This is a genomic window from Mesorhizobium sp. M0968 (assembly GCF_040319065.1).
In the GTDB taxonomy this organism is placed as follows: Bacteria; Pseudomonadota; Alphaproteobacteria; order Rhizobiales; family Rhizobiaceae; genus Mesorhizobium.
This window is the reverse complement of record NZ_JAMYNL010000035.1, coordinates 1-41,837: the sequence shown is the minus strand read 5'-3', so window position 1 is coordinate 41,837 and position 41,837 is coordinate 1. Positions and strand designations below refer to the sequence as shown.

42 protein-coding genes are annotated in these 41,837 nt (G+C 62.3%); 18 read left to right on the top strand and 24 right to left on the bottom strand.

The features are described 5' to 3' along the window. Positions 1–228 precede the first annotated feature (228 nt). Positions 229–1,128 carry an HNH endonuclease gene (locus NKH67_RS30595; RefSeq protein WP_352474992.1) on the bottom strand — a complete coding sequence of 300 codons (900 nt, stop codon included), beginning with the start codon at positions 1,126–1,128 and terminating at the stop codon, positions 229–231. A gap of 476 nt (positions 1,129–1,604) precedes the next feature. Here NKH67_RS30595 and NKH67_RS30590 point away from each other — a divergent pair, with 476 nt between their 5' ends. Continuing rightward, entirely contained in the window at positions 1,605–3,347 is a 1,743-nt protein-coding gene (locus tag NKH67_RS30590) for an adenylate/guanylate cyclase domain-containing protein (RefSeq protein ID WP_352474993.1), read from the top strand. A 213-nt stretch (positions 3,348–3,560) separates the two neighbouring features. Further along, a complete protein-coding gene (locus NKH67_RS30585) occupies positions 3,561–4,097 on the top strand; it encodes a dihydrofolate reductase family protein (RefSeq protein ID WP_352474994.1) in 537 nt (178 codons plus the stop codon). 187 nt (positions 4,098–4,284) lie between these two features. On the opposite strand, the gene NKH67_RS30580 is transcribed toward NKH67_RS30585, so the two are convergent. Together NKH67_RS30580 and NKH67_RS30575 are read right to left on the bottom strand one after the other, a co-directional pair. Continuing rightward, a complete protein-coding gene (locus tag NKH67_RS30580) occupies positions 4,285–5,190 on the bottom strand; it encodes a LysR family transcriptional regulator (protein WP_352474996.1) in 906 nt (301 codons plus the stop codon). A gap of 30 nt (positions 5,191–5,220) precedes the next feature. After that, a complete protein-coding gene (locus tag NKH67_RS30575; protein WP_352474997.1) occupies positions 5,221–5,352 on the bottom strand; it encodes a hypothetical protein in 132 nt (43 codons plus the stop codon). On the opposite strand from NKH67_RS30575, the gene NKH67_RS30570 reads away from it, so the two are divergent. Continuing rightward, entirely contained in the window at positions 5,330–6,226 is an 897-nt protein-coding gene (locus NKH67_RS30570; RefSeq protein ID WP_352474998.1) for an MBL fold metallo-hydrolase, read from the top strand. The two genes, NKH67_RS30575 and NKH67_RS30570, sit on opposite strands and share 23 nt — an antisense overlap. 89 nt (positions 6,227–6,315) lie before the next feature. Here the strand turns inward: NKH67_RS30570 and NKH67_RS30565 are convergent, their stop codons facing one another. The 5 genes from NKH67_RS30565 to NKH67_RS30545 all read right to left on the bottom strand — a co-directional run bounded on the left by NKH67_RS30565 (position 6,316) and on the right by NKH67_RS30545 (position 12,900). After that, positions 6,316–7,185 carry a patatin-like phospholipase family protein gene (locus NKH67_RS30565; RefSeq protein ID WP_352475000.1) on the bottom strand — a complete coding sequence of 290 codons (870 nt, stop codon included), beginning with the start codon at positions 7,183–7,185 and terminating at the stop codon, positions 6,316–6,318. Between the two features lie 270 nt (positions 7,186–7,455). Next, on the bottom strand, positions 7,456–8,808 hold the full coding sequence (locus NKH67_RS30560; protein WP_352475006.1) for a M16 family metallopeptidase: 1,353 nt from the start codon (positions 8,806–8,808) through the stop codon (positions 7,456–7,458). A 190-nt stretch (positions 8,809–8,998) separates the two neighbouring features. Continuing rightward, a complete protein-coding gene (locus tag NKH67_RS30555; RefSeq protein ID WP_352503364.1) occupies positions 8,999–10,363 on the bottom strand; it encodes a M16 family metallopeptidase in 1,365 nt (454 codons plus the stop codon). Between the two features lie 97 nt (positions 10,364–10,460). Continuing rightward, on the bottom strand, positions 10,461–11,015 hold the full coding sequence (rsmD, locus tag NKH67_RS30550; RefSeq protein WP_352475003.1) for a 16S rRNA (guanine(966)-N(2))-methyltransferase RsmD: 555 nt from the start codon (positions 11,013–11,015) through the stop codon (positions 10,461–10,463). Further along, a complete protein-coding gene (locus tag NKH67_RS30545) occupies positions 10,996–12,900 on the bottom strand; it encodes a pseudouridine synthase (RefSeq protein WP_353032529.1) in 1,905 nt (634 codons plus the stop codon). The genes rsmD and NKH67_RS30545 overlap by 20 nt, the downstream gene beginning before the upstream one ends. A gap of 76 nt (positions 12,901–12,976) precedes the next feature. Between NKH67_RS30545 and NKH67_RS30540 the strand changes: the two genes are divergently transcribed. Then, positions 12,977–13,429 carry a nucleoside deaminase gene (locus tag NKH67_RS30540; protein WP_352474534.1) on the top strand — a complete coding sequence of 151 codons (453 nt, stop codon included), beginning with the start codon at positions 12,977–12,979 and terminating at the stop codon, positions 13,427–13,429. An 83-nt stretch (positions 13,430–13,512) separates the two neighbouring features. Here NKH67_RS30540 and NKH67_RS30535 read toward each other — a convergent pair whose 3' ends face one another. Beyond that, positions 13,513–14,193 (bottom strand): hypothetical protein, encoded by a 681-nt coding sequence (locus NKH67_RS30535; protein ID WP_352453465.1) that lies wholly within the window; start codon positions 14,191–14,193, stop codon positions 13,513–13,515. A 195-nt stretch (positions 14,194–14,388) separates the two neighbouring features. After that, positions 14,389–17,379 (bottom strand): isoleucine--tRNA ligase, encoded by a 2,991-nt coding sequence (gene ileS, locus NKH67_RS30530; RefSeq protein ID WP_352474532.1) that lies wholly within the window; start codon positions 17,377–17,379, stop codon positions 14,389–14,391. 42 nt (positions 17,380–17,421) lie between these two features. Here ileS and NKH67_RS30525 point away from each other — a divergent pair, with 42 nt between their 5' ends. The 3 genes from NKH67_RS30525 to NKH67_RS30515 all read left to right on the top strand — a co-directional run bounded on the left by NKH67_RS30525 (position 17,422) and on the right by NKH67_RS30515 (position 18,504). Next, positions 17,422–17,607: a hypothetical protein gene (locus NKH67_RS30525; RefSeq protein ID WP_352474531.1), complete on the top strand. Its 186-nt coding sequence runs from the start codon at positions 17,422–17,424 to the stop codon at positions 17,605–17,607. An 85-nt stretch (positions 17,608–17,692) separates the two neighbouring features. Beyond that, positions 17,693–18,067 carry an Xre family toxin-antitoxin system antitoxin gene (locus NKH67_RS30520; RefSeq protein ID WP_254817430.1) on the top strand — a complete coding sequence of 125 codons (375 nt, stop codon included), beginning with the start codon at positions 17,693–17,695 and terminating at the stop codon, positions 18,065–18,067. 2 nt (positions 18,068–18,069) lie between these two features. Then, positions 18,070–18,504 carry an RES family NAD+ phosphorylase gene (locus NKH67_RS30515; protein WP_254817429.1) on the top strand — a complete coding sequence of 145 codons (435 nt, stop codon included), beginning with the start codon at positions 18,070–18,072 and terminating at the stop codon, positions 18,502–18,504. Between the two features lie 16 nt (positions 18,505–18,520). On the opposite strand, the gene NKH67_RS30510 is transcribed toward NKH67_RS30515, so the two are convergent. From NKH67_RS30510 to NKH67_RS30500, 3 genes are all read right to left on the bottom strand, one after another. Next, positions 18,521–19,324, bottom strand: coding sequence for a MipA/OmpV family protein (locus NKH67_RS30510; protein ID WP_352453469.1), 804 nt, complete (start codon positions 19,322–19,324; stop codon positions 18,521–18,523). Positions 19,325–19,522: 198 nt separating this feature from the next. After that, on the bottom strand, positions 19,523–20,428 hold the full coding sequence (locus NKH67_RS30505; RefSeq protein ID WP_352503366.1) for an alpha/beta hydrolase: 906 nt from the start codon (positions 20,426–20,428) through the stop codon (positions 19,523–19,525). After that, positions 20,425–20,676: a hypothetical protein gene (locus NKH67_RS30500; RefSeq protein WP_352503367.1), complete on the bottom strand. Its 252-nt coding sequence runs from the start codon at positions 20,674–20,676 to the stop codon at positions 20,425–20,427. The genes NKH67_RS30505 and NKH67_RS30500 overlap by 4 nt, the downstream gene beginning before the upstream one ends. 334 nt (positions 20,677–21,010) lie before the next feature. Here NKH67_RS30500 and NKH67_RS30495 point away from each other — a divergent pair, with 334 nt between their 5' ends. After that, the gene (locus NKH67_RS30495) at positions 21,011–21,565 is read left to right on the top strand and encodes an HdeD family acid-resistance protein (protein WP_352474525.1); all 555 of its coding nucleotides are present in this window, start codon (positions 21,011–21,013) and stop codon (positions 21,563–21,565) included. Positions 21,566–21,643: 78 nt separating this feature from the next. Here NKH67_RS30495 and NKH67_RS30490 read toward each other — a convergent pair whose 3' ends face one another. Both NKH67_RS30490 and NKH67_RS30485 read right to left on the bottom strand, forming a co-directional pair. Continuing rightward, positions 21,644–22,627, bottom strand: a complete 984-nt coding sequence (locus NKH67_RS30490; protein ID WP_352503368.1) for a bifunctional riboflavin kinase/FAD synthetase — start codon at positions 22,625–22,627, stop codon at positions 21,644–21,646. A gap of 9 nt (positions 22,628–22,636) precedes the next feature. Then, positions 22,637–23,497, bottom strand: coding sequence for a TIGR01459 family HAD-type hydrolase (locus NKH67_RS30485; RefSeq protein ID WP_352503369.1), 861 nt, complete (start codon positions 23,495–23,497; stop codon positions 22,637–22,639). A gap of 339 nt (positions 23,498–23,836) precedes the next feature. Between NKH67_RS30485 and NKH67_RS30480 the strand changes: the two genes are divergently transcribed. Both NKH67_RS30480 and NKH67_RS30475 read left to right on the top strand, forming a co-directional pair. After that, entirely contained in the window at positions 23,837–25,804 is a 1,968-nt protein-coding gene (locus NKH67_RS30480) for a pilus assembly protein TadG-related protein (RefSeq protein ID WP_502893833.1), read from the top strand. Positions 25,805–25,923: 119 nt separating this feature from the next. Then, positions 25,924–26,556, top strand: coding sequence for a LysE family translocator (locus NKH67_RS30475; protein ID WP_352503371.1), 633 nt, complete (start codon positions 25,924–25,926; stop codon positions 26,554–26,556). A 6-nt stretch (positions 26,557–26,562) separates the two neighbouring features. On the opposite strand, the gene NKH67_RS30470 is transcribed toward NKH67_RS30475, so the two are convergent. Beyond that, positions 26,563–27,387 carry a DUF2189 domain-containing protein gene (locus tag NKH67_RS30470; protein WP_352503372.1) on the bottom strand — a complete coding sequence of 275 codons (825 nt, stop codon included), beginning with the start codon at positions 27,385–27,387 and terminating at the stop codon, positions 26,563–26,565. A gap of 133 nt (positions 27,388–27,520) precedes the next feature. Further along, on the bottom strand, positions 27,521–28,270 hold the full coding sequence (locus NKH67_RS30465) for an SDR family oxidoreductase (protein ID WP_352503400.1): 750 nt from the start codon (positions 28,268–28,270) through the stop codon (positions 27,521–27,523). 110 nt (positions 28,271–28,380) lie between these two features. Here NKH67_RS30465 and NKH67_RS30460 point away from each other — a divergent pair, with 110 nt between their 5' ends. Then, positions 28,381–28,752 carry a winged helix-turn-helix transcriptional regulator gene (locus NKH67_RS30460; protein WP_352503373.1) on the top strand — a complete coding sequence of 124 codons (372 nt, stop codon included), beginning with the start codon at positions 28,381–28,383 and terminating at the stop codon, positions 28,750–28,752. Positions 28,753–28,853: 101 nt separating this feature from the next. Here NKH67_RS30460 and NKH67_RS30455 read toward each other — a convergent pair whose 3' ends face one another. Next, complete coding sequence (locus tag NKH67_RS30455; protein WP_352503374.1) at positions 28,854–29,558, bottom strand: glutathione S-transferase family protein; 705 nt, start codon at positions 29,556–29,558, stop codon at positions 28,854–28,856. Positions 29,559–29,666: 108 nt separating this feature from the next. On the opposite strand from NKH67_RS30455, the gene NKH67_RS30450 reads away from it, so the two are divergent. Continuing rightward, on the top strand, positions 29,667–30,032 hold the full coding sequence (locus tag NKH67_RS30450; protein ID WP_352503375.1) for a winged helix-turn-helix transcriptional regulator: 366 nt from the start codon (positions 29,667–29,669) through the stop codon (positions 30,030–30,032). A gap of 275 nt (positions 30,033–30,307) precedes the next feature. Here the strand turns inward: NKH67_RS30450 and NKH67_RS30445 are convergent, their stop codons facing one another. Next, positions 30,308–30,757, bottom strand: a complete 450-nt coding sequence (locus NKH67_RS30445) for an SgcJ/EcaC family oxidoreductase (protein WP_352503376.1) — start codon at positions 30,755–30,757, stop codon at positions 30,308–30,310. 62 nt (positions 30,758–30,819) lie between these two features. Between NKH67_RS30445 and NKH67_RS30440 the strand changes: the two genes are divergently transcribed. After that, the gene (locus NKH67_RS30440) at positions 30,820–31,275 is read left to right on the top strand and encodes a MarR family winged helix-turn-helix transcriptional regulator (RefSeq protein ID WP_352503377.1); all 456 of its coding nucleotides are present in this window, start codon (positions 30,820–30,822) and stop codon (positions 31,273–31,275) included. A gap of 235 nt (positions 31,276–31,510) precedes the next feature. Next, complete coding sequence (locus NKH67_RS30435) at positions 31,511–32,029, top strand: CAP domain-containing protein (RefSeq protein WP_352503378.1); 519 nt, start codon at positions 31,511–31,513, stop codon at positions 32,027–32,029. Between the two features lie 43 nt (positions 32,030–32,072). Here NKH67_RS30435 and NKH67_RS30430 read toward each other — a convergent pair whose 3' ends face one another. The 4 genes from NKH67_RS30430 to NKH67_RS30415 all read right to left on the bottom strand — a co-directional run bounded on the left by NKH67_RS30430 (position 32,073) and on the right by NKH67_RS30415 (position 38,441). Next, on the bottom strand, positions 32,073–34,760 hold the full coding sequence (locus NKH67_RS30430) for an EAL domain-containing protein (RefSeq protein WP_352926232.1): 2,688 nt from the start codon (positions 34,758–34,760) through the stop codon (positions 32,073–32,075). 173 nt (positions 34,761–34,933) lie between these two features. Further along, complete coding sequence (locus NKH67_RS30425) at positions 34,934–36,469, bottom strand: DHA2 family efflux MFS transporter permease subunit (protein ID WP_352503380.1); 1,536 nt, start codon at positions 36,467–36,469, stop codon at positions 34,934–34,936. Positions 36,470–36,786: 317 nt separating this feature from the next. Further along, a complete protein-coding gene (locus NKH67_RS30420) occupies positions 36,787–37,965 on the bottom strand; it encodes an HlyD family secretion protein (RefSeq protein ID WP_352503381.1) in 1,179 nt (392 codons plus the stop codon). Continuing rightward, positions 37,962–38,441, bottom strand: a complete 480-nt coding sequence (locus tag NKH67_RS30415; RefSeq protein WP_352503401.1) for a MarR family winged helix-turn-helix transcriptional regulator — start codon at positions 38,439–38,441, stop codon at positions 37,962–37,964. The genes NKH67_RS30420 and NKH67_RS30415 overlap by 4 nt, the downstream gene beginning before the upstream one ends. A 378-nt stretch (positions 38,442–38,819) precedes the next feature. Between NKH67_RS30415 and NKH67_RS30410 the strand changes: the two genes are divergently transcribed. Both NKH67_RS30410 and NKH67_RS30405 read left to right on the top strand, forming a co-directional pair. Next, positions 38,820–38,993, top strand: coding sequence for a hypothetical protein (locus NKH67_RS30410; protein WP_352503382.1), 174 nt, complete (start codon positions 38,820–38,822; stop codon positions 38,991–38,993). Then, positions 38,962–39,207, top strand: a complete 246-nt coding sequence (locus NKH67_RS30405) for a BBE domain-containing protein (protein ID WP_352474504.1) — start codon at positions 38,962–38,964, stop codon at positions 39,205–39,207. The genes NKH67_RS30410 and NKH67_RS30405 overlap by 32 nt, the downstream gene beginning before the upstream one ends. 40 nt (positions 39,208–39,247) lie before the next feature. Here NKH67_RS30405 and NKH67_RS30400 read toward each other — a convergent pair whose 3' ends face one another. Then, the gene (locus NKH67_RS30400; protein WP_352503383.1) at positions 39,248–40,183 is read right to left on the bottom strand and encodes a bifunctional helix-turn-helix transcriptional regulator/GNAT family N-acetyltransferase; all 936 of its coding nucleotides are present in this window, start codon (positions 40,181–40,183) and stop codon (positions 39,248–39,250) included. A 217-nt stretch (positions 40,184–40,400) separates the two neighbouring features. Here NKH67_RS30400 and groES point away from each other — a divergent pair, with 217 nt between their 5' ends. Both groES and groL read left to right on the top strand, forming a co-directional pair. Next, complete coding sequence (groES, locus tag NKH67_RS30395; protein ID WP_006203049.1) at positions 40,401–40,697, top strand: co-chaperone GroES; 297 nt, start codon at positions 40,401–40,403, stop codon at positions 40,695–40,697. 62 nt (positions 40,698–40,759) lie between these two features. Next, on the top strand, positions 40,760–41,837 hold a 1,078-nt coding region (gene groL / locus NKH67_RS30390), incomplete at its 3' end, for a chaperonin GroEL (protein ID WP_353032525.1).

Sequence of the window (41,837 nt, the reverse complement as noted above, 5' to 3'; positions counted from 1 at the left end):
CAACGGCTTTGGCAGCGTCGCTCGACAGGGCTGGGACATCATGACGGAGTCGCGTTAGACATTCCAGCGAGACGAAGGCCATGAATTCGGGACGTGGGTCAGAATTCCCCGTGGTCTTGCTTTGGTAATGTCCAGGAAGGGGCGCATTGCTGCCATTCGCAACGAGAGAATGAAGGCCTCCGACGAGTCAGAAGTGCCCACCAACACGCTCCCACGCCGACGGTGCTTTCACTGCTTGTAGCAGTGCTCGCGGTGCCATTGTAGGAAATGAGGATGCGGGCGTTCAAAATGTCGACTGGGCGTAAGTGCTCGACCGGTTTTGTTTATGAATCCCTGCACGCTGTCGAGATCGTTGACCTGCCGGGAGATCATGATTTCCAAATCGTCGGATAGGCTGATCAACCCGCGATCGAACATCCAATGCGCGGTGCCGGACAATGCGATCCCATTGTTGATGATATCGGGACCATTGGCTTCAACCGGTCGAACATGCGCGGCGGAGACCTCCGCTCGGCCGCCGCCGTTTATCAACTTGAGTCCCGTGATCGCACAGCGCTCATCATAGGCGCGCAAGACGATGCGGCGAAAAATACGATCCCGCACGATTCGCGACGCGATGTAACTCACGCGATCACGGCTCTGCTCCAACTCAAATGGCGCCTGCTCGTCTTGAAAGCCAAGCGACGTCCCGATCTCATCAACGCGCGGCAGCAACGACTCATTGCTGCCCAGGCCGAGATCGATAATGCGGTTGAAGTCACTTAGACCGATTGGGCGGACGGCAGATTGGGCGCGACCGGAAATCCGTCCTTCCTCGTTGAGTACACTCTTCTCCACGATGCCATTCGCCCCGTTGAACGAAACAGGATTGGCGAAGTCGAGATAGGTCCCGGGCTCAATCAGAGCGAGGTACATGTCAGGCTTCGCAGGATCGGGGATGACCTGTTGGACTTTGGCTATGGCGAAATAGCCGCGGCTCTCTTCTACCTTGCTGGGCTCATAATAGATGATCCAGTCGCCTACGCATGCTTCGACGCGGCGCAGATACTGGCTAGGAAACTGGTATTGCTCAGCGGGGCGGTCGTTGTAGATCGAATCTGACCGGTGAATGAAGACCCCGAATCCCATGATCTTTTTACAGTTCGTTTTTTGGAGATATCTGCCTCAGATACCAATCCGATCTTGGGAGCTTAGTCCAGGTCGGAGAAGTTTTTCCCCACAGTATCGGTCTTTGGGAGCGAATAAGCGAATAGGGAAAGCCCTCCCCTTGAAAATGCGCGGCGCTAGTTGACGGTGCAGTTCGCACAAGACCCGCACGGCCCGTCCCGACAGAAAGGAACCCGCCATGCGAAAACTCATCGTCACCGAATTCATCAGCCTCGACGGATCGCCGAGGTCGAGAAGCTGCCGAGCGTGGCCTGGCGCGCCGAATGGCGTCGCTCTCCCGCGATTGATGCGATCGAGTTCGCAGCCACCTGGCGGAAGGCGGAAGGTTTGATCCGCCCTTTGTTGCTGCTGCGTAGAAGACGTCTTGATTCAGCCACAAGCCCAAATTGCTGGATTTGGCAGCCCAGGAAGGATAGGCTTGGTTTTTGGTTCAAGTGATGGAACAGAGACTAGCCGCAATTCTGGCTGCCGATATGGCGGGCTACAGTCGGCTGATGGAGGCCGACGAATCCGGCACGCTCGCACGCCTTCGGACCCATCGCATAGAACTGGTCGATCCCGCCATCGCGAAGAACAAGGGCCGGATCATCAAAACCACCGGAGACGGCATGCTCGTTGAGTTCCAGAGCGTGACCGATGCCGTGAAATGCGCCGTGGAGATCCAACAGCGCATGAAACGGCGCAATTCGGATGTGCCGCAAGAACGGCGTATCGAATTCAGGATCGGCATAAATCTCGGTGACATCATTTTCGACGATGAGGACATTTTCGGCGACGGCGTCAATATTGCCTCGCGTATCGAGCAACTCGCCGACGTCGGCGGTATCTGCGTGACCGCAGCGGTGGCGACCCAAATTGCCGACCGTCTCGAAATTGCCATGGAGGACCTGGGCGAGAAGACGTTAAAGAACATCAGCCGCCCGGTTCGCCTCTATCGCGTTGGGTTTGATAGTTCTGTCCTGCCGGAAGTCGAGGCGAAGCGATCCATCTCGAAACCTTCGATAGTGGTGCTGCCATTCACCAACATGAGCGGCGACCCCGAGCAGGAATTTTTCGCGGACGGACTGACCGAGGACATCATCACCGAACTGTCCCGCCACCATGAGCTGTTCGTCATCTCGCGCAATTCCAGCTTCGTCTACAAGAACCGCGCCGTGAATGTGCGCGAGGTGGCCGAGAAACTCACCGTCCAATACCTGGTGGAGGGAAGCGTCCGCAAGATCGGCGACAGGGTGCGCGTGACGGTTCAGCTCATCGACACGGCGAATGACGCTCATATTTGGGCGGACAAATATGACCGGAAGCTGGACGACATATTCGCGATTCAGGATGAGGTGACCGCGGCGATCGCAGCTACGCTGCCCGGTCGTGTCGAGGCGGCTCAGCGGGACCAGCTCGCGCGGGCGAAACCTGCAAACATGGCCGCGTATGAATGTGTGCTTGCTGCCAAGGTGCTGCATCACCGAAGCACGAATGCGGATAATGAACGCGCGCAAACCTTGATAGAAAGGGCCGTCACGCTCGACCCCGATTATGCCCATGCCCATGCCTGGCGGGCCTGCATTCTTGGCCAGGCCTGGGTCCATAACTGGTGCGAAGACAGGGATGCCATCTGGAACAACATCATGGCAGCGCTGGACAGGGCGCTGGCGCTGGACAACAACGATGCCGATGTCCACCGCATCCTCGCCGCAGTGAACGTGAACAACAACGAGCTGACCACTGCACGCTACCATCAAGAGCGCGCGCTGGCCCTCAATCCCAATTACGACCTCGTGGTGGTGCAGCAAGGCGAGTTATTGACGTGGCTCGGGAGGCCGGAAGAGGGAATTGAATGGATCCGCAAGGCGATGCAGTTGAACCCGCACCACCCGGAGAGGTTCTGGAGCCATCTGGGAAAGGCGCATTTCGCCGCGCGCCAGTATGGCGAGGCGATCGAAGCTTTCATGCATCTGTCAACCATGGACTCGGCTCAGCACGCTTTCGCCGCTGCCTGCTACGGCTGGCTCGGCGACGAAATCGCGGCCGCGGCGCATCTAGGCAAGATCAGAACGCTCGATCCCCAATTCGACCTCGATTCATTTATCGCCACCCTGCACTTTGCCCAGGAGTCTGATGTGCAGCACGTCCGCGAAGGACTGCTGAAAGCCGGTAATTGCCCACCTGTAGCCAGCCCGTAACTACGACCCAGATCCAATCGGCAAAAAAGACCGGCCTCCGATGCGGACCTTGTGGCATGACCGAACGATGGGCAGGTCGGAGAAGCTTTTCCCACGGTATCGGTCTTTGGAAGCGAACAGGGAAAACCCTCCCCCTGAAAAAGCGCCGCGCTAGTTGACGGCGCATGTCGCATAAGGCCCGCGCCATTCGGCCCTGCCAGAAAGGAACCCGCCATGAGAAAACTCATCATCACCGAATTCATCAGCGTCGATGGCATTGCCGAGGTCGAGAAGCTGCCGAGCGTGGCCTGGAACGATGAGATGCAGAAGTTCAAGGACGACGAGCTTGCCGACAGCGGCGCCATGCTGTTGGGGCGCACGACCTATGAGATCTTTGCCGGCTCGTGGCCCAAGGAGACCGGAGACTTCGCCGACCGGTTCAACGCGCTGCCGAAATATGTCGCCTCGACCAGCTTGCAGGCGCTCGACTGGCAGCCGGCCGAGCTGCTGCAGGGCGCGTTGCCGGAAGCGGTCAGAGGGCTGAAGCAAGGCAGCGGCGGCAACATCTATGTGCATGGCAGCCTCAGCGTCGCGCAGGAATTGCTGCGCCACGGCCTGGCCGACCGCATCCGCCTGCTCAGCTACCCCGGTGCCGTCGGCCAGGGCAAGCTGCTGTTCCCGCCCGGCGCGCAATTGCCGCTCGAGCTGATCTCGGCCAGGCAATTCAGCAACGGCGTGGTGGCGCTGGAGTATGCGGCTGGGATGGCGTGATGAGCCAATCTCCCCCCTCGAGGGGGAGATGCCCGGCAGGGCAGAGGGGGGCGTCTCGCGTAATGCGCCAACCCCCACCGACGCAAGAGGCAGGCCGCGCCCGGTCGAACCGACCCCCTCTGGCCTGCCGGCCATCTCCCCCTCAAGGGGGGAGATCGCAGCTTCGTCCATCAGCGCCTCACCCAAGCTACCGCCCCCGCCCGCCTGCCTCCAGCTTCTGCTCGGCCGCGATCAGCATCTCGACAAACCTCGTCACCTTGGGCGGGCGGAAGCGGGCGGCGGGGTAGACCGTGTAGATGCCGCCGGAGGGCAGCCGCCACTCGGGCAGGATCTGCACCAGCCGCCCGGCGGCCAGTTCGTCCCGCACCAAAAAGTCCGGCAGCACCGACAGGCCGGCGCCGGCGCGGACCGCTGCCAGCACTGCCGGCGTTGCGTCGATCGAAATCGTTGCCTGCATGCGCACGGCCTGCTGCTCGTCATCGCCGCGCGAAAATTGCCATAGCAGCGGTTCGCGCAGCGCCATGTTGGCGACGAAGGGCAGCCCGGCGAGGTCTTGCGGTTCGCCGGCGGTGAACCGGCCTGCAAAGCCGGCGCCGCATACCATGAATTGTTGGAAGGTGCCGATGCGCCGGGCCTGCAGGCTGGAAACGGCCAGCCAGCCGACGCGGATGGCCACGTCGATGTGGCCGGAAACCAGGTCGATCGTCTCGTCGCCCAGCGTCAGCTCCACCCGGCAGGCGGGATAGCGCGCGCTGAAGGCGGCGACCACCGGCACCACCGCCGATGTGCCGTAGTCGTTGGACGCGGCGATGCGCAGCGTGCCAGTCGGCTCGGCGGCGGCCTGCGCGAGCTCGTCGAATGCATGCTCGGCCTGCTGCAGGACGTGCAGGCAGCGGGCATGGAACGTTCGGCCGGCCTCGGTCGGATGGACGCGCCGCGTCGTGCGGATCAGCAGCGTCGTTCCGACATCGCGCTCCAGCCGCGCCACCTGCTGGCTGACCACCGCCTTGGTGATGCCCAGCCGCTCGGCGGCCCGCGTGAACGAGCCGGCATCGACCACCGCCGCGAAATAGGCCAGCCGGTTCAGGTTCATGCTTCGCTCATGGCGGAGGCAGTCTCATTGTCAGGCAATGGCATACATTACGTCTATTTTGTCGGCCTTCAATACGCATTCCGCTTTTGCCATCTTGCCGGCATCGAGGCCGCCGAATTCCGGATCCCAGGAGACATCCATGTTCACACGGAGAAGCATCATGAAAACCACCCTCGCCGCCGGCGCTGCCGCGGTCTTTGCTCCCGCCGGGCTTGGCCATGCGGCAGGCGGGCTTTCCTGGAAACATTTCCCCGCCGGGCAAAACGGCTTCTTCCGCGCCCCGGTGCTGGTCTCCGGCGCCGCCGAAGCCGTGCTGATCGATGGCGGTTTCACTTACCCCGACGGCCGGGCCGTGGCCGAGGCGATCAAGGCGACCGGCAAGACGCTCACCACCATCTATGTCAGCCAGTCCGACCCGGACTATTATTTCGGCCTCAAGCCGATCAAGCAGGCGTTCCCGCAGGCACGGGTGATCGCCGCGGCCGAGACGGTGGCCGCCATCAACGGCAATGTCGAAAAGAAGCTCGCCGTCTGGGGGCCGCAACTCAAGGAGAATGGCCCGCAGGCGCTGGCCGACGTCGTCATCCCCGAAGCATTCGACGGCAAGACGCTCAGCGTCGATGGCGAGACCATCGAGATCGTCGCCGCGGAAGGCCTCGCCAACCGGCGCTATCTCTTCGTGCCGTCGCTGAATGCGGTGTTCGGCGGGGTGATGATCTTTGCCGGCGTGCATGTCTGGACCGCCGACACGCCGACCAGGGAACTGCGCGCCGCCTGGCTCGCCAATCTCGAAAAGATCGCGGCGCGCAAGCCGGCAATCGTCGTGCCCGGGCACATGACGCCTGAGGCCGCTACGGACCTTTCAGGCGTCGAGCACACCAAGACCTATCTCATCGCCTTCGAGGAAGAACTGGCCAAGGCCAAGGACGCGGCCGCACTGAAGAGCGCCATGGAAGCCCGCTTCCCCGGCCTCGGCATGGGCGTCGCGCTCGACATCGGCTCCAAGGTTGCCACCGGCGAGATGAAGTGGGGCTGAGATGGCCGCCAATCGCGAGCTGATCCGCGCCACTTACGAAGGATACGCTCATGGTCCAGCGGGCGCTGACGCCGGACGCTTGATTACGGTCATCCGCCGAGACGGTTGGTGCGCTTGCTGGCTTCGGCCTTGGCCCGGGCCTCCACCGCCTTCTCGATCTCGCGCTTCAGCTCGTCCTTGATCGCCACCGTCTCGGCCATCAGCGCCTCGACCTTCATGAAATCGAGCACCCGGTATTTCGAGACGGCCGGCCGGATCAGAATGTCGGGCCGGCTCTGGTTCAGCTTGCTGGCGATGATCGACTGCATCATCAGCTGCGTGGCGCCGAACATCAGGTCGACGGAGGTCGGAAATTTGCGGCCGGCCTCGGTCGGCGCGCCGACCACGTCGACGGCGATGATGATGTCGGCGTCGAGCTCGATCAGGTCGAACGGCACGGGATTGTAGATGCCGCCGTCGATCAGCAGCCTGCCGTCGCGCATCACCGGACGGAACACCGCCGGGATCGCCGCCGAGGCGGCCAGCGCCGAATGCAGCTCGCCTTCGTCGAACACGGCGAGCTTGTGGCCATAAAAGTCCGTTGCCGTCACCTTCAGCGGTATCTTCAATTCGGCGAAGGTCTCGGGAATGGCGTCGGGCAGGAACGCCTTGAGGATGCGCTCGACATTGAACTGGCTGACCCGCAGGCCGCCCTGCATCGCCTCGGCAAAAGTGCCGGGCCGCGCCCGCCACATGCGCGTCGCCACTTCGGCGCGGCGGCCGAGGATCGAGCGCGTATAGTCGTGGATGTCCTTGCCGGTCATGCCCGAGGCCATGCCGGCGCCCATGATGGCGCCGATCGACGAGCCGGCGATTGCTGCCGGCCTTATGCCCAGCTCGTCCAGCGCCTCGATAACATGGATATGCGCCAGCCCACGCGCCCCGCCGCCGCCAAAGGCGATGCCGAAGCTAGGCGCCATTTTGGGTGCCCCATGTGGCGGAGCTATCGAATTTGGGCAAATGCCCCCTCGCCCGGATTGTCGGCAGTTTGCGGTCGTGGCGCGTCTTTCCTTCTCCCCTTGTGGGAGAAGGTGGATCGGCGCGGAGCGCCGAGACGGTTGAGGGGTGTTGGACGGAGCTCGGTCGATGCCAAGCTGGAGCACCCCTCATCCGTCGCCTTCGGCGACACCTTCTCCCACAAGGGGAGAAGGGGGAGCCAACCGGCGCAGGCCAGTGCAGGAAAAGTGGGCTCATCCCTTGCTTCCCAGCTTCGGCCCGACCACCATGACGGCCGGCTCGGCGGAGAGCAGCTTTTTCGCCACCGCTTTCACCTGGTCCAGCGTCACCGCGTTTATCAGGGCGGCGCGGCGCTGCATGTAGTCGATGCCGAGCTTGCCGAGCTGGATCTCGAGCAGCGTTGAGGCGATCGCGCCGGAGGAATTCAGATTGTTGATGGCATAGGCGCCGATCATGTATTTCTTGGTCGCCGCCAGCTCGGCTTCGGTCGGCCCCTCATCGGCCATGCGCTTGACCACGTCGCGCACCACGGCCAGCGTCTCGGCCGCCCTGTCCGCGCGGGTCGAGGTGGTGATGGAAAGCGCCTCGGAGTGCTGGTGGTCGACGAGGTCGGAGCTGACGCTATAGGCCAGGCCGCGCTTCTCGCGCACCTCGTCGAACAGCCGCGAGGTGAAAGTGCCGCCACCGAGGATCTCGTTCATCAGCACCGCGGCGAAGAAATCCGGCGCGTTCCGCTTCACGCCGGGATAGGCGAGTTGCAGCGAGGCCTGCGGCTGGTCGTAAACGACCTCGAGCTGCTGGCCGAGCTTCAGGTCGATGTCGGGAACGGGCGTAAGCGCCTGCTTTTCCGGCAGGCTGCCGAACACCAGATCGAGCTTCTGCCTCAGCGTCTCGGCGTCGATGGCGCCGACCACCGCGACATGCAGGCCGCCGCGGGCGAAATTCGCCTTGTGGAAGGCGCTGAGATCGGCCGGCGTGATCGTCGCGATGCTTTGCCTGGTGCCCTGGTCGGGCCGCGAATAGGGATGCCGGCCGTAGATCGCGTCCAGCCATTTGCGTTGGGCGAGCGTATCGGGATCGCGCTCGTTGGCGATGATGCCGGACAGGATCTGCGCGCGGATGCGGTCGATCGGCACCTGGTCGAAGCGCGGCTGGTTGACCGCCACCCGCAACAGGTCGAAGGCGCCGTCGCGCTGGTCGGCCAGCATGCGCATCGAGCCGTAGATGCCGTCGCGTTGCGCCTCGAAGCTCATCTCTGCACCGACGTCGTCGAGCTTGATCTGGAAGGCCTCGCTGTCGAGGTTGCCGGCACCTTCGTCGAACAGGCCGCTCATCAGGTTGGCAAGCCCTTCCTTACCGGGCGGATCCTGCGTCGCGCCGCCATCGAAAACGAAGCGGATGGCGACGATCGGCACCGAATAATCCTCCACCAGCCAGGCGGCAATGCCCTTCGACGAGGTCACCTCCTGGATGTTCATGGCGGCGCGAGCGGAAAGCGCCGGCAGGAGGAGGAAGACGAGGGAGAGAATGAGGGTGGCCAGAAGAGGGCCGGCGCGCCAATTGCCAAGGTCGGCGCCGCCCCTCATCGCCCTGCCGGGCACTTCTCCCCGTATAGTTACGGGGAGAAGGGGCTGGCCGCTGTCCCGGCGCTCGCTCTGCAAACGCTGAAGATTGACGAAACCGTCGATGGCGGCGCCCCTCTCCCCGTCCCTATACGGGGAGAGGATGCGGGCAGGCAGGTGAGGGGCGGCGCCGACGCTCAAACTCATCATCAAATCAATTCCCAGCCTGGGTTTCGGGAAGCAAATAACCGGTCGTTGCGTGGTCGAGATTGAGATAGCGGGCAGCGACTTCCTTGACCTGGTCGGCGGTGACCTTGCGGATGCGGTCCGGCCATTGCTGGACGTCCTGGACGTTGCCGCCTGTGGCGAGCGTCGAGCCGTAGATGTTGGCCATGTCCTCCTGCTTGTCGCGGGCAAAGATCATCGAACGTACGAAACGGTCCTTGGATTTTTCCAGCTCGTCGCTGGTGACGCCGTCTTTCGCGATGCGGGCGATCTCGGCGTCGACCGCGGCTTCGATGTCGGCAAGCTTGGCATCGCCGCGCGGCGCGCCGTAGACGGTGAAATTGGTGTCGTCGAGCATGGTGCCCTGGAAGAAGGCGCCGGCCTCGGCGGCGATGCCTTGCCTGACGACAAGCTCCTGGTAGAGCCGGCTGCGGTTGCCGCCGCCGAGGATTTCGGACAGCACGTCGAGCGCTTCGGCTTCGCCGGGCTTTGCCGTGTGATAGGACGGGACCACCCATTGCGTGGTGAAGCTCGGCACGCTGACACGCCCGTCGGTCAGCGTCACCGTGCGCCTGGTGTTCTGCTCCGGCTCGACCGGGCGGATGCGCGGTGGCAGATCCGGGCCGCGCGCGATCTTGCCAAAGGTCTTTTCGGCCAGCGCCTTAACCGTTTCCGGCTCGACATCGCCGGCCACCACCAGCACGGCGTTATTGGGTGTATAATATTTGTTGTAGAAAGCCATCGCGTCGGTGCGGTTCAGCTTCTCCATCTCCTGCATCCAGCCGATGACCGGAATGCGGTAGGGCTGGTTCTGCCACAGCGTGGCGTCGATCTCCTCGTCGAGCACCGCCTGCGGATTGCTATCGATGCGGGAGCGGCGCTCCTCGAGGATGACGTCGCGCTCGGTCTTGATGACGTCGTCGTTGAGGATGAGATTGCGCATGCGGTCGGCCTCGAAGCCCATCATCTCACCGAGCGCCTGCGGCACCACCGTCTCGTGAAAGGCGGTGTAGTCGTATGAGGTGAAGGCGTTGTCCGAGCCGCCGATGGCGGCGACGGCACGGTCGAGCTCGCCCGCCGCATGGGTGCTGGTCGCCTTGAACATCAGATGCTCGAAGAAATGGGCAATGCCGGACTTGCCCGGCGGCTCGTCGGCGCTGCCGATCTTGTACCAGACCATATGGGTGACGATGGGGGCGCGGTGATCGGGGACGACGACGACCTCCATGCCGTTGTCGAGCAGGAAATCGGTCACGACGCCATCGTCAGGATTGTTATCCGCCAGAGCCGGCGCGGCCATCACCAGAGCCAGTCCCAAGAGCGTTTCGCGCAGCCATTCAGCCTGAAATGTCATAGATGGCTCCGGTTTGTGGTGGGACGATAGGCGGGGTTGCTGGTCGAGGCAAAGCGAATTGTTCGTCATTTTGAAGGCGCCACCGTGGAAGCCGAACTCAGGCGGCCTCGATGAACCGGATGACCGTCTCGCCATAGTTGCGCTCGTCGACAACCGAAAAGCCCGGCCCTGCCTCGAACGGCGCCGCCGCCGCTTCCTCGACGACGCAGAGCGCGCCAGGGGCGAGCCAACCACCGGCCTTGGCCGAGCGCAACGCACGTTCGCCAAGGCCTTTGCCATAGGGCGGATCGGCGAAGACAAGGCCGAATGCGGCGATGGTGCCCGCCTCGCCCAAGCCCGTCGCGTCGCGGCGGAATATCTTGGTGCGGCCGGTGAGGCCGAAGGCCTCGACATTGGTGCGGATCAGGCCGCGCCCTTCGGCGGATTCTTCGATGAAGACAGCGTAGGAGGCGCCGCGCGACAGCGCTTCGAGGCCGAGCGCGCCGGTGCCGGCGAACAGGTCGAGCACGCGCGCGCCGTCCAGTTTTTCAGGAAAGCGATGCGCCAGCACGTTGAAGACCGCCTCACGCGTGCGGTCGGTGGTCGGGCGGATGGCAAAGGTGCGGGGCGTCGCCAGCGGACGCCCGCGAAACTCACCGCCGACGATCCGCATTGCTTCCCTTCGGGCCGCCGCGCGGCCGGTCGCCACCGCCATCCGGGCGCTCGCCGCGCGGTTTGCCGAACGGCTTTGCACCGCCGCCTTGCGGCTTGCCGCCGGGCTTGCCGTAAGACGGCTTGAACGATGCCTTGCGCGCCTTGTTTTCCGCCGCCTTGGCGGCGTCTGCCTCCGCCCTGCCCTTGCCGATCGGCCGTGCGCCCGGCGCCATCCAGACATTGGCCTTGCGCTGGCCCGGCGGCTCGATCGGCCGCTGCTCGCGTTCGGATTTTTTCCCACCGAAGCCGCCACGAGGCTTGTCGCCGCGGGGTTTGTCCCCGAAGTCGCTGCGTTCAGGTCTGGGGCCACGCTCGCCAAAGCTCTTTTTTGGCCCAAAGGTCCTGTCAGGGCTTGTCGACAGCTTGCCGAGCGCTTCGTCGCGGCTGCCTTCGCGGCGCTTGCGGTTCTTGATCAGGCCGCCCTCGCCGATCGGCCGGCGTTCGCCGTCGCGGGTGAATTTCGGCCGCTCGGGCTCCTCTTCGCGCTCACGCCTGACCGGCTTGTTGGAAAACGGCTTGGCGATATCGGCATCGAAATTGGCGCCGGACTCTTCGACCAGGCGCTCGCCGAGCTGGTCGCGCAGCACGCGGCCCTTGATCTCCAGCACATGGCCTTCCGGCAAATCGTGGAGTTGAAACGGCCCGTAGGAAATGCGGATCAGCCGCGTCACGTCGAGACCGAGCGCGCCCAGGATGTTCCTGACCTCGCGGTTCTTGCCTTCGCGCAGGCCGAGTGTCAGCCAGGCGTTCGAACCCTGCTCGCGGTCGAGCGTCGCCTCGATGGCGCCATAAAAGACACCGTCGACGGCAATGCCTTCGCGCAGCCCTGCAAGCGCGCTTTCCTCGACCTTGCCGTGAACGCGCACGCGGTAGCGTCGCAACCAGCCGGTCGCCGGCAGTTCGAGCACGCGCGACAGGCCACCATCATTGGTGAGCAGCAGCAGGCCTTCGGTGTTGATGTCGAGCCGGCCGATGGTCATCAGCCGCGGCAGCCCGGGCGGCAGCACATCGAAGACGGTCTTGCGGCCTTCGGGATCGCGGTTTGTCGTGACCACGCCGGCCGGCTTGTGGAACAGGAACAGCCTGGTGCGCTCGATCGGCGGGATCTCCATGCCGTCGAGATGGATGATGTCGCCGGGCATGACGTTGAAGGCCGGCGAGGACAACACCTTGCCATTGACCTTGACGCGGCCGGCCGCAATCAGTTCCTCGGCGTCGCGGCGCGAGGCCAGGCCGGCACGCGCCAGCCGCTTGGCAATGCGTTCGCCGGCTTCTTCCGTTGCCTCGACGCGACGCGGGCGCGGCTTGAAGCCGCCTTCCGATGCGGCCTGTGCCGTTTGTGCCCCATGGGGTCGATCGCCGCCAAAATCACGCTTGGGACGGTCGAAGCGCCTCTCGCCGCGCTCGCCTTCGACAGCTGCCGGCCGGTCGCCGCGCGGAGTGTAAGGCTTGCGTGGACCCTCGCGCTGTTCATAAGGCTTGCCTTCCGGACGCGGCCCTTTGCTGAATGGCCGGTCGCCGCCTTTGAAGTCGCGCTTCGGCCGCTCGCCTTCGGCAGCTGCCGGCCGGTCGCCGCGCGGCGCATAAGGCTTGCGTGGACCCTCGCGCTGTTCATATGGCTTGCCTTCCGGACGCGGCCCTTTGCTGAATGGCCGGTCGCCGCCTTTGAAGTCGCGCTTCGGCCGTTCGCCTTCGGTCGCCGCCGGCCGGTCGCCGCGCGGAGCGTAAGGTTTTTTGGCGCCGAAGGACGGCTTGCCGCCCTTGCCGGGAGCGCTATCGCGACCACGCGTCCCTGCCGGCTTCGGGCCGGCCTTGCGCGGGAATTTCTTGTTTTTGTCGTCCATGTGGCCTTTGCTCGTTTGCGCGGGTAGTAACAGGATCGCGCTCTAGTGGCGAGGAGATAATCGGAATGGAAACCGCGTGAAGCGGCAGGATTTCATGGCACTGGCGCTGAAAGAAGCCGAAGCCGCCGCCCAGCGTGGCGAGGTGCCGGTTGGCGCGGTCGTCGTCGGCGGCGATACGGTCGTTGCGAGTGCCGGCAACCGCACCCGCGAGTTTGCCGATCCCACCGCCCATGCCGAGATGCTGGCGATCCGCGAGGCCTGCCGCAAGCTTTCCAGCGAGCGGCTCAGCGGCCACGATCTCTATGTGACGCTGGAGCCGTGCGCCATGTGTGCCGGCGCCATCTCCTTCGCCAGGCTGCGCCGGCTTTATTTCGGCGCTGCGGACGAGAAGGGCGGCGCAGTGGTCAACGGCGTTCGCTTCTTCACGTCACCGACCTGCCACCATGTGCCCGACATCTATCCGGGCATGGCCGAGAACGCCGCAGCAGCATTGCTGAAGGACTTTTTTCGCGAGCGACGCGGAGCCTGATTTTCTGGTCCGGCAGACGGTCCATCCAAGTCAGCCAATCCAGCCAGCCAATCCAGGGCAAGAACGTCTCTGGCGCCGTCAGCCTACCAGGGCAGCCAGTCGAACATGCCGCCGCTCTTACTCTTGGCAGCCGCCTCCCTCTTGAGGCGGCGTTCCTTCTTGTACTCGTCCTCGCCGAGGTCACCCTGCGGCGCGGTGGCGGCGGCAGCGCGGTATTGCACCGGTGGCTCGCTCAGATATCTGCGGGTGGTCGGGTCGCCCTGTTTGCCTTCAGCCCGGCGGCGCATGATTTCCGCGGCGCGGCTCTTGTCCGAATCGGCCGGAGTCCAGGCTGGCGGGTGGCTCGAGCCCGACAGCTTCAGCGCGGCCTTGACCGACGCCGGATCCGTCTGCACGTCATCGATGACCTGCGCCTGGTAGGCCGGGTCGTCCTGATGCAGGGTGGCATCGGCGCGCAGGCGGGCACGGCGCTGCTCCGGCGATTCGGGCCATTCGGCACTCGCCGTCTCGATGCTTTCCTGCGGCGGCGGCAAGACTTCCTTCTGCCCCGGCCCTGGCTTCACCAGTGTGGGGCGCGGCTTGTAGTCGATACTATCCTTGCGCTTGGGTGCGAAGGAAAAAGCCCCGGTGAGGTCGCCGGCAAGCTGCGCGCCCGCGGTCTTGTCGGTCCCGTAAGTGGGCGAGCCCATGCAGCCGGACAAAGCGAGGCCCGATACGACAAGCGGCGCCAGCAGCGCAACGCGCGCGTAAGTTCTCTCGGTCATGCCAAAAAGTCCCACTGTAGACAGCCTCTCGATTGCCGCCGGCCAAAGAAAGGTCCGGTCCCCATCGCCTATGCTCTTCCGACGGAATTCCGGCGACAATTTGTCGTCCGGAGTTTCGCGTGTTTACCTCAACCACTCGTTAAGGGCAACGCGCGGGGGCCGATCGGCCGCCCGCCGTGGCATTTGTGCACCGCCTTAAAGACGGCTCAAAGCCTTCAGCTCATGCAGAACAGCGGCGTCACGGGCCGAAACATCCGGGAATTCCGGATCTGACCCGACATCGGCGGTGTAGCGCCAGGAGCGCGCGCACTTCACCAGGCCACGGTCCTCCGCCTTCTCGACGACCACGGCGACGCCCTTGACGTCGTCGAGGGTAAAGCTGCCCGCCGACGCCTTGCCGTGCACGATTACCAGATCGCTGGTGATCGCCATCTCGGCCATATCGACATCGGCGATCGCCGCTTCGAGCACTGCATCGTCGAGGGTAACGACCGGCACCGCTTCCAGCGAAGAGCCGATGACCTTCTGCGCGCGGGCAATTTCCAGCGCCCCGGTGACGACACGGCGAACCTGCCGAACCTTGCGCCACTTCTCCGCCAGCGCTTCGTTCCTCCAGTCCGCCGGGATTTCCGGGAACTGGTCGAGATGCACGGAGACCGCATCCGGATGACGGTCGAGCCAAGCCTCTTCCATGGTGAAGGGCAGCATCGGCGCCAACCATTTCACCAGGCAGTCGAAGAGATGGCGCACCACCTGCACTGAAGCCTTGCGCTTCACGCTGGAAGGCGCTTCGCAGTAAAGCGCGTCCTTGCGGATGTCGAAATAGAAGGCCGACAGCTCTACCACCATGAAGTCGAGCAGCGCGCGGGTGATGCGCTTGAATTCGAACGCGTCGTAGCCCGAGCGTACGACCTCATCGAGTTCAGCGAGCCGGTGCAGCATCAGCCGCTCCAGTTCAGGCATCTTATCCAGCGGCACCTCCTCGCCATCGTCGTGGGCGAGCGTGCCCAGCATCCAGCGGATGGTGTTGCGCAGCTTGCGGTAGGCGTCGATATTGGTCTGCAGCACGTTCTTGCCGAGCCGCTGGTCTTCCCAATAATCGGTCGTCACCACCCACAGCCGCAAGATGTCGGCGCCGGACTGCCTGATGACGTCCTGCGGCACGACGGTGTTGCCGAGCGACTTCGACATTTTCCGCCCCTCCTCATCCATGGTGAAGCCATGGGTGACGACGGTGTCGTAGGGCGCCCTGCCCCTGGTGCCGCAGCTTTCGAGCAGCGAGGAGTGGAACCAGCCGCGATGCTGATCGGAGCCTTCCAGATAGACGTCGGCCGGCCATTTCAGGTCGGGCCGGTCCTCGAGCGTGAAGGCATGCGTCGAGCCTGAATCGAACCAGACATCGAGGATGTCCATGACCTGCTGCCATTTCGAGGCATCGTGATTGCCGAGGAACCGCTCCGTGGCGCCGGCGGCGAACCAGGCGTCGGCGCCTTCTTTCTCGAAGGCGTCCATGATGCGCCGGTTGACTGCCTCGTCGCGCAGCACATTGCCGTCGGCATCGGCAAAGACGGCGATCGGCACACCCCAGGCGCGCTGGCGCGACAGCACCCAGTCGGGGCGCTCCTCGATCATGGCGCGGATGCGGTTCTGGCCGGCGGCGGGCACGAAGCGGGTATCGTCGATGGCTTTCAGGGCGCGGCTGCGCAGCGTCGTGCCGTCGCCAAGCTCCTTGTCCATATAGACGAACCATTGCGGCGTGTTGCGGAAGATGATCGGCTTCTTCGAGCGCCAGGAATGCGGATAAGAGTGCTTCAGGCGGCCGCGCGCGAACAGCGCGTTGCGCTTGATCAGCTCGTCGATGACAGCCTGGTTGGCGTTGCCCTTCTTGCCATTGTCGTCGATGACGCGCGCCGCTCCACCCTCGCGATCCTGGCCGAAGCCCGGCGCGTCCTTGGTGAAGAAGCCGGCATCGTCGACGGTGAAGGGGATCGCGGTGTCGATGCCACGCTGGCGAAGATCAGAGGCAGCATCCATCCAGGCGTCGAAGTCTTCGCGGCCATGTCCCGGCGCGGTGTGGACGAAACCGGTGCCGGCATCGTCGGTGACGTGATCGCCGGCGAGCATCGGCACGGGGAAATCGTAGCCGCCACCCAGAGCTTTGAGGGGATGCGAAAGCGTAAGGTTTTCAAGCTCTTCGGCGCCAACGCTGCGAAGCCGATTCAGAGTGACCTTGGCCTTCGCGGCAGCGTCGTCCGCAAGCTTCTCGGCAAAGATCAGCTTTTCGCCGGGCTGAGGACCAAAGGCGTTCTCGGCCGCCGTAACCTCGTAGAGACCATAGTTGATGCGCGGCGAGTAGTTGACGGCGCGGTTGCCGGGGATCGTCCACGGCGTCGTCGTCCAGATGACGACGTTGGCATCAAGCAGATCGAGCGACGTCTGCGTCAGCTTGGGATCAAGGGCTGACTGCCCATCCTTGATGTTGATGACCTGGCGAGCGAGGCTGACGACCGGAAACTTCGCCCAGATCGTGTCCGACTCATAGTCCTGGTATTCGACCTCCGCCTCGGCCAGCGCGGTGCGCTCGACCACACTCCACATCACCGGCTTGGAGCCGCGATAGAGCTGGCCGGACATGGCGAATTTCAGCAGCTCGCCGGCGATGCGCGCCTCGGCATGGAAAGCCATCGTCGTATAGGGATTGTCGAAGTCGCCGACGACGCCGAGCCGCTGGAATTCGGAACCCTGCACCTTGATCCAGTGCGCCGCAAACTCACGGCATTCCTGCCGGAACTCGTTGACCGGCACCTCGTCCTTGTTCTTGCCCTTGGCGCGGTACTGCTCCTCGATCTTCCATTCGATCGGCAGGCCGTGGCAATCCCAGCCTGGTACATAGTTCGAGTCATAGCCGCGCATCTGGAACGAGCGGGTGATGACGTCCTTGAGGATCTTGTTCAGTGCGTGGCCGATATGGATGTTGCCATTGGCGTAGGGCGGGCCGTCGTGCAGCACGTATTTTTCGCGGCCGACTGCGTCTTCGCGCAACTTGCGGTAAAGGTCCATGTCCTGCCAGCGCTTGACCAGCAGCGGTTCCTTTTCCGGCAACCCGGCGCGCATCGGGAAATCCGTCTGCGGCAGGTAGAGCGTTTTGGAATAATCGATCGTCTCGGCGGTCTCGGTATCAGTCATTCGTCTGCCATATGCGTTGCCGGCGGCAAAAGAGCCCGGGCGTTGAACTATCATGATCTGGAAAAAGCGCGAGAGGCCGCGCGCAAGATTCCCGGCGGCTCCGGCGGCGGTCAGGCCGCCCGGAGCACCGGGCCTGTAATTCGTATCGCAGGCGCGAGAAGGCGCGAAAAGCTCGTCATGGCTGGGCTTTTAACCGAGACAGGCGATATTGAAAAGCCCGAACTCTGATGCTTCCTTGCGGAAGGTGCCAATTGCGCATACATTTGTAGGCAAATGGCAAGCAGAATGGCCTGCAGTGCCAAGGAAACAATTCATGTCGGTCGCAGCAAGGGCAATTCGCGCAACACACGACTTTTCCGTCCCTACGGACAAGATCGATCATCTGCGCAGTCTGGGTTTCAGTAGCGAAGAACTCTATCGTATCGTTGCCCCCCGCCGCACGCTGGCGCGTCGCAAGGAACATGCCGAGCCGCTTTCGCCAGCTGAATCCGACCGCGCCCTGCGCCTTGAACGCATCGCCGAGCAGGCGGATCGGGTATTCGGTAGCCATGAGAAAGCCCAGCGTTGGCTGAGAAGCGAGATCATAGCATTGGATGGTGCAAGGCCGATCGATCTCCTTGAGACAGAGACCGGCGCCCACGTCGTTTCCGAAGAGCTTATCCGTATCGACTTTGGCATGCTTGCCTGACGATGCGCATCTGGCGCATCTCCAATTTCGCGGATCTCTCGGGTCGTGGCGGAACGCTCGTTGATGGAAGATGGAACAGGCGCGGAATGCCCATCGTCTATTGCACCGACCACCCTTCGACGGCACTGCTGGAGATACTGGTGCATGCGACGCGCGAAACCGTTCCGGAAACCTACCAGCTTATCGAAATCGACGTTCCGGACGGAATAGAAATGACCGAACCGGTTATCCATGACGGCTGGGACAAGGACATGGAATCAACACGGCGACAGGGCACGGACTTTCTCTCGGCCAATCGTTACGCGCTCATGAAAATTCCTTCGATCATAATGCGCAAGGCAAACAACTATCTGCTCAACCCGACCCATGACGATGCGTCACGCATTACGATTGCGGGCCTATACCATTATCCGTTCGACAGCCGTTTGATCAAATGAGCCGACGCCCGCCCGCTCACATCGAGAAATCGAAGCGATAGGTCGTCGACACGCCGATCATGAACTGATCCCTGGAGCCGCGCTCCTTGACCAGGCTGGAATCGGCGGCCGGGCCCATCAGGCGGGAATATTCGCCGAACAGACTGGCCGTCATCGGCTCGGTCACCTTCCAGGTCACTGCGCCGCCCAGGCCCGCCGACTTCACCCCGCCGCCGGGATGATATTCGCTAAGTCCCGAGGCCAGGGACTCCTTGGCATCAACGCCGTAATAGGCGTCGAAATAGTCCGATGAGGCGAACGAAACGCGCGGTCCGGCCGAAATCCTGACGTCGGGCGTCACATCGTAAAAGGCGTCGGCGGCGATGTCGGCGACAAAACCGTTATGGGCGCGAATGCCGTGCCGCAATTCGGCGCGGGCACGCAGCCAATCCAAAGGATAGAATTCGAAGAAGCCGCCAGCCTCGCCGCCCCAGCGCACCGGGTCGAGACCCTTCAATTCGTCGGCGTCACCACCGTCGCGGGAAAACAGGAACTTGCCTGTCAGGCCGGCGCGGACGCCGCCATCGTCGATCAATGCCAATGAAATATTGTCGTTGCGCGAGGTGAAGCGCGCCGCGGGACCAGCCTTGCCGAGCGAGATGATCGGCGAGGCACTGAGCAGGTACTTCTTGCCGCCCTCGAAATTCGGAGCAACCATGCCGGTGGCGCCGACCGTCAGGTACCAGTCTCCGGACAGCCAGCCGAAGGTGCCCTCGCCGGCCTTGGCAACGCCGCAGGTGCCGAGCATGAATGCGGCCAAGATCGTCGGGACAGACCGCATCGTTACTCCATACGTCGAACGCATTGGCCGATACAACCAGCCTTGACTGAAGCCATGGCGCCAGTTCGGTAAAATTTGACTTAATATCCGCAACATTGGCCGCGTTGGCCGGCCTGTTCCGCGTTCCAGTCGATTGTTTGGCGCACCAAGATTCCAGATCAAGTGTTTGGAATACGATAGCAGTTGCCTCGGCAGGGGTTACAAACATTCGCGGACAAACATGCCTGCGCTGTGAAGGGCACGGCGACCGGCGCTCAACCCCGCATTCCAAACCGGCCAAGCGTGAATCATATGCGGCCAAATTTCGAGACCTACTTTAACGTCAGCCGCGCCAGCGGCTTCGGCGAGCCGAGTTGCGTCCGACAACAGCGTCTCGGCCGAACCGGCTTGTATCAGCATTGGGGGAAATCCGCTCAGATCGGCGAACAAGGGCGAGATCAGCGGATCGCGCCGACCAACGCCATTGGGAACATAGGCCGTTGCCAGTTCCTCCAAATACCCCCGGTGGATGATAGGGTCGATTGCGTCCTTGGTTGATAGTGTCGCGCCGGACATCGAAAGGTCCGTCCAGGGCGAAACCAGCCAAAGACATTGCGGCAACGGCTCGCCTGACGTGCGCAATATACTGACCAGGCACAGAGTGAGGTTGCCGCCCGCACTGTCTCCGCCAACCACGATGCGGTCCGACGCGATGCCTTGCCGGCTCAGAAAGCGCCATGCGGTGAGTGCGTCTTCATGTTGCGCAGGGAAAGGATGTTCCGGTGCGCGGCGATAGTCGATCGCGAGGGTGCGTATTCCCATTACCCGACCTGCCTCGGTAACCATTCGACGATGACTTTTAAGGGAGCCGGAGCAGTAGCCACCACCGTGGAAAAAGAGCAGAACCTTATCCCTGTCACTCCCAGGCGCCAGGGACCACTCTCCCTCAAGGCCATCGAAAACCACGCGCTCGCATCGGATGTCCTCCGCGACCGGCCAGACCGAACCGACTTCGTCGAGCCGCGCCCGGCGTTCGTCCCAGCGGACCGTTCGTGGTTTTGACGTCAACAGCCTGCGGACGGCGTTGATCTCTGTCAGATCGAGGTGTTCGTCCACATCGCTCATTTTGCTTCCCCAGTCTTGCCAAGCGCCGAGAAAGGCGAACAGCCAAACGTCATCGACAAGATACCGATTGCCTGCTTGCAAATATAGCGACGAACCAGCGCCACGATCATCTTGCGATCAGTCCGATCAACATCAGCGAGAAATCGCCCGACGTCCGTGCCATATTGGCGGTGCGCTGCCGTGTGAGCCAATTTTCGATTGCTCGACGGTGCAAGGTTCAAAAGAGGGGGAATTCCGATGTCGGACAATTCGTATGCCGGACGCAAGGTTGTGACATGCGGATGCGGATGCGACCGGCGTTGCGCGGCGTTTGGAGGTCTGGCTCGGTATCAAAGCTCGACGTTGCGGCCGCTTTGCGGACAGGAGCTATTCTCCAACTAAACCTCGGCGTGGCCACGGTTTGGCCTGAGGGCGCAAGCCCACGTTTCACGGAAATAAACTCGCAGCGGCTGCTCTTGCCAAAAGCAGGCGTACCGCCGAGCCTGGGTGTGACCCTCACTGCCTGCTCGCTTTACGAGAAGGCACATCGGCGTTACCTTCAAAGCCGACAAAAAAGGCCAAGTAGTCTTGAGGGAGAGGGCGATGACACTGCACGGCGATGCCTTGAAAGATGCGATCAGCCAGACGCGGGCGAAATGGGGATGGTTCGTCGCGCTCGGGGTGCTGCTGCTTGTCTTCGGCGGCATTGCCTTCGGCAATCTGTTCATCGCAACCGTCGCCTCGGTCTTTGTCGTGGGCTGGCTGATGCTGATGGCCGGCATTGTCGAGATCATCCATGCCTTCGGTGTGAAGACATGGGGCCGCTTCTTCTATTGGCTGCTCAGCGGCCTCCTCTATGCCGTCGCCGGCTTCTTCGCGTTCGACAATCCGGTCCTCGCCTCGACGGTGCTGACCTTCCTCCTGGCGGTCGCGCTTCTTGCCTCAGGCGTGCTCAGGGCCTGGGTCGGCTACAGCCACCGGCCGCAGCCCGGCTGGGGCTGGGTGGTCGCGGCCGGCGTCATCAGCGCGCTGGCGGGACTGGTCATCGCCATGGGCTGGCCCGTCAACAGCGTGTGGGTGCTGGGCCTGTTCCTGGCCGTCGACCTGATCTTCCAGGGCTGGAGCTTCATCGCCCTTGGCTTGGCGCTGAAGAGATAAATTCTGGTTGAGCATGATCTTAATCGGAAAACCGGTTCCCACTTTTTGCTTCGCTGACCTTCGGTTCGGGACCATGCTCTAAAAAGCTATGGCCGCGTCCAGCCCGGAAAGCGGCCTGACGCCGGCGAGCAGTGCCTTCGCCTCGGCCTCGTCACGCTTCATCTGGGCGACCAGCGAGTCAAGCCCGTCGAACCTCACCTCCGAGCGCAGGTAGCCGAAGAAGGACACGGCACAAATCTCGCCGTAGAGGTCGCCGGAAAAGTCGAAGACGAAGGTCTCCAGCAATGGCGCGCCATTGTCGTCGACCGTCGGCCGGCGGCCGAAGCTGGCGACGCCATCGTGAAGCGAACCGTCGGCGCGGCGGAAGCGGACGGCATAAATCCCTTCCTTGAGGGTGGCTTCCGGCGAAAGCCTCATGTTTGCGGTGGGAAAGCCGAGTGTCCGGCCGAGCTGCTGGCCGCCGATCACCTCCGCCTCGACGGTGAAACGGTAGCCGAGCAAACCGGCGGCCTCGGCCACATTGCCCTCGCACAGCAGCGTGCGTATGCGGCTCGACGACACCACCTCGGCGCTTTCGTCACGAAACGCATCCACCAGCGTGACGCCGAAGCCGTGGCGCTCGCCGGCAGCCATCAGATAGGCCGGGCCGCCCTGGCGGTCCTTGCCGAAATGGAAATCGAAGCCGGTGACGGCGTGGCTTATGCCGAGATTGCGCTCGAGCACGCCGGTGACGAAAGCCTCCGCCGACAAGGCGGCGAACTCGCGTGTGAACGGCTGCTCGACCAGCGCCGCAAAGCCCAGATGCGACAACAGCCGTGCCTTCATCGGCGGCGGCGTCAGCACGAACAACGGCATGTCCGGCCTGAACACCTTTCGCGGATGCGGTACGAAGGTCAGCACCAGGGCGGGTACGCCTCGACGCTCCGCTTCGGCGCGCGCGCGTTCGAGCACCGCCTGGTGGCCGCGGTGGACGCCGTCGAAATTGCCGATAGCCACCACGCCGCCGCGCAGATGGGCCGGCAGCGGTGCGGTTGCGGAAATGCGTTCGAACATTGCCGTCATGGCTTGAACCTATTGCAGCCTGGGAATCACCGCGACCGGCCTGTAGCCATATTTTTCCAGGAAGGCCGCGAGCCTGGCCGGATCCGGCTGCAGCGTCTCACCGTAATCACGGGCATGGATGCCGCCCGATACGTAGAGCACGTCGAAGCCATTGTCGGCCGCGCCCTTGATGTCGGTCATCATGCCGTCGCCGATGGCCAGAACTTGCGAACGCTCGACCGGGCGGCCGAGAATGACGGCGATCTCCTTCATGGCGACATCATAGACCGGCGCGTAGGGTTTGCCGGCGATCAGCGTGCGTCCGCCAAGCTGTGCGTATTCGCGGGCCAAAGCGCCCGCGCACCAGATCATGCGTTCGCCGCGCTCGACGACGATGTCGGGATTGGCGCAAATGAAGGGCAGGTTCCTGGCACGCAGCCGCAGCAGAAGATCGGCATAATCCTCCGGCTTCTCCACCTCGTCATCGAACAGGCCAGTGCAGACCACGCCGGATGCTTCGAACTCCTCGACGAGTTCGACGTCGAGGCCCTCATAGAGCGTGAAATCCCGATCGGCGCCTATGTGGAAGATCTTTCGCGGCCCTTCCGCGATCAGGTCGCGGGTAACGTCGCCGGACGTCACGACACGGTCGTAGGCGGCGGGAGGAACGCCGATGGCGTTCATCTGCGCCACCACGTCGGCGCTGCGACGCGGCGAATTGGTGATCAGCACGACAGGTATTTTCGCCGCGCGAGCAGCGATCAGCGCGGCAGCCGCCGCCGGGAAATGCCATTCGCCGTTGTGCACCACGCCCCAGACGTCGCACAGGATGGCTGAATAGGCTCCCGACAAGTCTGCGAGCGAACCGATGATGTCGGGCGAATCCGCCATGCCGTTGTCCCTGTACCATGATGCTTGCAAGCGCCGCGACCGACGGTCCGCCGCGACCGGCTGGGATTAACCGAAGCGCTTCACCCTGTCACCAGCTTTCATAGCGCCGCAAGATTGTCGCACGGGGACGCCGGCGAGCACGCGATGGTGAAAGCTTTTCTTTTCCAGCGCCTTATCCCCCTTTTTTAGAAGCTTTGCCGCGGGAAGCTCGGAGCAGCATTGCCGATTGCGGACGCGTGGTTAACAGGGATTGAAAACCCGTACCGGCCTTGAACGTATTTCAGCAATCGGAAATTTAAAAATGCGTGGCATCGTCCGGGAAAAATGGGGCGGGCGGGAATGCTGAAGGCAATAGTCGGAGAATTCCGACACGACAGACGTGGCAACTACTCGTTAATGACTGCAATCACCATTGTGCCGCTGATGGCCGGTCTGGCGCTCAGTGTCGACTACGGGGAGTTGCTGCGCCAAAAGCACGAAACGCTGAACGCCCTTGATGCGGCCGGCCTCGCCGCCGCCCAGCAGATCGTTGCCGGCGCCAGCGACGACGACGTCAAGGCCTACGCCAAGACATTTTTCGAAACCAATCTCGCACGTATCGACCCGGCGAATACAGCGCTGACCGTCACGCTGCCCAACAACAATGCCGGCGGCGGCACCTTGAAGCTCTGCGCCAGCCTCACCTTCCATCCCTATTTTCTACCGGCCGCCAGCCTGCTGATCGGCGGCACGGCAAGCGACACGACCTTCACCGAATGTTCGGAACTCCGCCTCAAGAACACCCTCGAAGTCGCGCTTGTGCTGGATAATTCCGGCTCGATGAGTGATCTCGGCTCCGGCACCGGCGAGAAGCGAATAAACCTGCTGAAGTCGGCCGCCAAGCAGCTTGTCGATACGCTGGCGCTTCAGGCGCAGCAGATGAAGCAGATCACCAAACCGGTGCAGTTTTCTCTCGTGCCGTTTGCGGCCTCGGTCAATGTCGGCCCTACCCACGACCAGGACGGCTGGATGGATCAGGACGGCATCTCCCCGATCCAGCACGAGGATTTCGACTGGACGACGATGAGTGCCGCCAACAATCCGGACAAATATGCCGAGAAGCTCAACGGCGTCTGGTACAAGCGCGGCGCCGGCTGGGGCGAGACCAAGGACCAGCCGCTGACCCGTTTCAGCCTCTACGCCGACATGACGGTCGAATCGGGCCGCGAAGAGGTACCCAATTCGAAGCAATATGTCTGCGACACATACAAGAGGAACGGCACCTGTCAGTACGGCCACTGGAGCGCACCGGAATATATCTACACCACAAGCCGCTATGCGAGCTGGCAAGGTTGCGTCGAGGCACGGCCATATCCCTACAATGTCGACGACACCACGCCCGATACAGCCGCGCCGGCCACGCTTTTCGTGCCGATGTTCGCCCCGGATGAGGCTGGCACTCTGTGGCTCGATTTCAACCGTGACGGCATCAACGACGTCATCGGCACGTCCTACAATTACGGCAACAACTGGTGGGCCGATTGGCCCTATGTCGCCGGTCCTACCGCTTCCCAGCGCCAGTCTGACATGCGCAAATATTTCCTGGTAAAACCATACGGTTCGCAATCCGCAGCCGCGGGCGATGGGCCGAATTCCTCCTGCACCACCAACCCGATCACGCCGTTGAAGGACGTCAGCCAGGACGCAGAGAAGCAGGAGATCAAGGACGCCATCGACGCGATGGCGCCGAACGGCAACACCAACGTGCCGGAGGGCCTTGCCTGGGGCTGGCGAACTGTATCGAGCAACCCACCGTTCACCGATGGTCGGCCGAACAGCGAGAGGGGCAACGACAAGGTGGTCGTGGTGCTGACCGACGGAGCCAATACCTATAGCGCCGTCAGCGACAGCAGCTACGCCAACAACAGGTCGACCTACGCCGCCTACGGCTACACTGGCCTGACCTATCCGGGATCTGGAAGCGTAACCCGCCTGTTCATGAATACCAGCACCGATATCGGCAAGACCACCTATACCGGTGCCAACTACACGGCAGCACTCGACGAGCAGATGAAAACGCTCTGCGCCAACGCAAAGAATTCAAATATTCTGGTGATGACGGTGGCGCTCGACCTGTCACCCACAGATGCCGGCGACAAGAAGGCAATCGATGCGCTGAAGGCATGTTCCTCGGATTCGCGCTTCCGCAAGGATCCGGCGGACCCGAGCAAGCCGGCCAAGCTGTTCTGGAATGCGACAGGCGCGACGCTGTCCGACAATTTCAAGGAAATCGCCAACGAATTGTCGAACCTGCGCATCGTCGGCTGAAGGCGATGGGATTGGCGACTAAGGCAGGGGCCCCGGCGCACTGGCGCAAAGGCTCCTGCCCTCATGCCCTTGCGGGTGATGGAAGCATGTGGTGAGTGTCCTCATCCGGAGATGCGCTCTTGCCTGAACCCGCCAACCACCTTGCCTTTGCGCTGGTCTGCCTCGGCATGGTGCTGACGCCCGGCCCAAACATGATCTATCTGATCTCGCGCTCGCTGTCGCAAGGGCCGAAGGCCGGGCTGATCTCGCTGGGCGGTGTGGCGCCCGGTTTTTTGTTCTACGTGCTGTCGGCGGCGTTCGGCATCACCGCGCTGCTGCTCGCCGTGCCCTTTGCCTATGATGTGCTGCGCCTTGCCGGCGCGCTTTATTTGCTGTGGCTCGCCTGGCAAGCGGTGAAGCCCGGTGGGCGCTCGCCCTTCCAGATCCGCGAACTGCCGAAAGACAGACCGTGCAAGCTGTTCGCCATGGGTCTGATGACCAACCTGCTCAACCCGAAGGTGGCAGTGCTCTATCTGTCGCTCCTGCCGCAATTCATCAGCCCCGGCAAGGGCCACGTGCTGTCGCAGCTTCTGGTGCTCGGTGCCACGCAGGTCGCGATCAGCCTGACCGTCAACGCCATCATCGCGGTGACGGCCGGCTCGATCGCCATCTTCCTCGCCGGGCGGCCGCTATGGCTGGTGATCCAGCGCTGGATGATGGGCACGGTACTGACCGCGCTGGCCGTCAAGATGGCAACCGACGCGCAACGCTGATCGGTCCTACATCGGCCGCCGGTCCGGCTGTGCCCGCTCCGGTTCGACCACCCTGCGGTAAAGATGCCAGGTCGCGTGGCCAAGGATGGGCATGACGACGGCAAGCCCGGCAAATAGCGGGATCGAGCCGATGACCAGCAGCACGGCGACCATCAGGCCCCACAGCGCCATCTGCAGCGGGTTTGTCAGAACTGCCCTTGCCGACGTCTCGATTGCCGAGACCGCGCCGACATCGCGGTCGAGCAGCAGCGGAAAGGCGACGACGGTCGTCGCCAGCACGATCGCGGCAAAGGCGAACCCGGCCAGGTTGCCGAGCAGGATCAGCGTCCAGCCCTTGCTGGTCGTCAGCACCTCGCGAATAAAGCCGACAATAGAGGCCGGAGGCTGATTGCCGTACAGGCTGGTATAGATCGATTGCGCGGTGAACAGCCAGAGCAGGAACAGTACCACCAGCATGATACCGATGACCGCAATCGCGGGCAGCGCCGGAGAGTGGCGCACGTCGAGCGCATGCCACCAGGATGTATCCATGCCGAACTCGCGCCGGCGGCTGATTTCGTAAAGGCCGATAGCGGCGAACGGACCGACCAAAGCGAAGCCGGACATCAGCGGATAGATGAGTTGGATGGCGTTCGAGCCCGACGTCCACTGCGTCAGGATCAGGCCGACCACCGGATAGATCAGGCACAGGAACACGTAGTGCGACGGCTTGGCCCAGAAATCCTCTACGCCGAGACGGAGCGCATCGAGCAGATCCTCGGTGCTGATGCGGCGCACCGTGGGCTGTACATGCATTCCACGTGCGTCCGCCATGACATGAAAGCCGGCCATAACCTTTCTCCCGTGGGTCGGGGCGGCCGCCGCCAGGATGGCCGCCCGTAGCTGCCACTTCTCGTATAAGCACTATGGTAGTCGATTTAGGGGTGATTGTCGCCAAGTCGATGGTCACGATGGTAAATCCCGGTTATAGATTTCCGACGCCACCATCGACGAGCAGTTCCGTGCCAACGACGAAGCTCGACTCATCCGATGCTAGAAACACCGCCGCCTTGGCGAGTTCCCAAGGTTTGCCCATCCGGCCGATCGGCACTAGCGCGCGTATCTGATCGCCAAGCGCCTTCTCGTCCGCTTCGGGCAGACCCAGCTTGCCCAAGGCCGGCGTCTCGGTCGGCCCGGGGCTGAGGCCATTGACGCGAATACCGCGCTCGATCATCTCACCCGAGAGGGTGCGCGCCAACGACAGGAGGCCAGCCTTGCTGGCGGCGTAGGCGCTACTCTGGGGCAGGCCGATATGGGCACTGACCGAACCGCACAGGATGATCGATGACGGGTTGGAGAACATCGGCAACAGGGCTTGGATCAAAAAGAACGGCCCCTTGAGATTGGTCTGCATCAGACGGTCATAGACCACCTCGTCCCAATCCTGCAGGGGCTGATGCATCACATCACCGGCGTTGATGTTCAGTATGTCGAGCCGAGGCCAGCACTGCGCGAGTTCGGCGGCAAGCGCACGCTGATCGGCGAGGTTGCCGGCATCATTCCTGATCACCTGCGCCGATCCGCCCAGCTCGCGCTGCGCAGCTTCCAGCCCGGACGGGCTCCTGCCGGTGATTGCCACCGTCGCACCCTCGGCCAGGAACTGGCGCGCGGTTTCGAGACCGATGCCACTGGTTGCCCCGGTAATGAGGGCATATTTGGCTTTCAAGCGACCCATGATTTGGCGACCCATGATTTGCCTTCCCAAAGACGATGAGAATGGCATTGTCGACACGATAGTATGCTTTGTATAGTAGGCACCGAATGGGTACTAAAGGAAATAATTTCATGGCGCAGGCAAAAGCCATCGAGGTAACGCCAGTCGAAGGCGGAAATGGCACGACCGATCGTTGCCCGATGATCGATTTCGTCAATCTGGTTTCGGGAAAATGGGCCATTCCCATTCTTTATCGCCTGATCGTCACCGGTTGTCCGATCCGCTTCGGCGAGCTCCAGAGGGCCGTCGCACCGATTACGCAAAAGGAGCTCACGCGGCAGCTGCGCCTGTTCGAACATCGCGGTCTGGTCTATCGGAGGGTCTATGCCGAGATGCCGCCGCGCGTGGAGTATGAGATAACGCCGCTGGGTAGAACCTTGCGTGGCACGCTGGATTCGCTGGCCGACTGGATGCGTGTCAACGCATCCCACCTGATCACCTGACTAATCGGGCACAGATTGTTTGCGCTGCCCGGCCAAAGCCACGGGCGGTCACCGCGCGGCACCACACTTTGGCGCCGCGCGGCTAAGATGTGTGACAAAAGCTAGGCAGCGAAACGATCGATCACTTCGGCCAGGGGGACATGGCCAAGACAGGCACCCGAACCCGCCGGCTTTTCGCCACCCTCGATGGCCTGTGCGTATCGCACGGCCGGATCGGCTTCGATGCGGCGGCGTAGCGCCGCCAGCCTGGGATAAGCTGCGCCGTCGACCGCCTGGTGGAACTCCGCCCAGCGCGCTACGCCGATCAGCGTGGTATCGGCAAGCGTCGGCCGGTCGCCGACCAGGAAATCCGTGTCGAGGATCATCGCCTCGAGCTGGTCATGGCGGTTGGTAACGACCTTGCGGCCGAAATCACGCAAGGTCGCCAGCAGCACCGGTTCCGCCGACTCCATTTCATATGCGGCCCAGAGCGGGGTGAAAGCCGCGGTGAAACCGGTGTTCACGAAAGCCATCAGCTGATGCATCCGGTCGCCCTCCGGCGAGCGAGGATCGAAGCTGATACGGCGTTGCGTATCGCGGGCTTCGAGCCAGGCGGCAATCGCCATGGTCTCGGTGAGCACCCTGCCCTCGTCCGTGATCAACACCGGTGTTTCCTGACGACCGTTGATGCTGGCATAGGCGTCGTTCTTCATCTCAGTGAGCATATCGACGCGACACAGGCGGTAGGGTTGTCCGACGCGTTCAAATGCAGCGACAAGCCCCATCGAACTTCCCAGCGGGAAGCCGTAAAGGAGAATAGGTTCCATTTCTTTGTCTCTTCCATGATTTAGGGATTACGCTGCGCAGCGAAACTTGACCCTAAACGCTGGTCGCCCCATGTAAATTACGCACTATTCTGTAACCAGGTCCCCGCCATGAAAGATGTCGTCTCACGCTGCCCGATCGAGGAGACTATGCGTGTGCTCAGCGGTCGCTGGCCCACCTTGCTGCTCTACTACCTCAAGGACGGGACCAAGCGCTTCAGCGATTTGAGGCGTGACAACCCGACAGTTTCGCACCGCATTCTGGCGCTGGAACTGCGCAAGCTGGAGGAAGCCGGGATCGTGCGGCGAACGGCGCGTACCGGCTATCCGCTTCGCGTGGATTACGACCTCACGGAGCCCGGTCTCAAACTTGTGCCACTCATCGACGCCCTGGGCGATTGGTGGGAAGATACCGAGGACGATCGGGCCGACCGGGCTACATCGACGCCGGAAATCAAACTCGTGGCGGCGGAATAGCCGACCGGCGATCACCGCCGCAAAGAACTGCCGGCGAGAGCCAGAGCGCTCCAAGCCGTTCATACATTAGATTCCGCAAGACCAAGGCGACCGGCTATGGGGCGCGCCATTGTGGCCAGCCAAACCGGGACAAGGCACCGCCATCCGGCACCAACTCCTGTAGCATAGCTCGCCAATCCTGATCACCTGATCCGCCGTTCGATCTCGTTGCCCGATCAGATCGGCTTGACCATGCTGGCTGGCTGTCGCTTTCGATCCTGACGTGAACGAAGAGCCTACTTATCCTCTTGAAGTTTCTCCTGAGACTTTGTCATTTGATCGTCCCCAAGTTCCATATTGTGCATCGTTGCAATCAACCATTCATCATGATCCCGCGTCGCCACTACGCTGATTAATCCGCGCCGACGCGGCCATTCGTTTCCCATCGGATCGAGCGCGCCAGTCATGGACCACCGCAGGTCGAGCGTGGCAACATCAGGGCGAACAAGCCTGTTCCGCACGCTTTCGGCGGATAGATGGCTGTACTTGAACATCTTCTCAAAAATTGGGGCATGGAACTGCTCGATCTTGTCACGTCCAGTCGCCTGCATCCCGAAGACGTTTGTAAATTCGGCATCTGCCGCGAATACGGCGGCAAAGGCGCGAGCATCGTGACGATTCCAAGCTTCGATCAGCCTGTGCGCGACACTTTCCACCCCTTCAGTTCGGACGTTGCCGGTAGCCATGCTGATCTCCTGTCATATAGTTCGGTTGCCATACTATATGGGCACCATATAAGTTTGAAAAGATGGATAATCAGCCCTACACGCAGTCTCTGCTTCTCTATGCTTATCAATCGTCGGCGAGCGCCTTGGTCCAGGTTCTCCGGGAGAGCGGCCATGCGGCAATCAAGCCCAAACACGGCGCTGTATTCGCCAACATCGACGCAGAAGGAACCCGACCCAGCGTCCTCGCACAGCGTGCGGGCATTGGCAAAGCATCGATGGGTGAGTTGATCGATGAACTGGAGCGCCTCGGTTATGTTCGGCGTTCGCATGATCCGAACGACAGACGGGCCAAATTAATCGTTGCAACTGACGCGGCGCTTGCGGTGATCCGGACCGTCCACGATTTCAATCAGCGTCTCGAAGACCAATACCGAAGGCTGCTTGGTGCTCAGGCGTACGAATCGCTGCGGTCGTCACTGCAAGCGATATCCCCCAGCGAAAATTTGCAACCGAGGATACCTCGCCAGCGCTCGTGAAGCCGCAAAGGTAGGGCAAACGAAACTCTCTGTCCGTGAAGGCCTGACTGGGTATCGAGCTCCTGGGAGTATCGAGCCCGAACAGCCGTCTGGGCGAATGCTGCCATCCGAGCAGGCCTGTTTCGATTGAGCGGTGAAATCAATCTGACAAAGTGTCATCGCGTCAAAACCATTCATCACGCATTTTCACCGCCCTGCCCGGCAAAAGCCATGATCGCGGTTATGTCAGGCGGGCATGACCGTTACGAAAATCGAAAATTATCAGGCCCAACCAAGCCTAAGCAGGCGCGTGCTGCTCAGAGCTGCCGGCCTTGGCGCCCTTGCCGGGCTCACCGCCTGCGCAACCGCCGTGCTGCCTACCGGTGAAAGCGCCGGTGTCTCTGCTTCCGCCGCCGGCACGCTGGCCGGCATCCGCGCTTCGGCGGGTCTGGGGCCGCTCGCCCCCGATGCCCGGCTCGAGCAGGCGGCGCTCCAGCAGGCCGGATATATGGCACGCGGCGGCCGAATGAATCACACCACCGGCTGGGGCAAGGACTTTGCCTCGCGCGTCAAAGACAATGGCATTGCCGGCGCTGCCGCCGAAAATATTGCCGAAGGCCGCTTCGACCAGCAGAAGCTGTTCGATATCTGGGTGCATTCGCCAGGCCACCGCCGCAACATGCTCGACCCGCGCTTCACCCGCTTCGGCCTCGCCTATGTGCGCGACGGCCGCGACAGCACGCTTCGCTACTGGTGCCTTGTGCTCGGCAGATAACTTCCACCATTTGGACGGCGGAAGCCTGCTGGCGACCGATCCGTCAGTCTTTGCGGCCGCCGCCGAGCAATTCCTCGATCTCCTGCGCACAAACCGGCCTGCTGAAATGATAGCCCTGCATTTCGTCGCAATTGTTCCTGCGCAGGAAAGCAACCTGATCATCTGTCTCAACGCCCTCGGCGATGACCCTCAGGTTGAGATTTTGCCCCAATGAAATCACCGCGCTGGCCACAGCCTGATCGTTCTCGTCGGCGGCGAGATCCTTGATGAAGGACTTGTCGATCTTCAGCCGCGCCACGGGAAAGGTCTTGAGTGCACTGAGGCTGGAATAGCCGGTGCCGAAATCATCGATCGAGATCTGGACACCCAGGCTTTGCAGGGCGTTCATGGTGGCGACCGCCAGCTCGATATCCTGCATGATAAGGCTCTCGGTCACCTCCAGCTCGAGATACCTGGCCTCCAGGCCGCTGTCCTTCAGCGCGCTGACGATGCGATCGATCAGGTTGCGCTCCCTGAATTGCCGCGCCGACACATTCACGCAAACGGTCAAGGGCGGCAGTCCTGCGTCTTGCCAGGCTTTGTTCTGCCGGCACGCCTCATGCAGAACCCAGTCGCCGATCGGTACGATCAGACCTGTCTCCTCGGCGGTCGGGATGAACATCGTCGGCATTACCGTGCCAAGCGTTGGGTGGTTCCAGCGTATCAGCGCCTCGACCGCAAAAACCCGACCTGACCGAAGGTCCACCTGCGGTTGGTAGAGCAGCGTGAATTCCGAACGCGCCAAGGCGTTTCGCAACTCTTCCTGAAGCACGAATTTTTCATGCGCCCTGGTGTTGAACTCCGGAGCGTAAAACTGGAAATTATCGCGGCCGAACTCCTTGGCGCGATACATGGCCGCGTCGGCATTTGCCAGCAGCGTATCGGGATCCGTCCCATCCTTGGGATAGTTGGCAATGCCGATGCTGGCCGTCGCCCGCACAAGATGCGCTCCGAGCCGAACCGGTTCGGCGAGTGCAGCCCTGAGCTTTTGCAAGGTCTCGGAAACGAGATCGACGTTCGCCGGCTGGTCGAAAAGCACGACGACGAATTCGTCGCCGCCAAGCCGCACGACGGTATCGGTCGCCCGGACGCAGTCGACCATGCGACTTGCGACGGTCTTCAGAAGCTCGTCGCCGGCATTGTGGCCGAGCGTGTCGTTGACGAATTTGAAATTGTCCAGATCAATGAACACCACCGTCACCCAGCGATCGTATCGCTGGGCGTACAAGACCGCCTGTGAAAGCCGGTCCTCCAACAAGGCGCGATTGGGAAGCCCGGTCAGCACGTCATGATTGGCCATGAAGTGGATCCGGTCTTCGGCCTGTTTGCGTTCGATGGCGATCCCGGCGATGCGCGTGGTGAAATCGATGAGGCGAGTCTCGGCCTCGGTCGGTTCGCGCACCGTCATAGAATACATCGCAAAGACGCCGAGCACGGCGCCCTGATGCGACAGGATCGGTGTCGACCAGCATGAACGCAAACCGTGTGGCCGCGCGAGTTCGCGATAGTCCTGCCAAAGCGGATCCTGCATGATATCAGCGACAATCACCGGCTCGCGCCGATAGACTGCGGTACCGCAAGACCCTGCCCTTGGGCCTACCGCGGCGCCGTCGACGGCGTCGGTGTAGTCTCTCGCCAGGCTCGGCGCGGCGGCGTGGCGCAAGTGGCTGCCATCCTTGTCGAGCAGCAAGACCGAACCGAATATCCCCGCCAGTTGGGACTCGACCAGACGCATGAGCCGCTCGAGCACGTCTTCGAGGGGAGCGCTCTTTGCGATCATCTCGAGGATATGCGCCTGCCCGTCGCGAAGGATTTCGGCCTGCTTGCGCGCAGTGATGTCACGGGCAATGCCGACGAGGCCGAAAATGTTGTTCTGAACGTTGCGCAACGGCAGTTTCGTAGACAGGAACCATTTGCCGGTGCCTGACGCATCGACGACGAACTCCTCCTCGTCGACCATCGGTTGTCCGTCGCGCATCAGTTGCTGCTCGATGAGGCGAAATTTCTGCGCAAGATCCGGCGCGTGAAGGTCGAAGTCGCTCAGACCGATCATGTCGCTCGTGCTGTCTCGACCGCTGTCGGACGCAATGGCTCGGTTGGCGACGACGAAGCGGCTTTCGGTGTCCTTCACCCACATGTAGTCAGGCACCAGGTCGATGAGCGTCTGCAAGGAGATACGCTCGTCGACGACCAAGCGGTTGGCGCTGAGCTCGCTGATGTCCTCATGCGTGGCCACCCAGCCGCCGTCAGGCATCGGCTGATGGCAGACCTGAATTGTCCGGCCATCGGCGAGCTCGGCTGTCCAGTTCCCCGAAGCCGTGCCCGAATTGACTGCCCGGGCCAACGCCAGATAAGCGTCCGCATTCATTGCCGAGGTTCCGACAGCGACGCGCCGCTCGACGATTTCGCGCAGCGCCGCACCCGGCTGCAATTGCTCCGGGGCAAGGCGATAGATTTCCGTGTAGCGTCGATTGCACAGGATCAGCCGTTCATCGGCGTCAAAGAAACAGATGCCTTGCGAGATGTTCTCTATCGCGGTCTGGAACCGCAGTGCCTGGTCCTGAAGTGCCGCAATCGTGGCGCGAAGCTCGCGCTCGAGGGCCTCATATGAGGCAGTCGCCAGTTGTGCCAGCGTCGTTAAATTTGCGGATTCGGGCGCGTCGGCGGTTTGCCTGGATGACTTCGTGGCCAAACACAATTCCTCCCGCTGATGCTTGAGGCAAGCAAAGGAGGCTCGCCTTCAACCCAAAAGCGACTGCATATTGGTCCGGATATACTAATGGCAGGTGAACCTGGCTCAACGCCGACGCGACCGGCACGGCAACGGAAACCGTGGCCGGTCGCGGTTGCCGTAAGCCCTGAGGCTTAGTCCATATGCGCGGCAGGCGTCCCACCGGCGGGCGGCGCAGCCTTTGGCTTGCGCAGCAGGAAAACAAACGGGACAGCAAGCAGCGTCATCATCATCAGCAGCTTGAAGTCATTGACGTAGGAGATCATCATCGCCTGGACATTGACCATGCGATCCATCAGCGACAGCGCCGTCGGATCGCCGCCCGCCGCTGCCGGCGATGCCGCCCAGAGGTTGGGATTGAACGGATTGATGTAGGCCGAAAGCTCGGCATGGTTGATCTGCGTGTTGCGTACCAGCAGAACCGTCACCACCGATACGCCGATCGACGAGCCAAGATTGCGCACCAGGCTGAACAGCGCCGTTGCATCGGTGCGGAAACGTGCGTCGAGCGTGGCGAAAGCCACGGTGGACAGCGGCACGAACACCATTCCCATTCCAAGGCCCTGGATGACGCCGGAACTGAGGATAAGCCAGTTGTCCATCTGCGGCGAAAAGCTCGACATCGTGTAGAGCGATTGCGCGGTCAGCAGGAAGCCGATGACGACGAGGATCCTGGCATCGATCCTGTGCATGATCCGCCCGACGAACAGCATCGCGATCATCGTGCCGACACCGCGCGGGCCCAAGACGATGCCTATGGTGAGGGTCGGATAACCGAAGATGGTCGACAGCATTGGCGGCAGCAGCGACATGCTCGCCAGGATGAGCACGCCCATGACAAAGATGAACGCGAGCCCGGTGACGAAATTGCGATCGAGGAAGATCTTCGGGTCGATAAAGGGGTGCTCCGCCGTCAACGTGTGGATGGTGAATACCCAGAAACCGGTGATGGAAAGACCAAGCTCGATCCATATCTCGATCGAGGAAAACCAGTCGACCTCGCCGCCGCGATCGAGCATCAGCTGCAGCGCGCCGACACCGAGCGAGAGCATGGTGAAGCCGAAGAAATCGAAGCTGCGCACCCGCCGGGCGACGCTGGGAAGATATGCCGCCATGCCAAGGAAGGCGATGATGCCGACCGGCAGGTTGATGAAGAACACCCAGCGCCAGTTGAAATTCTCGGTCAGCCAGCCACCCAGCGTCGGGCCAAGGATCGGTCCCAGCATGATGCCGGCGCCCCAGATGGCCATGGCCTGGCCGTGGCGTTCCCTGGGGTTGATGTCGAGCAGGAAGGTCTGCGACAGCGGCACGATGGCCGCACCGAACACGCCTTGCATGAGCCGGAACAAAACGATGGTCTCAAGGCTCCAGGCGATGCCGCACAGCATTGAAAAGACGGTGAAACCGACCACGGCCGTCAGGAACAGCTCCTTGCGACCGAAGCGGTCGGCCAGCCAACCGGTCACCGGCGTCATGATCGCCGCGGCAACGATGTAGGAGGTCAACACCCAGTTGATGTTGTCGGGGGAGGCGCCGAGATCGCCGGTCATGGTCGGCAGCGCAACGTTGGCGATCGTCGTGTCGAGCGCCTGCATGATCGTCGCAAGCATGAGCGCAACTGTGATCAGGCCACGGTGCGGTACTTCGCGAAAGGGTTCTGGGCTGCTCATGACGTAAAACTTCCAGCAGGTAACAAAAACGTGTACATTAGGTTTCCGGACGGCGAGGCCCCGCTGTAGAGAGACCCTCATCGCGGTGGGACGCGAGCATCGATGTGGGGGTTACATCGACTGAGCGTCTCGACAAAGCGGGCGCCTGCCGCCCGGAAACCTGAGGACCGAAGATCCTGCGCGACTTGTCTGCTGAGGCAGGCTACAGCGCAGCCCGTCTACGCATTCAACTTTTCCTGCGCCTCCCTCGGACCAATCCTGCATCCATCTCGCTGTTTGCTATATGCGGCCGCTACCAGGGCTCTTTACCTGGCCTCTTACCTGGCCTCGCCTGCCGTGGCGCGGCGGAAAATGCTCGGCAGCCCGCGGGAAACGCCGGTGTCCACCGTGACGGTCGCGCTCATGCCGGTGCGCAGCGCCGCCTTGGCGTCGGCATCGGTCAATTCCAGGCGGACCGGAATGCGCTGCGTGACCTTGACCCAGTTGCCGGTAGCGTTCTGCGCGGGCAGCAGCGAGAACTCGGCGCCGGTGCCGGCGCCGATCGCCTTGACGGTGGCTTCGAACGTCTTGCCCGGATAAGTATCGACCATGATCTCGGCCTTCTGGCCGGGTTTCATGTTGGTGAGCTGGGTTTCCTTGAAATTGGCGTCGACCCAGGTGTCGCCGGTCTCGACCAGCGAAAACAGCGGCGTGCCCGAACCGACATACTGGCCGACCTTGAACGAAGCGGCCTGGCTGATGATGCCGTCGGCTGGTGCCTTGACCGTGGTCTGGACCAGATCGTAGGCCGCCTTGTCGCGTGCGGCGAGCGCCGCCATTACCGTTGGATGCTTGTCGGTCTCGATGTCGGGATCGCCGCCAAGTGCCGCCTTGGCGCTGACGATCCCTTGCTGGGCCACGGCCAGCTGCTGCTTCGCCTTGTCGAGGTCGTTCTTGGCTTCGTCCAAAGACGACTTGGCGTTGATGCCCTTGCGGGCAAGGTCGGCGGCGCGGTCATATTGCGACTGCGCGTACTGGACCTGGCTTTCGTCGGACTTCTCCTGCGCCAGCGCCTGGCTGTAGGCCGCACGCAGCTGCTCGACATTGAGCCGTGCGCCGGCCACCGCCGCGTCGGCCTGGGCCAATGCGATCCGGTAGGGCTCGGGATCGATAGCGAACAACACGTCGCCCTGGTTGACAGACTGGTTGTCGAAAATGTCGACCTGAACGATGCGGCCCGCCGTATCGGCGGCTATCGACACCTTGGCCTGCTGCAGATTGGCGTTCTCGGTCTCCTGATAGCGGCCGCCGGTCACCCAGACATAGCTGCCGCCGGCGATCAACGCAGCGGGCAGCACAAACATCAAAAGGAAGCGGCCGGCACGGCGCTTCTGCTTCGGCGCCACCGGCGCCGGAGCTATCTGCGGAGCGACCGTTACCGGAGCTGCCGCCGGCTTCGCGGGAGCTTCCAGCTCCAGCTTGGCCGCATTCTCATCTAGTTTGGCTACCGCGTTCATGCTGCTGCGCCTTCCGTATTCTTCACTTTTTCCGAGGGCGGCGCCTCACCATCTGCAAGATTCTGCACCATTGTCTCCAGAGCCCTGACCAGGACGCGGCGATCTTCCGGCGAAACGCCAACGAGCGATTCCTCATAGACCTCGCCGGCAAGGCTCTTGACGTGGGTGTAGGCCGCGTTTGCCTTGGCGGTCGGGAAAATCATGCGCACTCGCCTGTCGGTTGCGTCGGGACGGCGCTCGATCCAGCCGCCCTCCTCCATGCGATCGACAAGACGCGAGACGCTGATCGGCTCGATTTCGAGAAGCTCGGCAAGCCGCGCCTGCGCGACACCCGCCTCCTTGGCGACACGTACCAGAAGCCGCCATTGCGCTGAAGAAAGGCCGAAACCACTGGCGCGCGCCTCGAAGCGCTTGCGCATCAGGCGCTGCACGTCGTGGATCAAAAAGCCTAATCTGTCGATGCCGTCGGAAACCATGAGCGACATATATAATAAGCGTGCTCATAATTCAAGGAGCCGGATTGTGCCAGAAACCGGCGAGTGTGCATGGCAGTTGGTGCAGGGCGATCGTAGTTAGCAATTTATTACGCCGGGCGCTTGTAACGCGAAGCCATGCGGTTCTCGAGCGGCGCCCCGGATGAGCTGAGCCTGGATGCAGCGCTTGTGACGGCGCCCTCGGGCGAACGCTTCTTCAGCATATCGGCGTGCTACATCGGCCCACTCGACGAAGGCCAGCAAATCATTCATGGCACGCCAGTTGAGCGCCGGATTGCTCCTGTCCCCTAAATTCAAATCCAATCGGCCGGGGACAGCCTCTTTCCGCGCGGGCGGCGCTACTACTGGAAGGCGCAGTTCATGCGCGAAATCACAGATCAGGCGATCGATACCATGCTTGCGGCTTACATGACTGCACCCAGCGAATCGCTTCTGGTCCTGCAGCAGGTTGGCGGCGCCATCTCGCGAGTACCGATGGACGGAACGCCCTACGCCAATCGGGATGCGCTTTACGATCTGGGACTACCCGTCTGACGACGAAACGCACATCCGATGGGCGCGCGACCTGTGGGATGCAATGAGACCGTTCTCGACCGGCGGCGTCTATGCGAATAATCTCGGCGAAGAAGGCACTGATCGGGTTCTGGCGGCTTACGGCGAGAATTATCCGAGGTTGGCCGCACTAAAGAACAAGTATGATCCCACCAATTTCTTTCGCTTGAACCAAAACATTAAGCCTGCGACCTGAGCGACCGCCCCAGGCCGATGCTCGAAATTCTGCGGCGCTGCTACAGCTCCAAATTCCAGTTCTGGCCGACCAGATCCTTGCCGAAGGAATGGTGGCGCTCCTCGTTGGTCAATTTAAAGCCCGCAGCCTCATAGATGTGGCGGGCGGCGGCGAGCACGTCGTTGGTCCACAGCGTCAGTGTCGTGTAACCCGTGGCGCGGCAAAAGCCGATACACTCCTCGACCAGCCGCTTGCCGATACCGAGGCCGCGCGCCGACGGCTCGACATAGAGCAGGCGCAACTTCGCCACCGCGTCCGACTGGCGCACGACGAAGACCGAGCCGACGACCTCGCCTTGCCGCTCGGCGATCCAGCTGCGTTCCCATTTCGGATCGAAGGATTTGACGAATGCGCCGAGGATTTCGGCGACCAGCGCCTCATAGGTTTCGTCCCAGCCATATTCCTGTGCGTAGAGCAGGCCCTGCCGATGGATAATCCAGCCGATGTCGCCGACTTGCAGAGGCCGCAGCATATAGGGAATTTTGGGCTCGGCGCTTCCGCCCAGCAGACGCTGTACCGTCTGCATGGCCTTGACCAGCCTGTCCTGTTCGGGAACTGGAAGCCGGTCGAGCAATGCCGCGACCTGGTCGTGCGAACCCTGGTTCAGCGGCGCGAAGGCCTGCCGCCCGGCCTTGGTCAGCGCGATCGTCGAACGCCGTGCATCCGTCTCGATCGTGGCGCGCTCGACCAGATCACGCTCCTCGAACTTCTTCAGCAGCCGGCTGAGATAACCGGCATCGAGGCCGAGATCGCGCCCAAGGTCGGTGGCGGTCAGGCCATCGCGATGCGCCAGCTCATAGAGCACTCGCGCCTCGGTCAGCGAGAAGGTGCTTTTCAGCAGCCCTTCGTCGAGCAGCCCGATCTGGCGGGTGTAGAAGCGGTTGAAGGCCCGCACCGCGTCGATCCGCTCCTTGCCTGGGTGATGATGAATGGTCATGGCATCCTCCTCCCGGCAAGATCAGCGATTTAGTTGACTTAGTCAAGTAACCGTTTGAAGCAATTGTCCTGATGATGCTCACCGGGCGCCTTGACTCGCGCGAGTTGCCAGCCTATTTCAGCGCCACGTTAGCACTCCCCCAAGATGAGTGCTAACCACATGTCCGGCGCCGCCGGACGGAGGAACTGTTCTCACCATTCTCATCGAGGAATAAAAAATGGCAAAGTCGAAGTTCCGCCCGCTTCATGACCGCGTGGTCGTTCGTCGGGTCGAATCCGAATCCAAGACCGCGGGCGGGATCATCATCCCCGACACGGCTAAGGAAAAGCCGCAGGAAGGCGAGATCATCGCCGTCGGTTCCGGCGCCCGCGACGAAGCCGGCAAGCTCGTCCCGCTGGACGTCAAGGCCGGTGACCGCATCCTGTTCGGCAAGTGGTCGGGCACCGAAGTCAAGCTCAATGGCGAAGACCTTCTGATCATGAAGGAATCCGACATCATGGGCATCATCGGCTGAATATCGGCCTCACCCTCATTTAAATCTTCGGGCTCAATCCAAGCCCCTGCCAGGAGCTAAAAATGGCTGCCAAAGACGTAAAATTCTCCCGCGACGCTCGCGAGCGCATGCTGCGCGGCGTCAACATCCTCGCCGACGCGGTGAAGGTCACGCTCGGCCCCAAGGGCCGCAACGTCGTCATCGACAAGTCGTTCGGCGCACCGCGCATCACCAAGGACGGCGTCACCGTCGCCAAGGAAATCGAGCTTGAAGACAAGTTCGAGAACATGGGCGCGCAGATGGTTCGCGAAGTTGCTTCGAAGACCAACGACATCGCCGGCGACGGCACTACGACCGCGACCGTTCTGGCACAGTCGATCGTCCAGGAAGGCCACAAGGCGGTTGCCGCCGGCATGAACCCGATGGACCTCAAGCGCGGCATCGACCTCGCCGTCGCCGACGTCGTCGCAACGCTGATCAAGAACGCCAAGAAGATCAAGACCTCGGAAGAGGTTGCCCAGGTCGGCACCATCGCCGGCAATGGCGACGTTTCGGTCGGCTCGATGATCGCGGAAGCGATGCAGAAGGTCGGCAATGAGGGCGTCATCACGGTCGAGGAAGCCAAGACCGCCGAGACCGAGCTCGAAGTCGTCGAAGGCATGCAGTTCGACCGCGGCTATCTCTCGCCCTACTTCGTCACCAACGCCGAAAAGATGGTTGCGGATCTGGAAGACGCCTACATCCTGCTCCACGAGAAGAAGCTCTCCAACCTGCAGGCCATGCTGCCGATCCTCGAGGCTGTCGTGCAGACCTCGAAGCCGCTGGTCATCATCTCGGAAGACGTCGAAGGCGAGGCCCTGGCCACGCTGGTCGTCAACAAGCTGCGTGGCGGCCTGAAGATCGCTGCCGTCAAGGCGCCGGGCTTCGGTGATCGCCGCAAGGCCATGCTGGAAGACATCGCCATCCTCACCGGTGGCCAGGTCATTTCCGAAGACCTCGGCATCAAGCTCGAGAATGTCGGCCTCAACATGCTCGGCCGCGCCAAGAAGGTGTCGATCTCCAAGGAGAACACCACCATCGTCGACGGCGCCGGCAAGAAGGCCGAGATCCAGGGCCGCGTCGCCCAGATCAAGCAGCAGATCGAGGAGACCACCTCGGACT

What these genes read in the sequence shown, in the direction of transcription:
- NKH67_RS30595 (WP_352474992.1), bottom strand. Translation starts at nt 1,128, where the DNA reads ATGGGATTCGGGGTCTTCATTCACCGGTCAGATTCGATCTACAACGAC.
- NKH67_RS30590 (WP_352474993.1), top strand. Translation starts at nt 1,605, where the DNA reads ATGGAACAGAGACTAGCCGCAATTCTGGCTGCCGATATGGCGGGCTAC.
- NKH67_RS30585 (WP_352474994.1), top strand. Translation starts at nt 3,561, where the DNA reads ATGAGAAAACTCATCATCACCGAATTCATCAGCGTCGATGGCATTGCC.
- NKH67_RS30580 (WP_352474996.1), bottom strand. Translation starts at nt 5,190, where the DNA reads ATGAACCTGAACCGGCTGGCCTATTTCGCGGCGGTGGTCGATGCCGGC.
- NKH67_RS30570 (WP_352474998.1), top strand. Translation starts at nt 5,330, where the DNA reads ATGTTCACACGGAGAAGCATCATGAAAACCACCCTCGCCGCCGGCGCT.
- NKH67_RS30575 (WP_352474997.1), bottom strand. Translation starts at nt 5,352, where the DNA reads ATGATGCTTCTCCGTGTGAACATGGATGTCTCCTGGGATCCGGAATTC.
- NKH67_RS30565 (WP_352475000.1), bottom strand. Translation starts at nt 7,185, where the DNA reads ATGGCGCCTAGCTTCGGCATCGCCTTTGGCGGCGGCGGGGCGCGTGGG.
- NKH67_RS30560 (WP_352475006.1), bottom strand. Translation starts at nt 8,808, where the DNA reads ATGAGGGGCGGCGCCGACCTTGGCAATTGGCGCGCCGGCCCTCTTCTG.
- NKH67_RS30555 (WP_352503364.1), bottom strand. Translation starts at nt 10,363, where the DNA reads ATGACATTTCAGGCTGAATGGCTGCGCGAAACGCTCTTGGGACTGGCT.
- rsmD (WP_352475003.1), bottom strand. Translation starts at nt 11,015, where the DNA reads ATGCGGATCGTCGGCGGTGAGTTTCGCGGGCGTCCGCTGGCGACGCCC.
- NKH67_RS30545 (WP_353032529.1), bottom strand. Translation starts at nt 12,900, where the DNA reads ATGGACGACAAAAACAAGAAATTCCCGCGCAAGGCCGGCCCGAAGCCG.
- NKH67_RS30535 (WP_352453465.1), bottom strand. Translation starts at nt 14,193, where the DNA reads ATGACCGAGAGAACTTACGCGCGCGTTGCGCTGCTGGCGCCGCTTGTC.
- ileS (WP_352474532.1), bottom strand. Translation starts at nt 17,379, where the DNA reads ATGACTGATACCGAGACCGCCGAGACGATCGATTATTCCAAAACGCTC.
- NKH67_RS30520 (WP_254817430.1), top strand. Translation starts at nt 17,693, where the DNA reads ATGTCGGTCGCAGCAAGGGCAATTCGCGCAACACACGACTTTTCCGTC.
- NKH67_RS30515 (WP_254817429.1), top strand. Translation starts at nt 18,070, where the DNA reads ATGCGCATCTGGCGCATCTCCAATTTCGCGGATCTCTCGGGTCGTGGC.
- NKH67_RS30510 (WP_352453469.1), bottom strand. Translation starts at nt 19,324, where the DNA reads ATGCGGTCTGTCCCGACGATCTTGGCCGCATTCATGCTCGGCACCTGC.
- NKH67_RS30505 (WP_352503366.1), bottom strand. Translation starts at nt 20,428, where the DNA reads ATGAGCGATGTGGACGAACACCTCGATCTGACAGAGATCAACGCCGTC.
- NKH67_RS30495 (WP_352474525.1), top strand. Translation starts at nt 21,011, where the DNA reads ATGACACTGCACGGCGATGCCTTGAAAGATGCGATCAGCCAGACGCGG.
- NKH67_RS30490 (WP_352503368.1), bottom strand. Translation starts at nt 22,627, where the DNA reads ATGACGGCAATGTTCGAACGCATTTCCGCAACCGCACCGCTGCCGGCC.
- NKH67_RS30485 (WP_352503369.1), bottom strand. Translation starts at nt 23,497, where the DNA reads ATGGCGGATTCGCCCGACATCATCGGTTCGCTCGCAGACTTGTCGGGA.
- NKH67_RS30480 (WP_502893833.1), top strand. Translation starts at nt 23,837, where the DNA reads ATGCTGAAGGCAATAGTCGGAGAATTCCGACACGACAGACGTGGCAAC.
- NKH67_RS30470 (WP_352503372.1), bottom strand. Translation starts at nt 27,387, where the DNA reads ATGGCCGGCTTTCATGTCATGGCGGACGCACGTGGAATGCATGTACAG.
- NKH67_RS30465 (WP_352503400.1), bottom strand. Translation starts at nt 28,270, where the DNA reads ATGGGTCGCTTGAAAGCCAAATATGCCCTCATTACCGGGGCAACCAGT.
- NKH67_RS30460 (WP_352503373.1), top strand. Translation starts at nt 28,381, where the DNA reads ATGGCGCAGGCAAAAGCCATCGAGGTAACGCCAGTCGAAGGCGGAAAT.
- NKH67_RS30455 (WP_352503374.1), bottom strand. Translation starts at nt 29,558, where the DNA reads ATGGAACCTATTCTCCTTTACGGCTTCCCGCTGGGAAGTTCGATGGGG.
- NKH67_RS30450 (WP_352503375.1), top strand. Translation starts at nt 29,667, where the DNA reads ATGAAAGATGTCGTCTCACGCTGCCCGATCGAGGAGACTATGCGTGTG.
- NKH67_RS30445 (WP_352503376.1), bottom strand. Translation starts at nt 30,757, where the DNA reads ATGGCTACCGGCAACGTCCGAACTGAAGGGGTGGAAAGTGTCGCGCAC.
- NKH67_RS30440 (WP_352503377.1), top strand. Translation starts at nt 30,820, where the DNA reads ATGGATAATCAGCCCTACACGCAGTCTCTGCTTCTCTATGCTTATCAA.
- NKH67_RS30435 (WP_352503378.1), top strand. Translation starts at nt 31,511, where the DNA reads ATGACCGTTACGAAAATCGAAAATTATCAGGCCCAACCAAGCCTAAGC.
- NKH67_RS30425 (WP_352503380.1), bottom strand. Translation starts at nt 36,469, where the DNA reads ATGAGCAGCCCAGAACCCTTTCGCGAAGTACCGCACCGTGGCCTGATC.
- NKH67_RS30420 (WP_352503381.1), bottom strand. Translation starts at nt 37,965, where the DNA reads ATGAACGCGGTAGCCAAACTAGATGAGAATGCGGCCAAGCTGGAGCTG.
- NKH67_RS30415 (WP_352503401.1), bottom strand. Translation starts at nt 38,441, where the DNA reads ATGGTTTCCGACGGCATCGACAGATTAGGCTTTTTGATCCACGACGTG.
- NKH67_RS30410 (WP_352503382.1), top strand. Translation starts at nt 38,820, where the DNA reads ATGCGCGAAATCACAGATCAGGCGATCGATACCATGCTTGCGGCTTAC.
- NKH67_RS30405 (WP_352474504.1), top strand. Translation starts at nt 38,962, where the DNA reads ATGCGCTTTACGATCTGGGACTACCCGTCTGACGACGAAACGCACATC.
- NKH67_RS30400 (WP_352503383.1), bottom strand. Translation starts at nt 40,183, where the DNA reads ATGACCATTCATCATCACCCAGGCAAGGAGCGGATCGACGCGGTGCGG.
- groES (WP_006203049.1), top strand. Translation starts at nt 40,401, where the DNA reads ATGGCAAAGTCGAAGTTCCGCCCGCTTCATGACCGCGTGGTCGTTCGT.